Source organism: Pseudomonas sp. LBUM1670, assembly GCF_059695695.1.
On sequence record NZ_CP166783.1, the window covers coordinates 5,490,177 to 5,547,215 of the forward strand.

The 57,039-nt window shown below is 59.8% G+C and carries 53 protein-coding genes, 1 other RNA gene and 1 pseudogene (1 of these 55 cut by a window edge); 17 read left to right on the forward strand and 38 right to left on the reverse strand.

The window, feature by feature from the left end:
* The first annotated feature begins 14 nt into the window (after positions 1-14).
* On the forward strand, positions 15-767 hold the full coding sequence (locus ACA073_RS25150; protein WP_497400309.1) for a DUF2059 domain-containing protein: 753 nt from the start codon (positions 15-17) through the stop codon (positions 765-767).
* Between the two features lie 105 nt (positions 768-872).
* Here ACA073_RS25150 and bipL read toward each other — a convergent pair whose 3' ends face one another.
* Positions 873-1,820, reverse strand: a complete 948-nt coding sequence (gene bipL / locus ACA073_RS25155; RefSeq protein ID WP_497400311.1) for a phospholipase BipL — start codon at positions 1,818-1,820, stop codon at positions 873-875.
* A gap of 97 nt (positions 1,821-1,917) precedes the next feature.
* On the opposite strand from bipL, the gene ACA073_RS25160 reads away from it, so the two are divergent.
* Both ACA073_RS25160 and ACA073_RS25165 read left to right on the forward strand, forming a co-directional pair.
* Entirely contained in the window at positions 1,918-2,499 is a 582-nt protein-coding gene (locus ACA073_RS25160; protein ID WP_497400313.1) for a DUF6436 domain-containing protein, read from the forward strand.
* A 112-nt stretch (positions 2,500-2,611) separates the two neighbouring features.
* The gene (locus ACA073_RS25165) at positions 2,612-5,023 is read left to right on the forward strand and encodes a penicillin acylase family protein (protein WP_497400315.1); all 2,412 of its coding nucleotides are present in this window, start codon (positions 2,612-2,614) and stop codon (positions 5,021-5,023) included.
* Positions 5,024-5,141: 118 nt separating this feature from the next.
* Here ACA073_RS25165 and ACA073_RS25170 read toward each other — a convergent pair whose 3' ends face one another.
* Positions 5,142-6,107, reverse strand: coding sequence for a GlxA family transcriptional regulator (locus ACA073_RS25170; RefSeq protein WP_497400317.1), 966 nt, complete (start codon positions 6,105-6,107; stop codon positions 5,142-5,144).
* 339 nt (positions 6,108-6,446) lie between these two features.
* On the opposite strand from ACA073_RS25170, the gene ACA073_RS25175 reads away from it, so the two are divergent.
* A complete protein-coding gene (locus ACA073_RS25175) occupies positions 6,447-7,088 on the forward strand; it encodes an HD domain-containing protein (RefSeq protein WP_497400319.1) in 642 nt (213 codons plus the stop codon).
* A 132-nt stretch (positions 7,089-7,220) separates the two neighbouring features.
* Here ACA073_RS25175 and ACA073_RS25180 read toward each other — a convergent pair whose 3' ends face one another.
* The 8 genes and pseudogenes from ACA073_RS25180 to ACA073_RS25215 form a co-directional block, all read right to left on the reverse strand.
* The gene (locus ACA073_RS25180; protein WP_497400321.1) at positions 7,221-8,114 is read right to left on the reverse strand and encodes an ABC transporter permease subunit; all 894 of its coding nucleotides are present in this window, start codon (positions 8,112-8,114) and stop codon (positions 7,221-7,223) included.
* The gene (locus tag ACA073_RS25185) at positions 8,111-8,992 is read right to left on the reverse strand and encodes an ABC transporter permease subunit (protein WP_256656960.1); all 882 of its coding nucleotides are present in this window, start codon (positions 8,990-8,992) and stop codon (positions 8,111-8,113) included. Before ACA073_RS25185 ends, ACA073_RS25180 begins: the two co-directional genes overlap by 4 nt.
* Positions 8,993-9,027: 35 nt before the next feature.
* Complete coding sequence (locus tag ACA073_RS25190; RefSeq protein WP_017341353.1) at positions 9,028-10,170, reverse strand: ABC transporter ATP-binding protein; 1,143 nt, start codon at positions 10,168-10,170, stop codon at positions 9,028-9,030.
* A 72-nt stretch (positions 10,171-10,242) separates the two neighbouring features.
* Complete coding sequence (locus ACA073_RS25195; protein ID WP_497400323.1) at positions 10,243-11,340, reverse strand: polyamine ABC transporter substrate-binding protein; 1,098 nt, start codon at positions 11,338-11,340, stop codon at positions 10,243-10,245.
* Positions 11,341-11,584: 244 nt separating this feature from the next.
* Positions 11,585-12,697 carry a polyamine ABC transporter substrate-binding protein gene (locus ACA073_RS25200; protein WP_497400325.1) on the reverse strand — a complete coding sequence of 371 codons (1,113 nt, stop codon included), beginning with the start codon at positions 12,695-12,697 and terminating at the stop codon, positions 11,585-11,587.
* 169 nt (positions 12,698-12,866) lie between these two features.
* Positions 12,867-14,231, reverse strand: coding sequence for an aspartate aminotransferase family protein (locus tag ACA073_RS25205; RefSeq protein ID WP_497400326.1), 1,365 nt, complete (start codon positions 14,229-14,231; stop codon positions 12,867-12,869).
* A gap of 57 nt (positions 14,232-14,288) precedes the next feature.
* Positions 14,289-15,647, reverse strand: coding sequence for a glutamine synthetase family protein (locus ACA073_RS25210; RefSeq protein ID WP_497400328.1), 1,359 nt, complete (start codon positions 15,645-15,647; stop codon positions 14,289-14,291).
* A 79-nt stretch (positions 15,648-15,726) separates the two neighbouring features.
* Positions 15,727-16,071, reverse strand: a pseudogene (locus tag ACA073_RS25215) (gamma-glutamyl-gamma-aminobutyrate hydrolase family protein); the annotation flags it as partial.
* Positions 16,072-16,349: 278 nt separating this feature from the next.
* On the opposite strand from ACA073_RS25215, the gene ACA073_RS25220 reads away from it, so the two are divergent.
* Together ACA073_RS25220 and ACA073_RS25225 are read left to right on the forward strand one after the other, a co-directional pair.
* Positions 16,350-17,726, forward strand: a complete 1,377-nt coding sequence (locus ACA073_RS25220; RefSeq protein ID WP_214379630.1) for a glutamine synthetase family protein — start codon at positions 16,350-16,352, stop codon at positions 17,724-17,726.
* A 226-nt stretch (positions 17,727-17,952) separates the two neighbouring features.
* Complete coding sequence (locus ACA073_RS25225) at positions 17,953-18,591, forward strand: TetR/AcrR family transcriptional regulator (protein WP_497400330.1); 639 nt, start codon at positions 17,953-17,955, stop codon at positions 18,589-18,591.
* Between the two features lie 187 nt (positions 18,592-18,778).
* Here the strand turns inward: ACA073_RS25225 and ACA073_RS25230 are convergent, their stop codons facing one another.
* From ACA073_RS25230 to ACA073_RS25265, 8 genes are all read right to left on the reverse strand, one after another.
* Positions 18,779-18,994, reverse strand: coding sequence for a TOBE domain-containing protein (locus tag ACA073_RS25230; protein ID WP_003229256.1), 216 nt, complete (start codon positions 18,992-18,994; stop codon positions 18,779-18,781).
* A 33-nt stretch (positions 18,995-19,027) separates the two neighbouring features.
* Entirely contained in the window at positions 19,028-19,834 is an 807-nt protein-coding gene (gene ssuB / locus ACA073_RS25235) for an aliphatic sulfonates ABC transporter ATP-binding protein (protein WP_497400331.1), read from the reverse strand.
* Positions 19,831-20,613 carry an aliphatic sulfonate ABC transporter permease SsuC gene (ssuC, locus tag ACA073_RS25240; protein ID WP_497400333.1) on the reverse strand — a complete coding sequence of 261 codons (783 nt, stop codon included), beginning with the start codon at positions 20,611-20,613 and terminating at the stop codon, positions 19,831-19,833. Before ssuC ends, ssuB begins: the two co-directional genes overlap by 4 nt.
* 8 nt (positions 20,614-20,621) lie before the next feature.
* Positions 20,622-21,770 carry an FMNH2-dependent alkanesulfonate monooxygenase gene (gene ssuD / locus ACA073_RS25245; protein WP_497400335.1) on the reverse strand — a complete coding sequence of 383 codons (1,149 nt, stop codon included), beginning with the start codon at positions 21,768-21,770 and terminating at the stop codon, positions 20,622-20,624.
* A 25-nt stretch (positions 21,771-21,795) separates the two neighbouring features.
* Positions 21,796-22,761: a sulfonate ABC transporter substrate-binding protein gene (locus tag ACA073_RS25250; protein ID WP_497400337.1), complete on the reverse strand. Its 966-nt coding sequence runs from the start codon at positions 22,759-22,761 to the stop codon at positions 21,796-21,798.
* 114 nt (positions 22,762-22,875) lie between these two features.
* Complete coding sequence (gene ssuE / locus ACA073_RS25255) at positions 22,876-23,469, reverse strand: NADPH-dependent FMN reductase (RefSeq protein ID WP_084320340.1); 594 nt, start codon at positions 23,467-23,469, stop codon at positions 22,876-22,878.
* 338 nt (positions 23,470-23,807) lie between these two features.
* The gene (locus ACA073_RS25260) at positions 23,808-24,446 is read right to left on the reverse strand and encodes a peroxiredoxin (RefSeq protein WP_497400339.1); all 639 of its coding nucleotides are present in this window, start codon (positions 24,444-24,446) and stop codon (positions 23,808-23,810) included.
* 293 nt (positions 24,447-24,739) lie between these two features.
* A complete protein-coding gene (locus tag ACA073_RS25265) occupies positions 24,740-26,104 on the reverse strand; it encodes an OprD family porin (RefSeq protein WP_497400341.1) in 1,365 nt (454 codons plus the stop codon).
* Positions 26,105-26,470: 366 nt separating this feature from the next.
* On the opposite strand from ACA073_RS25265, the gene tauA reads away from it, so the two are divergent.
* On the forward strand, positions 26,471-27,460 hold the full coding sequence (gene tauA / locus ACA073_RS25270) for a taurine ABC transporter substrate-binding protein (RefSeq protein ID WP_497404222.1): 990 nt from the start codon (positions 26,471-26,473) through the stop codon (positions 27,458-27,460).
* A 115-nt stretch (positions 27,461-27,575) separates the two neighbouring features.
* Here tauA and argA read toward each other — a convergent pair whose 3' ends face one another.
* Both argA and argE read right to left on the reverse strand, forming a co-directional pair.
* Complete coding sequence (argA, locus tag ACA073_RS25275; RefSeq protein WP_497400343.1) at positions 27,576-28,874, reverse strand: amino-acid N-acetyltransferase; 1,299 nt, start codon at positions 28,872-28,874, stop codon at positions 27,576-27,578.
* Between the two features lie 283 nt (positions 28,875-29,157).
* Complete coding sequence (gene argE, locus ACA073_RS25280) at positions 29,158-30,312, reverse strand: acetylornithine deacetylase (RefSeq protein WP_497400345.1); 1,155 nt, start codon at positions 30,310-30,312, stop codon at positions 29,158-29,160.
* Positions 30,313-30,468: 156 nt separating this feature from the next.
* On the opposite strand from argE, the gene ACA073_RS25285 reads away from it, so the two are divergent.
* Positions 30,469-31,836, forward strand: coding sequence for a CYTH domain-containing protein (locus ACA073_RS25285; protein WP_497400347.1), 1,368 nt, complete (start codon positions 30,469-30,471; stop codon positions 31,834-31,836).
* 129 nt (positions 31,837-31,965) lie between these two features.
* Here ACA073_RS25285 and ACA073_RS25290 read toward each other — a convergent pair whose 3' ends face one another.
* Positions 31,966-32,430 (reverse strand): Lrp/AsnC family transcriptional regulator, encoded by a 465-nt coding sequence (locus ACA073_RS25290; protein ID WP_027926471.1) that lies wholly within the window; start codon positions 32,428-32,430, stop codon positions 31,966-31,968.
* Positions 32,431-32,556: 126 nt separating this feature from the next.
* On the opposite strand from ACA073_RS25290, the gene ACA073_RS25295 reads away from it, so the two are divergent.
* The 3 genes from ACA073_RS25295 (at position 32,557) to ACA073_RS25305 (ending at position 35,160) form a co-directional block, all read left to right on the forward strand.
* Positions 32,557-32,895 (forward strand): ACT-like domain-containing protein, encoded by a 339-nt coding sequence (locus ACA073_RS25295; RefSeq protein ID WP_497400349.1) that lies wholly within the window; start codon positions 32,557-32,559, stop codon positions 32,893-32,895.
* 90 nt (positions 32,896-32,985) lie between these two features.
* The gene (tfpB, locus tag ACA073_RS25300) at positions 32,986-34,770 is read left to right on the forward strand and encodes a type IV pilus assembly ATPase TfpB (RefSeq protein ID WP_497400351.1); all 1,785 of its coding nucleotides are present in this window, start codon (positions 32,986-32,988) and stop codon (positions 34,768-34,770) included.
* Between the two features lie 72 nt (positions 34,771-34,842).
* A complete protein-coding gene (locus tag ACA073_RS25305; protein WP_497400353.1) occupies positions 34,843-35,160 on the forward strand; it encodes a DUF2388 domain-containing protein in 318 nt (105 codons plus the stop codon).
* 171 nt (positions 35,161-35,331) lie between these two features.
* On the opposite strand, the gene gcvP is transcribed toward ACA073_RS25305, so the two are convergent.
* The 10 genes from gcvP to ACA073_RS25355 form a co-directional block, all read right to left on the reverse strand.
* Positions 35,332-38,205, reverse strand: coding sequence for an aminomethyl-transferring glycine dehydrogenase (gene gcvP / locus ACA073_RS25310; protein ID WP_497400355.1), 2,874 nt, complete (start codon positions 38,203-38,205; stop codon positions 35,332-35,334).
* A 234-nt stretch (positions 38,206-38,439) separates the two neighbouring features.
* Positions 38,440-38,823, reverse strand: a complete 384-nt coding sequence (gcvH, locus tag ACA073_RS25315; protein WP_497400357.1) for a glycine cleavage system protein GcvH — start codon at positions 38,821-38,823, stop codon at positions 38,440-38,442.
* Between the two features lie 50 nt (positions 38,824-38,873).
* Positions 38,874-39,956: a glycine cleavage system aminomethyltransferase GcvT gene (gene gcvT, locus ACA073_RS25320; RefSeq protein WP_497400359.1), complete on the reverse strand. Its 1,083-nt coding sequence runs from the start codon at positions 39,954-39,956 to the stop codon at positions 38,874-38,876.
* Positions 39,957-40,112: 156 nt separating this feature from the next.
* Entirely contained in the window at positions 40,113-41,729 is a 1,617-nt protein-coding gene (locus tag ACA073_RS25325) for an ABC transporter permease (protein WP_497400361.1), read from the reverse strand.
* Positions 41,730-41,937: 208 nt separating this feature from the next.
* Positions 41,938-42,942: an extracellular solute-binding protein gene (locus ACA073_RS25330; protein ID WP_497400363.1), complete on the reverse strand. Its 1,005-nt coding sequence runs from the start codon at positions 42,940-42,942 to the stop codon at positions 41,938-41,940.
* Between the two features lie 223 nt (positions 42,943-43,165).
* Complete coding sequence (locus ACA073_RS25335; RefSeq protein ID WP_497404224.1) at positions 43,166-44,383, reverse strand: 2-octaprenyl-3-methyl-6-methoxy-1,4-benzoquinol hydroxylase; 1,218 nt, start codon at positions 44,381-44,383, stop codon at positions 43,166-43,168.
* A gap of 9 nt (positions 44,384-44,392) precedes the next feature.
* Positions 44,393-44,878, reverse strand: coding sequence for a DUF4442 domain-containing protein (locus tag ACA073_RS25340; protein WP_497400365.1), 486 nt, complete (start codon positions 44,876-44,878; stop codon positions 44,393-44,395).
* Complete coding sequence (ubiH, locus tag ACA073_RS25345) at positions 44,871-46,058, reverse strand: 2-octaprenyl-6-methoxyphenyl hydroxylase (RefSeq protein ID WP_497400366.1); 1,188 nt, start codon at positions 46,056-46,058, stop codon at positions 44,871-44,873. Before ubiH ends, ACA073_RS25340 begins: the two co-directional genes overlap by 8 nt.
* Positions 46,055-47,389, reverse strand: a complete 1,335-nt coding sequence (gene pepP / locus ACA073_RS25350) for a Xaa-Pro aminopeptidase (protein WP_497400368.1) — start codon at positions 47,387-47,389, stop codon at positions 46,055-46,057. The genes ubiH and pepP overlap by 4 nt, the downstream gene beginning before the upstream one ends.
* Positions 47,390-47,416: 27 nt before the next feature.
* Positions 47,417-47,977 (reverse strand): YecA/YgfB family protein, encoded by a 561-nt coding sequence (locus ACA073_RS25355; protein WP_497400370.1) that lies wholly within the window; start codon positions 47,975-47,977, stop codon positions 47,417-47,419.
* 211 nt (positions 47,978-48,188) lie between these two features.
* Between ACA073_RS25355 and ACA073_RS25360 the strand changes: the two genes are divergently transcribed.
* The 4 genes from ACA073_RS25360 (at position 48,189) to ACA073_RS25375 (ending at position 49,614) form a co-directional block, all read left to right on the forward strand.
* Positions 48,189-48,398 carry a TIGR02449 family protein gene (locus tag ACA073_RS25360; protein WP_461952723.1) on the forward strand — a complete coding sequence of 70 codons (210 nt, stop codon included), beginning with the start codon at positions 48,189-48,191 and terminating at the stop codon, positions 48,396-48,398.
* A complete protein-coding gene (locus tag ACA073_RS25365) occupies positions 48,395-48,712 on the forward strand; it encodes a cell division protein ZapA (RefSeq protein WP_007942435.1) in 318 nt (105 codons plus the stop codon). The genes ACA073_RS25360 and ACA073_RS25365 overlap by 4 nt, the downstream gene beginning before the upstream one ends.
* 30 nt (positions 48,713-48,742) lie before the next feature.
* Positions 48,743-48,921: non-coding RNA, 6S RNA (gene ssrS / locus ACA073_RS25370), on the forward strand.
* An 87-nt stretch (positions 48,922-49,008) separates the two neighbouring features.
* On the forward strand, positions 49,009-49,614 hold the full coding sequence (locus tag ACA073_RS25375) for a 5-formyltetrahydrofolate cyclo-ligase (RefSeq protein WP_497404226.1): 606 nt from the start codon (positions 49,009-49,011) through the stop codon (positions 49,612-49,614).
* Between the two features lie 35 nt (positions 49,615-49,649).
* Here the strand turns inward: ACA073_RS25375 and ACA073_RS25380 are convergent, their stop codons facing one another.
* Positions 49,650-49,802, reverse strand: a complete 153-nt coding sequence (locus ACA073_RS25380; RefSeq protein ID WP_007942433.1) for a hypothetical protein — start codon at positions 49,800-49,802, stop codon at positions 49,650-49,652.
* A 202-nt stretch (positions 49,803-50,004) separates the two neighbouring features.
* Between ACA073_RS25380 and ACA073_RS25385 the strand changes: the two genes are divergently transcribed.
* Positions 50,005-50,457 carry an EVE domain-containing protein gene (locus tag ACA073_RS25385; protein ID WP_497400372.1) on the forward strand — a complete coding sequence of 151 codons (453 nt, stop codon included), beginning with the start codon at positions 50,005-50,007 and terminating at the stop codon, positions 50,455-50,457.
* Between the two features lie 70 nt (positions 50,458-50,527).
* On the opposite strand, the gene ACA073_RS25390 is transcribed toward ACA073_RS25385, so the two are convergent.
* The gene (locus ACA073_RS25390; RefSeq protein ID WP_497400374.1) at positions 50,528-50,935 is read right to left on the reverse strand and encodes a flagellar basal body-associated protein FliL; all 408 of its coding nucleotides are present in this window, start codon (positions 50,933-50,935) and stop codon (positions 50,528-50,530) included.
* A 150-nt stretch (positions 50,936-51,085) separates the two neighbouring features.
* On the opposite strand from ACA073_RS25390, the gene ACA073_RS25395 reads away from it, so the two are divergent.
* Positions 51,086-52,063, forward strand: coding sequence for an NADPH:quinone oxidoreductase family protein (locus tag ACA073_RS25395; protein WP_497400376.1), 978 nt, complete (start codon positions 51,086-51,088; stop codon positions 52,061-52,063).
* 99 nt (positions 52,064-52,162) lie between these two features.
* Here ACA073_RS25395 and ACA073_RS25400 read toward each other — a convergent pair whose 3' ends face one another.
* The 5 genes from ACA073_RS25400 to ACA073_RS25420 all read right to left on the reverse strand — a co-directional run.
* Entirely contained in the window at positions 52,163-52,777 is a 615-nt protein-coding gene (locus ACA073_RS25400; RefSeq protein WP_497400378.1) for an energy transducer TonB, read from the reverse strand.
* Between the two features lie 178 nt (positions 52,778-52,955).
* On the reverse strand, positions 52,956-53,624 hold the full coding sequence (locus ACA073_RS25405) for a gamma-glutamylcyclotransferase (RefSeq protein WP_497400380.1): 669 nt from the start codon (positions 53,622-53,624) through the stop codon (positions 52,956-52,958).
* A 313-nt stretch (positions 53,625-53,937) separates the two neighbouring features.
* Positions 53,938-54,903: a CDP-6-deoxy-delta-3,4-glucoseen reductase gene (locus tag ACA073_RS25410; protein ID WP_497400382.1), complete on the reverse strand. Its 966-nt coding sequence runs from the start codon at positions 54,901-54,903 to the stop codon at positions 53,938-53,940.
* The gene (gene ubiD, locus ACA073_RS25415) at positions 54,903-56,369 is read right to left on the reverse strand and encodes a 4-hydroxy-3-polyprenylbenzoate decarboxylase (protein ID WP_497400384.1); all 1,467 of its coding nucleotides are present in this window, start codon (positions 56,367-56,369) and stop codon (positions 54,903-54,905) included. The genes ACA073_RS25410 and ubiD overlap by 1 nt, the downstream gene beginning before the upstream one ends.
* An 80-nt stretch (positions 56,370-56,449) precedes the next feature.
* On the reverse strand, positions 56,450-57,039 hold the 3' end of the coding sequence (locus tag ACA073_RS25420; protein WP_497400386.1) for an acyltransferase family protein. It continues 1,366 nt past the right edge of the window; only the last 590 of its 1,956 coding nucleotides appear in the window; its start codon lies beyond the right edge, outside the window — the gene reads right to left on this strand; its stop codon occupies positions 56,450-56,452.

The window sequence follows — 57,039 nt, forward strand, 5'->3', positions numbered from 1 at the left end:
TGACAGGAGTCCCTATGCGCCGTTTGCTTTTCTCATTGCTGATGTTCTGCGTTTTGCCCGCCTGGGCAGACGGCCACGACCAGTTGTACAAGGTCGCCGGCTGGCCAGAACAACGCGCGCATTTCAGCGATGCCCTCTCAGCCGCTCAGCAGCGTTACCAGAACAGCCTGCCGCCCGCCGTGTTTCAGGCGCTGGTGAATAACAGCAATCAGCGCTTTGCCCCGCAGGCCGTCGACCAGCGCGCCGAAGCGCAATTGCGCAAAACCCTCGCTGATCCGAAACCTGCACTGACCTTCTTCCAATCGCCGCTGGGCAAGAAGATCGTGGCCGCCGAGTTGCTGGCGACCCGTCGTGATCAGTTGGCGAAGAACGCCAAAGGCCTGCCGAAGATTGAGGCCAGCGACAGTCGCGCGCTGATCATCGGCCACCTCGCCCAGGCCTTGCCCGCGCGGGAGGCCGGTGCGGAAGTCAGCCTGGCGATTGCCGGCGTCGCGGCCGACAGCCTGAGTTCGATGATCCCCGGTCTGCTGGGTGGCAGTCAGGCGCAAGGTTTGTTGAACGGTCAGCGTCAGCGCTTGATGGATCAGATCGGCAGCGACCTGAACAACACGCTGCTGTATGTCTATCGCGACCTGTCGGATGACGAGCTTGAGGAGTTTGCTACGTTTGCCGAGTCGGCTGAAGGCAAGGCTTATTACCAGGCGGCGCTGGCGGCGATTCGGGCGGGGTTGGCGGTGGGGCAGAGTCCTTCGAACCTCAGCCAGTAATTTCGGCGCCGACACGGGCCCCTTCGCGAGCAAGCCCGCTCCCACATTTTGAAATGCATTCCCCATGTGGGAGCGGGCTTGCTCGCGAAGAGGCCATAACGATCGCTACAAATTCCGCCCCTTGATCCGCGTGCTCAAAAACCCGAAATACTCCCCGCGCAACGCCACTGTCTCATTCGCCAAATGATGCCGCGCCTCAGGCAACATCAACACCTGCGGCCGATCGAACTTGGCCTTCAATACCTCAAGGTTGTGCTCCCAATCCACCGTCATGTCCGCCTGCCCTTGCACGATCAGCGGCTGGCGCGTGCTGCCCGGTGCGGCCTCGATGCGTTTGATCCAGCGCGCCAGCGCGCCGACCCAGGCCGTCGGCAGACGCAGCGGCTGCAACGGGTCGGCTTGCAGGAATGGCAGGAAATCCGGGTCGTTGGAGTTCTCGCTGAAGCGCCGGGCGATGGCTTTGACGAAAGGCTTGAGCAGGTAATAACTGAGCTGCGACCATCCCCAGGCGCGCGGCCTCACCAGCGGCGACAACAGGATCACCTGGCCCTGGGCCGGACTGCTCGCGCCTTCATTCAGCACATGGTCGATCACGATGGCGCCACCGGTACTCTGCCCGCACAGGTGCCACGGCTGCGGCAGCTCGAGAGATTGCGCCTCGGCGAACAGCCCTTGCAGCGTGTCCTGATACTCGGCGAAATCCTTGATGCTCGCGCGCTCGCCGCTGGACAGACCGTGCCCCGGCAAGTCGCAGGCGATCACCGCAAACCCCTGATCCAGTGCCCACTCGATCACATGCCGGTAGAGCCCGGTGTGATCGTAGAAACCGTGAAACACAAACAGCGTCGCCTTCGCCCGCTCCGGCCACCAGAGCTGGCTGACCAGTTCATAACCGTCCACCTCGAAACGTCCCAGGCCACTGCGCAGCTGACGCCCCGGAAAATCCAGGCCGTAGAACCGCTGGTACGCCAGCGCCTCCACGGACAGAGGCTGCCACTCGGCCAAAGGCCTCAGGCCGGCACGCAGATGATCAGGGTCGAAAGTGGCGGACATGGGCGATTCCAGAGCACGAAGCGGACTTTATAAGCCTGCGATATTCATCTGTCGCGGCAAGCATGGCAAGCTGGGCGACCTTCGAGGATTAACCCCCATGCGTTCGCCCTACCGCACCCCACTGCTTGCCAGTCTGCTCGCCCTCGTGTGTGCCGGTGTTTTGTGGGCGGCTTACGACTGGTTTCAGGGACGCTATCTGCGCGCATTCAGCGAGCACACCGCGGTATTTTCCGGCGACCCGTTGCGCCTGCCCGACAACCTGGCCGGCCCCGGCGCCATCCGGCTCGTGCACTTCTGGGACCCGGCCTGCCCGTGCAACGTCGGCAATCAGCAACACCTGAGCGAACTGGTCGAGCACTACGTACCGCAAGGCGTCGAGTTTTATGCGGTACAAAAACCCGGCAGCCACGGTCAGTTGCCCAGCACGCTGAGCAGCCTGAAAACCATCACCGTCCTCCCAGGTTCGGATCAGATCCCGGCCAGCCCGGCCGTAGCGATCTGGGACCGCAGCGGCAAGCTCGCATACTTCGGACCTTACAGCGAAGGCCTGACTTGCAATTCGAGTAACAGCTTTATCGAGCCGATCCTGCAAGCGTTAAACGAAGGCCGCGCGGTGAGTGCCACGCACACACTGGCGGTCGGGTGTTACTGCCCGTGGCCTGTCGACACAAAGCAGTAGGACCGTGCGCAGACGCGAATCCCTCCTAAGGGCGATGGGCCAATTCGGCACGGCATGTTAAACAGTGGCGACAGGGAACTGCTGCCACTCATAACAAGAACAAGGAATCTTCATGAAACGTCTCCTGACTGCGCTCGTCCTGCTGATTGTCGTACTCGCCGCCGGCGCCGGCTGGTACGTCTACAGCAAGCAGCCGACACGCCAGGGCATGGTTGAACTGCAACACCTGCAAGGCTCCGTCACCGTCCGTTACGACGAGCGAGGCATCCCGCACATCCGCGCCGAAAACGAAACCGACCTGTACCGCGCCCTCGGCTATGTGCACGCCCAGGACCGGCTGTTTCAGATGGAAGTCCTGCGCCGCCTCGCCCGCGGTGAACTGGCCGAAGTGCTGGGCCCGAAACTGCTCGACACCGATAAACTGATGCGCAGCCTGCGCATTCGCGAACGCGCCGAAACCTACCTGGCGAATATGGACAAACAGTCGCCAGCGTTCATCGCCATGCAGGCCTATCTGGACGGCATCAACCAGTATCAGGACAGCCATGCAAAACCCGCCGAGTTCGATGCACTGGGCATTCCAAAACGCCCGTTCACCGCGCAAGACACCATCAGCATCGCCGGTTACATGGCCTACAGTTTTGCCGCGGCGTTTCGCACCGAACCCTTGCTGACTTACGTGCGCGATCAGTTGGGCGCCGACTACCTGAACGTCTTCGATCTCGACTGGCAGCCCAAAGGCGTGCTTGCGAAGAACCGCAGCGGCAGCGTGCCGCGCCTCGCCAGCGCCGACTGGAAAGACCTTAACGCCCTCGCCCGCTTGAGCGAGCAGGCACTGGCCGACAACGGTTTGCCGCAGTTCGAGGGCAGCAACGCCTGGGTGGTCTCCGGCAACCGCACCAAAAGCGGCAAGCCGCTGCTGGCGGGTGATCCGCATATCCGCTTCTCCGCGCCGTCGGTGTGGTACGAAGCCCACCTCTCGGCGCCGGGCTTCGAACTCTACGGTCACTATCAGGCCTTGATGCCGTTCGCCTCACTCGGAATGAACCGCGACTTCGGCTGGAGCATCACCATGTTCCAGAACGACGACCTCGACCTGATCGCCGAGAAGGTCAACCCGGACAACCCCAATCAGGTCTGGTATCGCGGCAAGTGGGTGGACATGGTCACCAGCGAACAGCAGATCGCGGTCAAGGGCCAGGCACCCGTGACATTGGTGCTGCGCCAGTCGCCCCACGGTCCGATCGTCAACGATGCGTTGGGCAACAGCGTCGGCAAAACGCCGATCGCCATGTGGTGGGGTTTTCTCGAAAGCCAGAACCCGATACTCGAGGGCTTCTACCAGCTCAACCGCGCCGACACCCTGGCCAAGGCGCGCAGTGCCTCCGCCAAGGTCCAGGCACCGGGTCTGAACATCGTGTGGGCCAATGCCAAGGGCGACATCGGCTGGTGGGCGGCGGCGCAGTTGCCTAAACGCCCGGCGGGTGTGCGGCCGTGGTTCATTCTCGACGGCAGCAGCGCGGAAGCGGACAAGGACGGCTTCTACCCGTTCAGCGCCAACCCGCAGGAAGAGAACCCGGCACGGGGCTACATCGTCTCGGCCAACTTCCAGCCCGTGTCGCCGACAGGAATGGAGATTCCCGGTTACTACAACCTCGCTGATCGGGGTCAGCAGCTCTATCGCCAGCTCAGCGACAAAACCGTCAAGTGGGATCTGGAGGCCAGCCAGGCGTTGCAGTTGGGCACCACCACTGCTTACGGCCCGCGCTTGCTGGCGCCGTTGTTGCCAGTGCTACGTGAAGGGGTGAGTGATCCCGCCGAACTCAAACTGGTGGAGCAACTGGCTCAGTGGAAAGGTGACTACCCGCTGGATTCCACCAGCGCCACGCTGTTCAACCAGTTCCTGTTCAACCTCGCGGACGCGACGATGCACGATGAGCTGGGCAACGACTTTTTCGAAACATTGCTGTCGACCCGGGTGATCGACGCTGCGCTGCCGCGTCTGGCGGCGAACGTCGACTCGCCGTGGTGGGACAACCGCAACACCCTCGGCAAGGAAACCCGCGCCGATACTGTGAAGGTGGCGTGGCAAGCGAGCATTGCTCACCTCAAAACCACACTGGGCGCGGATTTCGCGCAATGGCAGTGGGGCAAGGCGCACACGCTGACCCATGGTCATCCGCTGGGGCAGCAAAAGCCGCTGGAGCGGATTTTCAATGTCGGACCGTTCGCAGCGCCGGGCACCCATGAAGTGCCGAACAACCTCTCGGCCAGGATCGGACCGGCGCCATGGCCGGTCACTTATGGACCGTCGACCCGACGCCTGATCGACTTCGCCGACCCGGCCCACAGCCTGACCGTTAACCCGGTTGGCCAAAGTGGCGTGCCGTTTGACAGACATTATGAGGATCAGGCTGAGGCGTATGTCGAAGGGGTGTATTTCCAGGCGCATCTCAATGATGAGGAAGTGACGGCGAATACGCGGAGTACGTTGAAGTTGATGCCGGCGCGTTCAAGGCAATAAATCTCTGTTGGCAGGGCTGACGCCTTCGCGAGCAAGCCCGCTCCCACATTAGACCGCGATCCAATGTGGGAGCGGGCTTGCTCGCGAAGAGGCCCTGACAGACAACACAAATATCGGCTCAAACCATCGCCGCAAAATTCAACCTGAACTGCTGCGGCGTCACCCCCAACCGGCGGTTGAACACGCTGCGCATATGCTGGGCATCGCGAAACCCGCACTGGTACGCCACGGTTTTCAGCGGCGCCACGGTGCTTTCCAGCATCACCCGCGCGGCGTCCACCCTCGCCCGCTCGACAAATTCTGCTGGGGTGATTTTCGCTTCCTTGGCAAACACCCGGGAAAAGTTACGCGCGCTCATGTTGGCCGCGTTGGCCAGGTCGGCAATGGTCAGGTCGCCCGTCAAGTTGGCCAGTACATAATGCTGAACCATCGCCACCGCCGACGTCGGCTCGGCGTGGGGTGTCAGGAATGGGCTGAACTGTGACTGCCCGCCCGAGCGCTGCGTGAACACCACCAGCCGCTTGGCCACACTCAGCGCGACTTCCGGCCCGTGATCCCGGGCCAGCAAGTACAGCGACAAATCAATCCCGGCCGTGACGCCGGCCGAGGTGTACAGCTCGCCATCCTGCACGTACAGGCGATCAGCCTCGACCTGAGTCGAAGGACACAACGCCGCGAGCGCCGCAGCATCGCCCCAATGAGTCGTCACCGTTCGCCCCTCGAGCAGTCCGGCGCGGGCGAGCATGAACGCGCCGTTACAGATCGAGCCGAAACGTTGCGCCAGTGCGCTGGCGTCCCGCAGCCAGGCATCGAAGGCTGCGCCGAAATCCATGAACGGCAACTGCGGCCCTCCAGCCACCAGCAACAAGTCGTACGCCTCCAGCGCCTCGCTGAAATGCCGATGGGCATTGAGCGCCAAACCGTTGGAACACGGCATCATCCCACGCTCGACACCGATCACCTCCAGCCGATAGTGATCCTCCGGCGCCAGGAAACGATTGGCCTCGGAAAACACATCCATGGGGCCGGTCACGTCCAGGGACTGGACGCCGGCGAAGACCACGATGGCAACGGTTTTACTCATGGAATGAAACGCCTCTGTGGATCACGCTTACCTGTGGCGAGGGAGCTTTTGTGGCGAGGGGATTTATCCCCGTTCGGCTGCGAAGCAGTCGTAAAACCTGTAAACAATATGCGCCTGGTATTCAGGGGCGCTTCGCACCCCAACGGGGATAAATCCCCTCGCCACAAAAGCTCATTCACCGCGACCAACCGTAGCCAATCCGCGCCCAACAAGCGAGGCTGGCGCGATATGCATGCTCATTGGCAAGGATCGCAGCCATGGATCGATTGTCCGGTTTTGGCTGCCGGAACAGACTTGTTCCATCAGCGCCGCCACGGCGTTCCCCACGAGGACAGCACCATGAGCAGCACCATCGCCGGCATCAAAATCCCCGACAGCACGTTGGCCCGGGCCACCACGGAATACATTCGCGACGTTGAATCCGACCTGCTTTACCACCACTCGCGCCGGGTGTTTCTGTTCGGCGCGTTGAGCGGTGAACGCCAGCAACTGGCCTACAACCCGGAGCTGTTGTATGTCGGCGCGATGTTCCATGATTTGGGTCTGGTGGAAGGTCATCGCACGGACGACGAACGCTTCGAAGTCGATAGCGCCAACGCCGCCAAAGCGTTCCTCAAGCCTTACGGGTTGAGCGATGACGACATCGAGCAAGTGTGGTTGTCGATTGCCCTGCACACCACACCGGGCGTGCCGCAACACCTGCGCCCAAACGTGGCGCTGGTAACCGCGGGCGTTGAAATGGATGTGCTGGGTATCGACTACGCCGCGTTCCCCACTGTGCAGCGCGAAGCGGTGGTGCATGCGCATCCACGGGGTGAAGGGTTCAAGGAGTGCATCCTGTGTGCATTCGCCAACGGCTTCACACACAAGCCGGATACCACGTTTGGTACGGTGAATGCGGATGTGCTGGTGGACAGCGAGCCGGGGTTCAAACCGATGAACTTTGTCGAGATCATCCGCAAATCCCCTTGGATTGCATAAAGCAAATGTGGGAGCGGGCTTGCTCGCGAAGAGGCTGTGTCAGTCGATAGAGATGTCGACTGATACACCGCTTTCGCGAGCAAGCCCGCTCCCACATGGGATCTGCACTGGCCACACATTTGTGGCCAACACTCAAGCCGCTTCCGGCGCCTGCTGTGCGCGACGCACGTCCGGTTGCTTCCACGAATCGGCAGCGCTTTCTTCGATAGCCTGTTGAATCGCACGCTTGCGCGCTTCTTCAGCGCGACGGCTGAAGAACCAGACCAGGAAGGTCATCAGCGACACCGCCAGCAGAATCAGACTGGCCACGGCGTTGATCTCGGGCTTCACGCCCAGACGCACCGCCGAGAACACTTCCATCGGCAAGGTCGTCGACCCCGGCCCCGACACGAAGCTCGCCAACACCAGGTCATCCAGCGACAGGGCGAAGGACATCATGCCGCCCGCTCCGAGCGATGGCGCGATCATCGGGATAGTGATCAGGAAGAACACCTTCCACGGCTTCGCACCGAGGTCCATGGCCGCCTCTTCGATGGACAGGTCCAGCTCACGCAAGCGCGCCGACACCACCACCGCCACATACGCCGCACAGAACGTGGTGTGGGCGATCCAGATGGTGACGATGCCGCGTTCCTGTGGCCAGCCGATCATCTGCGCCATGGCCACGAACAGCAGCAACAGCGACAAACCGGTGATCACTTCGGGCATCACCAGCGGCGCGGTGACCAGGCCACCAAACAGCGTGCGGCCCTTGAAGTGGGTGATACGGGTCAGGACGAACGCGGCCAATGTGCCCAGCGCCACCGCTGCCACCGCCGTGTAGCAGGCGATTTCCAGCGAGCGCACCACCGAGCCCATCAGTTGGGTGTTGTCCATCAACCCGACGTACCACTTGATCGACCAGCCGCCCCACACCGTCACCAGTTTCGAGGCGTTGAACGAGTAGATCACCAGGATCAGCATCGGCGCGTAGATGAACAGCAAACCGGCGATCAGCATGAAACTCGAGAAACGGAAGCGCTTCATTCTTTGCCCTCCATTTCTTTGGCCTGACTACGGTTGAACAGGATGATCGGCACGATCAGGATCAGCAGCATCACCACTGCGAGAGCGGACGCCACCGGCCAGTCACGGTTATTGAAGAATTCTTGCCACAGCACTTTACCGATCATCAGGGTTTCCGGACCGCCCAGCAGTTCCGGAATCACGAACTCACCCACCACCGGAATGAACACCAGCATGCAACCAGCGACGATGCCGTTCTTGGACAGCGGAATGGTGATCTTCCAGAAACTGTTGAAGGTGCTCGAACCCAGGTCCGATGCGGCTTCCAGCAGGCTGTTATCGTGCTTCACCAGGTTGGCGTAGAGCGGCAGGATCATGAACGGCAGGTACGAATAAACCACGCCGATATACACCGCCAGGTTGGTGTTGAGGATCTGCAGCGGCTCGTCGATCCAGCCCATGGTCATCAGGAAACCGTTGAGCAGGCCGTTGTTGCTGAGAATGCCCATCCACGCGTAAACGCGGATCAGGATCGCGGTCCAGGTCGGCATCATGATCAGCAGCACCAGCACCGTTTGCATTTCTTTGCGGGCGCTGGCGATGGCGTAGGCCATCGGGTAACCGATCAACAAACAAAGGACGGTGCTGATCAGCGCCATCTTCAACGAGCCGAGGTAAGCGGCGATGTACAGTTCGTCACCGGCCAGCATCGCGTAGTTGCCGAGGTTAAGCAGCAACTGCAATTTCTGTTCGGCGAAGGTATAGATCTCGGTGTACGGCGGAATGGCCACGTCGGCTTCGGCGAAGCTGATCTTCAGGACGATGAAGAACGGCAGCATGAAGAACAGGAACAGCCAGATGAACGGAACCCCGATGACCAGCTGACGGCCACCGGGAATTATTCGTTTGAGGCGGCGTTTGAATTTGCGCATGTTCATGAGCGAAGTACCACGCCGCTGTCGTCTTCCCAGTACACGTATACCTGGTCACCCCAGGTTGGACGCTGACCGCGGCGCTCGGCGTTGGCGACAAACGACTGGACGATCTTGCCGCTCGGCAGCTCGACGTAGAACACCGAGTGACCGCCGAGGTAGGCGATGTCATGCACCTTGCCGCTGGACCAGTTGTATTCGCAGGTCGGCATGGTCGGGGTCACCAGCAGTTTTTCCGGACGGATCGCATAGGTCACGGATTTGTCCTGCACCGAGGTGCTGATGCCGTGACCCACGTAGATCTGGCGGTCCAGGTCCTTGCAGGTGATGATGGCGTGGCCTTCGGCGTCGTCGATCACTTCACCGTCGAAGATGTTGACGTTGCCGATGAACTCGCAGACCAGACGGCTGGTCGGGGTTTCGTAGATGTCGATCGGGCTGCCGATCTGGGCGATCCAGCCCAGGTGCATGATCGCGATGCGCTCGGCCATGGTCATGGCCTCTTCCTGGTCGTGGGTCACCATGACGCAGGTTACGCCGACGCGCTCGATGATCTCGACCAGCTCCAGCTGCATTTGCGAGCGCAGCTTCTTGTCGAGTGCCCCCATCGGTTCGTCGAGCAGCAGCAGCTTCGGTCGCTTGGCCAGCGAGCGCGCCAGGGCCACACGTTGACGCTGACCACCGGACAACTGATGCGGCTTACGCTTGGCGTACTGCGTCATCTGCACCAGCTTGAGCATGTCGGCCACGCGGGCATCGACTTCGGCAGCCGGCAGTTTGTCCTGCTTGAGGCCGAAGGCGATGTTCTGCGCTACGGTCATGTGCGGGAACAAGGCGTACGACTGGAACATCATGTTGATCGGCCGCTCGTACGGCGGCATGTCGGTGATGTCTACGCCATCGAGGAAAATGCGCCCCTCCGTGGGCCGTTCGAAGCCTGCGAGCATGCGCAGCAACGTGGATTTGCCCGATCCCGAACCGCCGAGCAGGGCGAAGATCTCGCCTTTCTTGATTTCCAGGGACACATCGTCCACGGCAATCGTCTCGTCGAACTTCTTCGTGACCCGGTCGATTTTGACCAGCACCTGTTTAGGTGACTGGTCGCCCTCGAGGGCTTTCTTATAGGCGCCGGAGGCAACTGCCATTTACGAAACTCCCAAAAAAAAGAGTGCAGTTCGCTCAAGGTGAGCCAACCTTGGATAGTTTGAGCCTTGAAGCTATTTGCCCGACTTGACCTTGGTCCAGCTGCGGGTCATCAAACGTTGGATGTTTGGTGGTAACTCGATCGACACGTAGGTCTTGTCGAGGACTGCTTGCGGTGGATAAACCGCTTCGTCGGTGCGAATGGACTGTTCCATCAGTGTGTCCGACCCCGGGTTAGGGTTGGCGTAGCCGACGTAATCACTGACTTGGGCGATCACCTCAGGTTTCAGCAAATAGTTGATGAAGGCGTGGGCTTCTTTGACGTTGGCCGAGTCCTTTGGAATCGCCAGCATGTCGAACCACAGTGCACCGCCTTCCTGTGGAATCGAGTAGGCGATGTTTACGCCTTTCTTCGCTTCAGCCGCACGGTTTCTGGCCTGGAACATGTCGCCGGAGAAACCGATGGCGATACAGATGTCGCCGTTCGCCAGATCGGCGATGTATTTGGAGGAGTGGAAGTAGGTCACGTAAGGGCGCACCGCCAGCAACTTGGCTTCAGCCTTTTTGTAATCTTCGGGGTTGGTGCTGTTGGCGTTCAGGCCCATGTAGTTAAGGACCGTCGGCATCATTTCATCGGCGGAATCGAGGAACGCCACGCCGCAACTGTGCAGCTTCTTGATGTTCTCCGGTTCGAATACCGCAGCCCAGGAGTCGATCTTGTCGACGCCCAGCACAGCCTTGATCTTGTCGACGTTGTAACCGATGCCATTGGTGCCCCACAGGTACGGCACGGCGTACAGGTTACCCGGATCGTTTTGCTCCAGACGCTTGAGCAGTACCGGATCGAGGTTGGAATAATTTGGCAGCTTGGACTTGTCGAGCTTCTGGAACGCGCCCGCCTTGATCTGCTTCCCGAGGAAGTGGTTCGACGGCACGACCACATCGTACCCGGTACGCCCGGCCAACAACTTGCCTTCCAGGGTTTCGTTGGAATCGAACACGTCATAAACCGGCTTGATCCCGGTCTCTTTCTGGAAGTCGGCCAGGGTGGTCTCACCGATGTAATCCGACCAGTTATAAATATGCACAGTGCCGGCGGCCTGGACACTGACAGCGAATGTCAGTCCGGCGCCGACCAGCAGGGCATTGCGCAGCAAAGAAGAAATAGGCAAGTGGAGGTCCTCTAAAATTAGTTGGGCCCAAGTTGCCCCGCGTTACATGACAGTCGTAGCTGCCCAGCAACAGAACCGGCGCGCAACTTACCCTCGAAAAACCGTTCCAGCAAAACTTTTATGCACATACAACTGTAGGAGCAAGCTTGCTCGCGATGGTCGTCAACGATAACGCGTTGTGCCTGACACCCCGCGGCGTTGCGGTTTTTTTCGCGAGCGAGCTCGCTCCTACAGGGATAACTTCTTACTTACCGGATTTGATCTTGGTCCAGCTGCGAGTCATGATCCGCTGGGTCGCGGCCGGCAAGTCGGCAATCGCGTACAGCTTGGCCAGCACGTCCGCTGGCGGGTAGATGCCTGGATCGTCGGTGATTTCTTTTTCGACCAATGAGGTGGCGGCCGCGTTACCGTTCGGGAAACGCACGGCGTTGGTGATTTCAGCCATGATTTCCGGCTTCTGCAGGAAGGTCATGAACTTGTAGGCGCCTTCGACGTTTTCGGCATCTTTAGGGATGGCGACCATGTCGTAGAAGCTGCCGGCACCTTCTTTCGGAATGTTGTAGCTGACTTTCACCTTGTCACCGGCTTCAGCCGCGCGGGACTTGGCCTGGTAGATGTCACCCGAGTAACCCACGGCCACGCAGATGTTGCCGTTGGCCAGGTCGGAGATGTACTTGGACGAGTGGAAGTAGCCCACCGAAGGACGAATCTTCAGGAACAGCGCTTCGGCTTCGGCCAGTTGTTTTTTGTCCTGGCTGTCGGTTGGATAGCCCAGGTAGTGCAACGCCACCGGAATCATCTCGGTTGGCGAATCGAGGAAACTGATACCGCACGATTTCAACTTCGCGGCGTTCTCGGGTTTGAACAGCAGATCCCAGGAATTGGTTGGTGCATCGGCGCCCAGTGCAGCCTTGACCTTCTCGGCGTTGAAGCCGATACCGATCGAACCCCACATGTACGGGAAGGCGTGTTCGTTGCCCGGGTCGCTCACCGACACCGCTTTGAGCAGGTCAGTGTTCAGGTTCTTCCAGTTTGGCAGCTTGGACTTGTCCAGCTTCTGGTAAACGCCGGCCTTGATCTGCTTGGCCAGGAAGTTGTTCGACGGCACGACGATGTCGTAGCCGGACTTGCCTGCCAGCAACTTGGCTTCCAGGGTTTCGTTACTGTCGAAAACGTCGTACACGACTTTGATGCCGGACTCGGTTTCGAACTTCTTGATGGTATCCGGAGCGATGTAATCGGACCAGTTATAGACGTGCAACACCTTGTCGTCCGCCTGAACCGCACCCGCCATTATGCCCATCAGGGACATGGCGAGGAGTGTCTTGCCAGCAAGCTTTTTTCCTAATGCCTTCATGCGTAATGCTCCAAATTTTTCTTTTTTGAACCACTTTGTTCAGCGGCCGAACCCGGACAACTGGAACCGCGGCTAGTCTGGCAAGATCCGAGGCGGTCTTTCAAGGAAAGGCCAACCTTTCTGACGGCTCCGAGCGAAAGTTTCATGACTTCCGCTCAGAGCCTAGCACTTAGCCCTGCAACGCACTCAGGGTCAGGTCCAGACACTTGCGTGCCTTGGTTACCAGCTCATCGATTTCAGCCTTGGTAATCACCAGCGGCGGAGCAATGATCATGGTGTCGCCGACGGCGCGCATGATCAGGCCGTTGTCGAAGCAGAACGTGCGGCAGATCATGCCGACGCCCTTGCCTTCGTAACGCTTGCGCGTGGCCTTGTCCTGAACCAGTTCGATAGCACCCAACAGACCGACCCCACGCACCTCCCCCACCAACGGGTGATCGTTCAGTTCCCGTAGACGCTTTTGCAAATAGGGTGCCGTTTCGGCGTGAACGTGCTCGATAATTTTTTCTTCGCGCAAAATGCGGATGTTTTCCAGTGCCACCGCAGCCGCCACCGGGTGACCGGAGTAGGTGAAACCGTGGTTGAAGTCACCGCCTTCGTTGAGCACCGCCACCACTTCGTCACGCACGATCAGGCCACCCATCGGGATGTAGCCGGACGTCAGGCCTTTGGCGATGGTCATCATGTCGGGTTTGAGGTCGTAGAAATCAGTACCGAACCACTCGCCGGTGCGGCCGAAACCACAGATCACTTCGTCCGCCACGAACAGGATGTCGTACTTGGCGAGGATTTCCTTGATGCGCGGCCAGTAGGTGTCTGGCGGAATGATCACGCCGCCGGCGCCCTGGATCGGCTCGGCAATAAAGGCACCGACGTTGTCCACGCCGATTTCCAGAATCTTCTCTTCCAACTGATTGGCCGCCCACACACCGAACTCTTCCGGTGTCATGTCGCCGCCTTCACTGAACCAGTACGGCTGGGCAATGTGGACGATGCCCGGGATCGGCAAGTCGCCCTGTTCGTGCATATAGGTCATGCCACCCAGGCTCGCGCCGGCCACGGTGGAACCGTGATAACCGTTCTTGCGGCTGATGATGACTTTCTTCTTCGGCTGGCCCTTGATCGCCCAATAGTGGCGGACCATGCGCAGCATGGTGTCGTTGCCTTCGGAACCGGAACCGGTGAAGAACACGTGGTTCATGCCTTGCGGTGCGATGTCGGCGATGGCCTTGGCCAGCTCGAGCACCGGCGGGTGAGCGGTCTGGAAGAACAGGTTGTAGTAAGGCAGTTCGCGCATCTGCTTGCTGGCGGCATCGGCCAGTTCATCGCGACCGTAGCCGATCGCTACGCACCACAGGCCGGCCATGCCGTCGAGGATCTTGTTGCCTTCGCTGTCCCACAGGTAAACGCCCTTGGCGTTGGTGATAATCCGCGGGCCTTTCTCTTTCAGCTGTTTGAAATCGCTGAACGGGGCCAGGTGGTGATCGTTGCTCAGGGTTTGCCATTCACGGGTTTGCGGGTTGTTGCTGGTCATGCGAATTCTCCTAAGATTTCGGTGAGAGCGCCGCCAGCATCGGCGGCGCCCGGCGCATCAGACGGCGAAGAGCAGGAATTCCCGCTCCCACGAACTGATCACGCGCTTGAAGTTTTCATGCTCGGCCCGCTTGACCGCGACGTAGCCAGTGATGAATTTCTTGCCCAGGTATTTCTCGATGGTCGCGCTGTTTTCCATGCGTTCCAGCGCGTCTTCGATGGTCAGTGGCAGGCGCAGGTTGCGGCGTTCATAGCCACGCCCTACCACCGGCGCACTCGGGTCCAGGCCTTCGACCATGCCGATGTAACCGCAGAGCAGGCTCGCGGCAATCGCCAGGTACGGGTTGGCGTCGGCGCCCGGCAGGCGGTTTTCCACCCGACGGTTTTGTGGCCCGGCATCCGGAACCCGCAGGCCCACGGTGCGGTTCTCTTCGCCCCACTCCACGTTCACCGGCGCCGAGGTGTCCGGCAGGAAGCGGCGGAACGAGTTCACATTGGGCGCGAACAGCGGCAACAACTCGGGGATCAGTTTCTGCAAGCCACCGATGTGGTACAGGAACAACTGGCTCATGGTCCCGTCTTCATTGGAGAAGACGTTCTTGCCGGTTTCGATGTCGATGATGCTCTGGTGCAAGTGCATCGCACTGCCCGGCTCGCCGGTCATGGGCTTGGCCATGAACGTGGCCGCCACGTCATGCTTGAGCGCGGCTTCGCGCATGGTGCGTTTGAACACCAGGATCTGGTCGGCCAGGGACAGGGCATCGCCGTGACGGAAATTGATTTCCATCTGCGCCGTGCCGTCCTCGTGGATCAACGTGTCGAGGTCCAGCTCCTGCAGTTCGCACCAGTCGTAGACGTCTTCGAACAGCGGATCGAATTCGTTTGCCGCCTCGATCGAGAACGACTGACGACCGATTTCCGGGCGACCGGAGCGGCCGATCGGCGGTTGCAGCGGGTAATCCGGGTCGTCACTGCGCTTGGTCAGGTAGAACTCCATTTCCGGCGCCACGATCGGTTGCCAGCCCCTGTCGGCATAGAGTTTCAGGACCTTTTTGAGCACGTTGCGCGGCGACAGCTCGATCGGGTTACCTTGTTTGTCATAGGCGTCGTGGATCACCTGAGCGGTCGGTTCGACGGACCAGGGCACCAGGAACACCGCGTTCTGGTCGGGGCGGCAGATCATGTCGATGTCCGCCGGGTCGAGCAGTTCGTAATAGATGTCGTCTTCGACATAGTCGCCGGTCACGGTCTGCAACAGAACGCTCTCGGGCAGGCGCATGCCTTTTTCAGCAATGAACTTGTTGGTCGGCGAAATCTTGCCCCGGGTGATCCCGGTCAAGTCGGCGATCATGCATTCGACTTCTGTGATCTTGTGGTCTTTCAACCAATCGGTGAGCTGGTCGAGGTTGTTACTCATAAATGCCTCTTAGGCTGAGTTTCCTGACTCTATATAAGCCAGGCGTTGTTTGACGCATGGGCGTCGCTTGGTACAGATTGCCACTGCAAACGCCGGGCACAACCATGCCCGCCTTGCCAGTGGCGCGGATCAACGAAAGAAGGGTGGCATCGCGTGCAGAATCATGAGCGAGGCCCGACGCATTGACCGGGCCGCCGAGGTAAAACGGTTCTATATTGGTAGGAGGACCGGTAAAGAGAATGTCGTCCGGACCGTCCAGAATATCGGACGGGGCCAGCCCATGTGCCGGGGAAGAAAGAGTCGACGGCACGCCTTTGGCAACCGGGGCCATGGCGTGGACGTAATTGTCGCCACTGATGTGATAAGCATGCAGACCGATCTGCCTTGAGCAGTCGGTGACGCCGATTAACGGCAGGCGAGACATGAAGCACCCCGGTATTATTGCTGTTATGGGTTTGATTTGAGCTTAGCCTTGTTCATTTTTTTACACAACACCCCCGTAAAAAATACAACACGGCCCGCTCAAGTGTGCGGGCGGCAAGTCTCTCAAGGATAAAAAAGTGCCCAAAAGTGCCCCATAAATGCCCTTGCGGCGCTTTTTCAGGGCATATAAGGCCTCGCTTGACTTCGGCAGGCCGTTCGGGTTGACTGAAACCCGAAGAGATCAATGATTGATATTTTTAACAACAAAGGTGTTGCATCATGTCGGTACCCCCGCGTGCCGTTCAGCTTAACGAAGCGAACGCGTTCCTTAAGGAACATCCTGAGGTTCTGTACGTTGACCTTCTGATTGCGGATATGAATGGTGTGGTGCGCGGCAAGCGCATTGAACGCACCAGTCTCCACAAGGTTTACGAGAAAGGCATCAACCTGCCGGCCTCCCTATTTGCTCTGGATATCAACGGCTCGACGGTGGAAAGCACCGGCCTGGGCCTGGACATCGGCGATGCTGACCGAATCTGCTATCCAATCCCCGATACCCTGTGCAATGAGCCCTGGCAGAAGCGCCCGACCGCGCAACTGTTGATGACCATGCACGAGCTGGAAGGCCAGCCGTTCTTTGCCGACCCGCGAGAAGTGCTGGCCAATGTGGTGCGCAAGTTCGACGACATGGGCCTGACCATCTGCGCCGCGTTCGAACTGGAGTTCTACCTGATTGACCAGGAGAACGTGAACGGTCGTCCGCAACCGCCACGCTCGCCAGTGTCCGGCAAACGCCCGCACTCGACACAGGTTTACCTGATCGACGACCTCGACGAATACGTCGACTGCCTCCAGGACATTCTGGAAGGTGCGAAAGAGCAAGGCATCCCGGCCGACGCGATCGTCAAGGAAAGTGCCCCGGCGCAGTTCGAAGTGAACCTGCACCACGTGGCCGACCCGATCAAGGCCTGCGACTACGCGGTCCTGCTCAAGCGCCTGATCAAGAACATCGCCTACGACCATGAGATGGACACCACCTTCATGGCCAAGCCTTATCCGGGCCAGGCAGGCAACGGTTTGCACGTACACATTTCGATTCTGGATAAAGACGGCAAAAACATTTTTGCCAGCGAGGATCCCGAGCAGAACGCCGCGCTGCGTCACGCGATCGGCGGTGTGCTCGAGACCCTACCCGCGCAGATGGCTTTCCTCTGCCCGAACGTCAACTCCTACCGTCGTTTCGGCGCACAGTTCTACGTGCCGAACTCGCCGTGCTGGGGTCTGGACAACCGTACCGTAGCGATCCGCGTACCGACCGGCTCTTCGGATGCCGTGCGCATCGAGCATCGCGTCGCCGGCGCCGATGCCAACCCGTATCTGTTGATGGCTTCGGTTCTGGCGGGCGTGCACCACGGCCTGACCAACAAGATCGAGCCGGGCGCCCCCGTGGAAGGCAACTCCTACGAGCAGAACGAGCAAAGCTTGCCGAACAACCTGCGCGATGCATTGCGTGAGCTGGACGACAGCGAAGTCATGGCCAAGTACATCGATCCGAAATACATCGATATCTTCGTGGCCTGCAAGGAAAGTGAGCTGGAGGAGTTTGAACACTCCATCTCCGACCTTGAGTACAACTGGTATCTGCATACCGTTTAATCGGTGGCAGTAAAAAAGAACGCCGTCGGCTGATAAGGCCAACGGCGTTTTTTATGGGTTTCATTCAGTTGGACCGAGGCGCCTGCTTCGCGAGCAAGCCCGCTCCCACATTGGATTTGTGTCACTCCACCGATCAAATGTGGGAGCGGGCTTGCTCGCGAAGGCGGCCGAGAAGACAACACACGACCCTGCTCGTACAATGCCCCCTGCCCCGCAGGAGACTTCAATGACCCGACTCGCCACCCCACGCAAACCCCGCGCCCGCAGCCAGGCCCGGATCGATTCGATACTCGATGCCGCCCGCACGCTGCTGGCTGCCGAAGGTGTGGCCAGTCTGTCGATTTACAGCGTCGCCGAACGCGCGGAGATTCCGCCCTCCTCCGTCTACCATTTTTTTGCCAGCGTCCCGGCCCTGCTCGAAGCCTTGACCGCCGACGTCCACGCCGCTTTCCGCGCCTGCCTGCAAGCGCCCATCGACCACGACGCGCTCAGCGGCTGGCGCGACCTGTCGCGGCTGGTGGAACAACGGATGCTCGACATCTACGACGAAGACGCCGCCGCCCGCCAATTGATCCTCGCCCAACACGGATTGACCGAAGTCACCCAGGCTGACCGTCAGCACGACATTGAACTGGGCGACCTGATGCACAAGCTGTTCGATCATCATTTCGAATTGCCGAAGCTGCCGGGGGATGTCGATGTGTTTGCCCTGGCCATGGAGCTGGGCGATCGGGTGTATGCGCGCTCGGTGCAACAGCATGGGCAGATTACGCCGCGCATGGCTGAGGAAGGGATGCGGGTGTTTGATGCGTATCTGGGGCTGTATTTGCCGCCGTATCTGCACAAGCGTGCTACTCCTGCCTGATTCTTATTGGCTGCACTGGCCTCTTCGCGAGCAAGCCCGCTCCCACATTGGAACGCGTACTCCTGTGGGAGCGGCGGTGCGACGATTCGACTTGCTCGCGAAGGCCACACCGCCGGACTCACTGACTCACGCGCACAAAAAACCCCGAAGGGCTCAAACCCTTCGGGGTTGTGTACAGCGCACGCCCTCACAACTTCGCGATCGACACCTCGGTGGATTTCACAAACGCGATCACTTCGCTGCCGACCACCAGTTCCAGCTCTTTCACCGAGCGAGTGGTGATCACCGAAGTGACGATGCCGGATGCGGTCTGAACGTCGATTTCCGACAGCACGTCACCCAGGACGATTTCCTTGATCGAGCCTTTGAACTGGTTACGAACGTTGATGGCTTTGATTGTCATGATGTTGATTCCTGTCGTGGGATGAAGCTTGAGTTAATGAGCCCAGCGCAATTGCGTAGGCAATGGTGAAACAGGTTCCGGTTCCGGTGGTTCGCCGGGCAGTGCGAGGACGCGATTGAGGACTTCGGTTTCCAGCGCCGCCAGCCGATGGGAGCCACGAACCCGAGGGCGCGGCAGCTCAACCTGCAGGTCGAGGCCGACTTCACCTTCTTCGATCAGGATCACCCGATCGGCAATCGCCACCGCTTCGCTGACATCGTGGGTCACCAGCAACACAGTGAAGCCGTGCTTTTGCCAGAGCCGTTCGATCAACTGCTGCATTTCAATTCGGGTCAGGGCATCCAGTGCACCCAGCGGTTCGTCGAGCAACAGCAAGCGCGGTTGATGGATCAGCGCGCGGGCCAGGGCCACGCGTTGCTTTTGTCCACCGGACAACGCCGCCGGCCATTCATTGGCGCGGTCCGCCAGGCCGACCGCCTCCAGCGCTTCCAATGCTTGCGGACGCCAATTGCCCTTGAGCCCGAGGCCGACGTTGTCGATGACCTTTTTCCATGGCAGCAAACGCGCTTCCTGAAACATCAATCGAGTGTCTTCCCGCGCATCGCTCAGCGGCGCGGAACCTGCGAGCAATTCACCGCCCGTGGGTTTATCGAGACCGGCGAGCAACCGCAGCAAGGTACTTTTGCCGCAACCGCTGCGCCCCACCACGGCGACGAACTGACCGGCCGGAATGCGCAGATCGATCTCGCGCAGCACCCGCCGCGTCCCGAAGGTTTTTTGCAGATTGCGCACCACCAGCGGAATTCCGCGCAGCAGGCGTGGCAGTTGTTGAGCCGTCATGCCGCACCTCCTTTGGCAACCTGATACGCCGGATGCCAGCGCAGCCACACACGTTCAAGTCCACGGGCCGCGAGGTCGGCGAGTTTGCCGAGCACCGCGTACATCAGGATCGCCAGCACCACCACGTCGGTCTGCAAAAACTCCCGGGCATTCATCGCCAGGTAGCCGATGCCGGAGCTCGCGGAGATGGTTTCGGCGACGATCAAGGTCAACCACATGAAGCCCAGTGCGAAGCGCACGCCGACCAGAATCGAAGGCAGCGCACCCGGCAGAATCACCTGACGGAACAGGCTGAAACCGGACAGGCCATAACTGCGCGCCATCTCCACCAGCGCCGGGTCGACATTGCGGATGCCGTGATAGGTGTTGAGGTAGATCGGGAACAACGTGCCCAGCGCCACCAGAAAAATCTTCGCCGACTCGTCGATGCCGAACCACAGGATCACCAGCGGGATCAGCGCCAGGTGCGGCACGTTGCGGATCATTTGCACCGAACTGTCGAGCAGGCGTTCACCCCATTTCGACAGGCCGGTGATGAAACCCAGTGCCAGACCGATACCGCCACCGATGGTGAAGCCCAGCGCTGCGCGCCAGCCGCTGATCGCCAGATGCGTCCAGATTTCACCGCTGCGCACCAGGCTCACGCCGGCTTCGATCACCGCGATGGGTGCCGGCAGAATCCGGGTCGACAACCAGCCTGCCGACACCGACAACTGCCACACCGCCAGCAGCAAAATCGGCAACGCCCAAGGCGCGAAGTTGTGGATGATTTTTTTCATGGCGCGCCTCAGCTCTGGGACGCGGCTTTGGGAAGAATGTCGTTGGCGACCATCTCGCCGAACGGGCTGACGTAGTTGGCACCCTTGGGCAGTTCCGGCCGCTCGATGTCGAGGTGCGGGAACAGCAACTCGGCGACGCGATAGGATTCTTCCAGGTGTGGATAACCGGAGAAGATGAAGGTGTCGATGCCCAGGTCCGCGTATTCCTTCACGCGAGCGGCCACGGTCGGACCATCGCCGACCAGTGCGGTGCCGGCACCGCCACGCACCAGACCGACACCGGCCCAGAGATTGGGGCTGACTTCCAGGTTGTCACGACTGCCGCCGTGCAACGCGGCCATGCGTTGTTGGCCGACCGAATCGAAGCGCGCCAGGGATGCCTGAGCGCGGGCAATGGTCTCGTCGTCCAGGTGTGAGATCAGCCGATCCGCCGCTTGCCAGGCTTCGGCGTTGGTTTCACGAACGATCACATGCAGGCGAATACCGAAGCGCACCGTGCGTCCGAGCTTCGCGGCTTTGGCTCGGACCTGTTCGATTTTTTCAGCGACAGCGGCCGGTGGCTCGCCCCAGGTCAGGACCATTTCCACTTGCTCTGCCGCGAGATCTTGCGCTGCTTCCGAAGAGCCGCCGAAGTACAGCGGCGGACGCGGTTGCTGGATCGGCGGATAGAGCAGTTTGGCGCCCTTCACGCTGATGTGCTGACCATCGTAATCAACGGTTTCACCTTCCAGCACGCGACGCCAGATACGGGTAAATTCCACCGAGGCCTGATAGCGTTCTGCATGGCTGAGGAACAGACCGTCACCGGCCAATTCTTCCGGATCACCGCCAGTCACCAGGTTGAACAACGCACGACCGCCGGACAGACGATCCAGCGTCGCCGCCTGACGCGCCGCCACCGTCGGGGAAATGATCCCGGGGCGCAACGCGACAAGGAACTTCAAACGCTGGGTCACCGGGATCAGCGACGCCGCCACCAGCCACGAGTCTTCGCATGAACGGCCCGTAGGAATCAGCACCCCGCCGAAACCCAGACGATCCGCCGCTTGCGCGACTTGTTGCAGGTAACCGTGGTCGACGGCACGAGCGCCTTCGGCGGTGCCAAGGTAATGGCCGTCGCCGTGGGTAGGCAGGAACCAGAAGATATTGAGGCTCATGGAGTGGTCTCCTTGGGGAATCGAATTACTGCGCTTTGGCAACGGCTGCCGGTGGCGTCCAGATCACGTCTTTGATGCTCAGCTGTTTCGGAATCAGCTTGAGCTGGTAGAAGGCGTCGGCGATTTTCTGTTGCGCGGCGACCACTTCAGGGGTCAGGAGCAACGCACCGTAACCCTGGCGTTTCACCGAGGTCAGGGTGATGTCCGCCGGCAGGCCAAGCAGTGGCGAGACCTGTTGGGTCACGTCTTCAGGATTGGCTTTGGACCACTTGCCGACGGCACGCACTTCTTCCACCAGGGCCTTGATCACCTCAGGATTTTTCTGTGCGTAAGGCTTGGTCGCCAGGTAGAACTGATGGTTGTCGACGATGCCCTGGCCATCGCGCAGGGTGTGCGCTTGCAGCTGTTTCTCGGCAGCGGCCAGGTACGGGTCCCAGATCACCCAGGCGTCGACGCTGCCACGTTCGAACGCGGCGCGGGCATCGGCGGGCGGCAGGAAAACAGTCTGGATGTCGGTGTATTGGAGACCGGCGTCTTCAAGGGCGCGGACCAGCAGGTAGTGAACGTTGGAGCCTTTGTTCAGGACGACTTTCTTGCCCTTGAGGTCCTTCACCGACTTGATCGGCGAGTCCTTCGGCACCAGGATCGCTTCGCTGTGCGGCGCTGGCGGTTCGTAGGCGACGTAGAGCAGATCGGCACCCGCTGCTTGAGCGAATACCGGAGGCGTTTCGCCGGTGACACCGAAGTCGATGGAGCCGACGTTCAGGCCTTCAAGCAGTTGCGGACCGCCGGGGAATTCCGTCCATTGCACGTCCACGCCTTGGGCGGCGAGGCGTTTTTCCAGGGTGCCTTTGGCTTTTAGCAACACCAGAGTGCCGTACTTCTGATAACCGATCCGAAGAGTCTCGGCTTGAGCTTGAGTAATGGCGCCGAAGGACACAGCCGCAGCAAACAGAGCGACCAGACCACGACGCAAAATGACAGTGCGCATAGCGCTCTCCTTTTTGCAGTTGGGTTTTGGCTGCACCTGCTTGACCGTTGACGGCTGAGTAAGGTGAGTACTTCAGAATTCAGGTGTGGCTTAAGTGCTGGCTTAAATGCTGGCTTAAATGCTCCAGCGAGCACTCAACAAACGTTCGTTCAACAGGTTCGGATCGAGCGGCTTCGGCCGTCGGGCCATGGCACTGAAAAACAACTCCAGCGATTCGTTCAGTCGTTCTTCCAACTCTGGCGCCAGCTGCGCCTGGGCGCTGCCTTCGCCGTAAGCGATCTGGCTGTCGACAGCGAAAATCCCGTGGAGCATTTCCTGGGCTTTCAACGCCGACAACACTGGCTTGAGCGCGTAATCCACCGCCAGCATGTGTGCAATGCTGCCGCCGGTGGCCATCGGCAAAACCACTTTGTGGGCCAGGGCGCGTTCGGGCAGCAAATCCAGCACCGTCTTCAGCGCGCCGGAGAACGACGCTTTGTACACCGGGGTGGCGATCAGCAGGCCGTCGGCGTTTTCAATCTGTTGCAGCAGGTCGATCACCTTCGGGCTGTCGAAACGTGCATGCAGCAAGTCTTCGGCCGGGAAGTCCCGAACCTGGTAACTCACCACTTCCACACCTTGCTCCTGCAACCAGCGTTGAGAGCGCTCCAGCAGCACCCCGGAACGGGAGCGTTGGCTGGGACTGCCACCGAGTGAGACGACCAGCATTCAGGCGATTCCTTGAACGGTGTTGGCGATTCGCCGTGTGCGATCTCGCTTCGATGGAGAGACCTTAACAGGTGATTTATATATCCATAAATCATATTTATTCATTTGGTTATGCATTTAGGAGATATGCAAAAACCTTTCTTCCGGGCAAAAAAAAGGCCGTAAAAACGGCCTGAAATCCCCTGTTTTGTGGATGCTGTTGAATCTGAATCTTGTGGTGCCTGATAGGCCGTCTTCGCGAGCAAGCCCGCTCCCACAAGGTCCGTGGCGCTCACAAAACCTGTGGGAGCGGGCTTGCTCGCGAAGGCGGCATCAGCCACACCGCAATTGTTGGTGGTTTATTTGTTGGGCTGTGGCGTCAAACGCAGGTACGGCTTCACCGCGCGATAGCCCTTGGGAAAGCGTTTCTTGATTTCGTCTGGATCTTGCAGCGACGGCACGATCACCACTTCTTCACCGTCCTGCCAATTGGCCGGAGTAGCCACCTTGTAGTTGTCGGTGAGTTGCAGCGAGTCGATCACCCGCAGGATTTCATGGAAGTTACGGCCGGTGCTCGCCGGGTAAGTAATGGTCAGCCGAACCTTTTTGTTCGGGTCGATCACGAACAGCGAACGCACCGTCAGGGTGTCGTTGGCGTTGGGGTGGATCAGGTCGTACAGGTCCGAGACCTTGCGATCAGCGTCGGCCAGGATCGGGAAGTTGACGATCGTGTTCTGGGTTTCGTTGATGTCTTCGATCCACTTGTGGTGCGAGTCCACCGGGTCCACCGACAGCGCGATGGCCTTGACCCCGCGCTGGGCGAATTCATCCTTGAGCTTGGCGGTGAAGCCCAGCTCGGTGGTGCACACCGGGGTGAAGTCTGCGGGGTGGGAGAACAGCACGCCCCAACTATCGCCCAGCCATTCATGGAAACGGATGGTGCCGACGCTGGAATCCTGCTCGAAATCGGGGGCGATGTCGCCGAGTCTGATGCTCATGGTGGGCTCCTGATGAGTGTGTTGGAGACCTCAACTGTAGCTCGTGTTTGGGATTTATTAAAAAGAATAAATACCTAGATTATTAGATCTAAAATGAATATTAAAGATCTGTTCACTGGACCTGCAAAGCCAGTGCGACGACTATCGCCTCCAAGGTTCGAGAAGGCCTTGAGTTGCTGCAAAAGAGGGAATTTCAGGGCGTGATTACGGGGGTGACCCCGCCCTGAAAACGCAAAAGCCCCGCCCGGCGTGATGCCGGGCGGGGCTTTTTTTCAGCGGTTACGCGAGCGCTATTACAACAGCGGGATCGAGTAGCTGACGATCAGGCGGTTTTCGTCCTGGTCGCGTTGACTTGGGACGTCGTTGCGCCACATGGCGTTTTTCCACATGACGCCCAGGTTTTTCAGTGGGCCGGACTGGACTACGTACGCCAGAGTCAGGTCGCGTTCCCACTCGGAACGGCCGGAGCCGGCCACTGCGGTGCTGCTGCTGCTAATGGTGTCGATGTTGTCACCACGCAGGTAAACGATGCCGGCAGTAGCGCCTGGCAAGCCAACCTTGGCGAAATCATACGAGTAGCGAGCTTGCCAGGTACGTTCGCCGGCGCGAGCGAACTTGGAAATCTGCGAGTCGGTAATGATGTAAGCCGACGCGCCGTCACCCTGGTTCAGGTAAGGGAAGTCGCTGCTGCCGTTGCTGACCTGATAACCGCCACCGAAGGTGTGACCGGCAACGGAGTACAGGAACAGGCCGCTGTACAAGTTGTTGTCGACCTTGCCTTTACCCGCTTTGAAGCCCTGATAGTTACCGTTGCTGTAATAGGCCGGGGTGTTGCCATTCAGGCCGTCATCGGAGCTGTTGAAGTAACGCAAGTCAGACTTCAACACACCAGGACCGATTGCCCAGTTGTGGACCAGACCCAGGAAGTGTTGCTTGTAGAAGTCTTCCAGGTTGCCGTAGTAGTACTGGGCAGTCAGGTCTTTGGTGAGTTTGTAGTCACCACCGCCGTAGATGAACTTATTGCTGTCGCGGAAGGACGCGCCACGGGAGTTCGCACCGGCGATGCTCAGCTCTTCATTGTTGCTGGAGTTACGACCTTTGGCGTGCTCGATCTGACCACCAACCAGTGTCAGGTCTTTGATCTCGTTCGTAGTGATCTGGCCACCCTGGAAGGTTTGTGGCAGCAGACGACCGTCGTTGGTCACGATCACCGGCAGTTTTGGCTGCAGGGTGCCCAGCTTCAGCTCGGTCTGGGAGATCTTGGCTTTGGCAGTCAGGCCCAGGCTGGAGAAGTTATCCACCGCTTCGCCGTTGGATTTGCTTGGAAAAACAGTACCGCCGTAAGAGCTCGAAGTGGCGCCGTTAGTACCGCCGCCCGAATCCAGTTTGATACCCAGCAGGCCGATCGCATCGATACCGAAACCAACGGTGCCTTGGGTGTAGCCGGAGGTAAAGCGCAGGTCGAAGCCCTGGCCCCACTCTTCGTTTTTGCTCTGCACGTTAGCAGCAGTGGCAGCAGCGTGGTCACGGTTATCGTTGTTGATGTAGAAGTTACGCAGCCCCAATGTAGCCTTGCTGTCTTCGATGAAACCGGCGGCGCCTGCCTGCTGCGCCAAAACCCCTACGGCCATAGCCAGGGCCAAGGTGGACTTATTCATTGTTACGCTCCTCTCATTTCTAATTCTTGTGTTCCAGGCCCTGGGTCGTATGCCCAGGATCCTAAGACGCGCGATTAGCGCCGGCCCGTGACTGACAGTCAATCGTAACCATGTGTGTCTACGACCAAGGTCTAACCGCACCGATTTGGTCCCAGCTAGGGTAATGACTTCTTCATAAAGCCAAAAAGAATTATTTCATTCTTTTTCATACCATTCGGGAATAAGGCTAAGCGCTCTGCATCCGAACCGGGACACTGGGTATCGGCACATAAGCTAATTACTAAATGGTATTTGTTAGCCTTTTTTTAGATCGATTAGCTTTGACGTGTTCTAGAAACGTCAATTTCCCATCGAAAAGGCGACGCCATCATGGCCAAACGCGCACTATCTAGTCAAATTGTTACAGTTTGTGTGTCACTCGCATTTTCTTTTTCCGCCCACGCCGCGAACCTCACCGTCGGTTATCAAACCGGTATCGACCCCAGCAAAGTCCCGCAAGCGGATGGCCTCTACGAGAAGACCATCGGCCAGAAAATCGACTGGCGTCGGTTCAATAGCGGCCCGGAAGTGGTGACCGCCATTGCCTCCGGCGACGTGCAGATCGGCAACCTCGGATCAAGCCCGCTGGCCGCGGCCGCCTCGCGCAATTTGCCGATTGTCGCGTTCATCGTTTCCGCCCAGATCAACGCTGCCGAAGCCTTGGTGGTGCGCAACGGCAGCGGCATCGATAAACCGGAAGATCTGATCGGCAAGACCATCGCCACGCCGTTCGTTTCAACCTCTCACTACAGCTTGCTCGGCGCCTTGAAGCACTGGGGCCTGGACGCTTCGAAAGTCAAAGTGGTGAACCTGCAACCGGCGGAGATCGCCGCTGCGTGGAAGCGCGGCGACATTGATGGGGCGTTCGTCTGGTCACCGGCTCTGGGGGAAATTCGCAAGACCGGCAAGACATTGACCGACGCCGCAGAGGTCGGCCAATGGGGCGCACCGACTTTCGAAGTGTGGGTCGCGCGCAAGGATTATGCGGAGAAGCATCCAGAGGTCGTGGCCAAATTCGCCAAGGTCACCCTGGACTCCTTTGCCGATTACGCCGCGCATAAAGACAGCTGGACCGCTGACTCGGTACCGGTGCAGAAAATCGCCAAACTGACCGGTGCCAATGCCGCCGATGTGCCGGAGCTGCTGGCCGGTTCGGCCTTCCCGGACGCCAAGGCACAACAGACCACCGCGCTGCTGGACGGCGGCACGGCGAAGGCAATTGGTGAGACGGCGAAATTTTTGAAGGAGCAAGGCAAGGTAGAGACGGTACTGCCGGATTATTCGCCGTATGTCAGCGCGAAGTTCGTACAGGAATAAACGCAAACCACTGTGGCGAGGGGATTTATCCCCGTTGGGCTGCGAAGCGGCCCCAGAAGATGGGACTGCTGCGCAGTCCAACGGGGATAAATCCCCTCGCCACGTCAGCCCTCACTTACAGGGTTTTTTCGAAGATCTTCGAGTTGCGCTGGTAGTTGTACAGCGACGCCCGCGCCGACGGCAGGCGCTCAACGCTGCTTGGCACAAACCCGCGCTCACGGAACCAGTGGGCAGTCCGCGTGGTGAGGACGAACAAGGTTTTCAACCCCTGAGCCCGAGCGCGGGTTTCAATCCGCTCTAACAACTCATCCCCACGACCGCCATGCCGGTACTCCGGGTTCACCGCCAGACACGCCAACTCCCCCGCATCCGAATCGGCAATCTGATACAGCGCCGCGCACGCGATGATCATGCCTTCGCGCTCGACCACGCTGAACTGCTCGATCTCGCGCTCCAGCACTTCGCGCGAACGTCGCACCAGAATCCCCTGTTCTTCCAGCGGGCTGATCAGATCCAGCAGACCGCCAACGTCTTCAATCGCGGCTTCACGCACGACCTCGAACTGCTCCTGCGCCACCAGCGTACCGCCACCGTCACGGGTGAACAGTTCGGTCAGCAGTGCGCCGTCTTCGGCGTAACTGACGATATGACTGCGCGCCACGCCGCCACGGCAAGCTTCAGCCGCGGCGTCCAACAGTTCAGCCTGATAGTTACTGCCCAGACGCTGCAAATGTGCCGGCACTTGTTGCGGGCGCAGTTCACGAACCAGACGCCCGTTTTCATCGATCAAACCCGGGTCGGCACCGAACAGCAACAGTTTATCGGCCCCCAGATCAATGGCCGCGCGGGTCGCCACGTCTTCACACGCGAGGTTGAAAATCTCACCCGTCGGCGAGTAGCCCAACGGCGACAGCAACACGATGGAGCGCTCGTCCAGCAGACGATTGATGCCTTTGCGGTCAACCCGGCGCACTTCGCCCGTGTGGTGATAGTCGACGCCTTCGAGCACGCCGATCGGCCGTGCGGTCACCAGATTGCCGCTGGCCACCCGCAGGCGCGAGCCTTGCATCGGCGACGAAGCCATGTCCATGGACAGACGCGCTTCGATGGCAATGCGCAACTGGCCGACCGCATCGATCACACATTCGAGGGTCGCCGCATCGGTGATGCGCATCCCGTGATGGTAATGCGGGGTCAGGCCACGCGCGGCGAGGCGGGTTTCGATCTGCGGACGGGAACCGTGAACCAGCACCAGTCGCACGCCGAGGCTGTGCAACAGCACCAGGTCGTGGACGATATTGCCGAAGTTCGGATGCTCCACACCGTCGCCGGGCAACATGACGACGAAGGTGCAATCGCGGTGGGCGTTGATGTAAGGCGAAGCGTGACGAAGCCAATTAACGTATTCGGGCATGAACCTGGGCCTGTAATAAATAGCAGCCAAAAAATGGGCGAAACAGAAAATGCACAGCGGGCTGATGGTTATCGTCGGAACAGGCTTGGCGACACGCGCGCTCTCCTCATGAATACGGGTTGGGGCATTGGCAATTTAACCGACATGTCTGTCATAGCACAGACCCTGTGGGAGCGGGCTTGCTCGCGAAGGTGGGGTGTCAGTCGCACCTGACGTGTCTAACACACCGCTTTCGCGAGCAAGCCCGCTCCTACATGGATTGCGCTCGACAGATGATTGGCACCTAACCTTGAGCCGGTGTCAGGCAGTAATGTTCAATCAGTTGCCGTAATAGATGCACGGTAGGCTGCAAACGTGACATTTCGAGGAATTCCCCCGGTTGATGCGCGCAAGCAATGTCACCCGGGCCGAGCACCAGTGTTTCGCAGCCAAGACGCTGAAGATAAGGCGCTTCGGTGCCGAACGCCACTGCTTCGGCGCGATGACCGGTGAGCTTTTCGGCAATGCGGACCAACTCGGCGTCTTCGGCCTGCTCGAAGGGCGGCACTTCGGGGAACAGCGGCGCGTAATCAATCTTTACCTGATGGCGTTCGGCAATCGGGTTGAGCTTCTTCAGAATCTCCGCGCGCAACACTTTGGGGTCCATGCCCGGCAACGGACGCAGGTCGAACTCCAGCGAGCACTGCCCGCAAATCCGGTTGGGGTTATCGCCGCCATGGATGCAGCCGAAGTTCATGGTCGGCGTCGGCACGCCGAACTGCGGATTACGGTATTCGCGCTGCCACAGCAGACGCAAACCACGCAATTCGCCGATGGCATCGTGCATGGCTTCGAGGGCGCTATGGCCGAGGCGCGGGTCCGAAGAATGGCCGCTCTGACCGAGGATGTCGATGCGCTCCATCATGATGCCTTTGTGCATGCGGATCGGCTTGAGCCCGGTCGGCTCGCCAATCACCGCCGCCCGGCCCAACGGGCGTCCGGCTTCGGCCAAGGCACGCGCGCCGGACATCGAGCTTTCCTCATCGCACGTGGCGAGAATCAACAGCGGCTGCTTGAACGGCTGGTCGAGCAAAGGAATGACGGCTTCGATGGCCAGGGCAAAAAAGCCTTTCATGTCGCAACTGCCCAAACCCACCCAGCGGCCATCGACTTCGGTCAGTTTCAGCGGATCGGTCTGCCACAACGCGCCATCGAACGGAACGGTATCGCTATGCCCCGCCAGTACCAGGCCGCCGGGGCCTGAACCAAAACTGGCCAGCAGGTTGAATTTACCCGGGCTGACCTGCTGGATATCGCAGGCAAAACCCAGGTCGCCGAGCCACGTCGCCAGCAAATCGATCACTGGACGGTTGGATTGATCGAGGCTGGCCTGGGTACAACTGACCGACGGTGCGGCAATCAGCGCAGCGAATTGATCTTTCATGGACGGCAAAGGCATCGCTGACTCCAACTCGCGAATTGAAGTCCATCATAGAGCCATCCGGTGACAGGAATAAACCGTCGCGGACCCTATCCCGGACCAGTGCTGTACACTGCACGACCTTGGCAGCCACACATTCCCCCGGCTGCGCTCCCGATCCTGGATTTTCCGGCCATGCAGAAAGAAACCGAAATCAAACTCCGCGTCAGCCGCGAAACCCTCGCCGCACTGCGCGAGCACCCGCTACTGAAAAAACGCAACAAAAATGGCTGGGAACGCCGTGAACTGATGAACCAGTACTTCGACACGCCTGAGCGCGACCTGGCCCGCGCCAAGGTGGCCCTGCGCCTGCGCCGCGATGGCGAAGAAGTGATTCAGACGCTCAAGACCCGTGGCCAGAGTGTCGCCGGTTTGTCCGAGCGTAACGAATACGACTGGAACTTGCCCAAATCCAAGCTCGACGTGAAGAAGCTCGACGGCGAATGCTGGCCTGAAGAGTTGGCCGAGCTGGACAAGAAAACCCTGAAGCCGATCTTCACCACCGATTTCGTTCGCGAACGCGCTGAAATCGCCTGGGGCCGTGGCAAGACCAAAGTGGTTATCGAAGCCGCGCTGGACCTGGGACACGTGATAGTCGGCAAGCAAAAAGAAGAAATCTGCGAGCTCGAACTGGAATTGCGTGAAGGCGAACCGGCCGCGCTGCTGGAACTGGCCGCCGAACTGGCCGCGACCCTGGCCCTGATGCCGTGTGACATCAGCAAGGCCGAGCGCGGTTATCGCTTGTACGACGCCAACAGCTATTCGTTGAGCCTGCCGGCGCCGCAGATCACCGCCGAAACGCCGCTGGACGACGCGTTCGCCGCCCTGAGCTGGCACTTGTTGGGCAGCAGCCAGCGTCTGGCCGAGCAGTATCGCTTCAATGGCCACTGGCGCCTGTTGCAGGACTGGGTCGAAAACCTCGCCGAATTACGCGCGCTGCTGAGCAGCCTGGGCCAAGCTGCCCCGCGTCAGTCGACACACGATCTGCGCCTCGCGCTGGATGCGTTGCTCGAAGACTGGCGCCCACTGGTGCAAGCCGGTCTGGACGACGAAGACGTGCGCAAAGCCGCGCCGGAGCAGTTCCTCGAAGAACTCGAAGACCCGCGCTGGGGCCTGTTCTCGCTGAGCACTTCGCGCTGGTTGCTGGCCCGCACCTGGGCGGCCGATCGTAACGTCCGCGGCAATCGCCAGGGCGCTGCGCAACTGGGTAGCTGGTTACCGCGCTTGCTGGGTGAAGAAGCCACGTCGTTGCAATTGCAGCGTTACCAGCAACAGCCGGAAGATCTGGCCGAGCAACTGCCGCGCATCGAGCGTATCCAGGCCTGGTTGCACCATGCCCGCCACGTGCTGGACATCCCAGAAATGGATCGCCTGTACGGTGAGCTGAAACTACTGGCGCAACTGGCTAACGAGCCGATTACTGATGAATCGCTGGATGCGCGCAAGCAGCAGGCGATTGCGGTTTATCAGAATCGTGCCTGGAAGATGCTGCTGCGCATGTAATACCGCCTTCGCGAGCAAGTCGAATCGTCGCACCGCCGCTCCCACAGTGACCGAGTTGTCTGAACGGACGCGGTCTAATGTGGGAGCGGGCTTGCTCGCGAAGAGGCCAGCACATTCACCGCAATACCTTCAGACCGGCAAGCTCGTCGTCGACTTGATCTCCGACAACGCCACAATCGAGTTCACCTCCTGAATCCCCGGCACCATCGACAGCTTCTCAAAGAAAAACCGCTCATACGCCTCGATGTCCGCCGTCACAATCCGCAGCAAAAAATCCACCGACCCCATCAGCACATAACACTCCAGCACTTCGGGAAAGCCGCGAATCGCCTCGGTGAACTCAGTGAAGTTGGAGCGCCCATGGGCGTTGAGTTTGATTTCGGCAAAAATCTGCGTGTTAAGCCCGATCTTCTTTCGATCCAGCAGCGTCACCTGCCCACGAATGATCCCCTCCTCCTTCATCCTCTGAATCCGTCGCCAGCACGGCGACTGCGAGAGCCCGACCTGCTCGGCGATCTGCGCGCTGGAAAGCGAAGCGTCCTCTTGCAGCAACGCGAGAATCTTGCGGTCGTAGCCATCCAGTTCGCTCTGCATTAAAAAACCTATAACTGATGCCTTATTGAATTACACGATTCGATAAATCGCCAATAAGCTCAATCATAGATAAGAAATGCCCGGCATCGAATGTAAAAATTCCTCCAGTGATTTTGGAGACCGATCATGCCGAACCTCGAAGCCGTGAACACCCCGCCCACTCGCGCCGATGTCTGGAACGTCAGCAATGCCCACTGTCGCGCTCACTATCAACTGGTGGCCGAGGCCGAGCCGGATCTGCTCTGCCGTGCGCTCAACCTGTTCGCACTGCAGTGCCTGACGCCGCAACAGGTCCACGTGCAGCGCATGGACGATTTGCTGTCGATCGACATCGTCATCGACGGGCTGAGCTGGCACCGTGCGCAAGTGATCGCGGAAAAATTACGTAACCTGATCAGCGTCTGTTCGGTTGAGCTGCAAGCGGCTGATTCTGTCTGGATTGAAGCGGCTCAGGCGGCAGGTTGAAAAAATTCGATACGGCTTCGTCGGGTAGTGGCCCAACGGTCGACCGGTCCGCGACTATCCTTTGCGAACTGTTGTTCACGAGGAGCCCGCATGTCCGTTCAACTTGCCATTCAGGACCGCTGGCTGGATCTCAATGATTTGCTGCGCGAACTGGTCGCCCAGGGTTTTATCAGCCAGGACTCGGCCGAGAACGCGCTCAACGCCCGCCGCCGTAACGCTGCCAATGGCCAGACGCACCCGCTGGAGTTCATCGCCAGCCAGCAGCTGGACGACCTCAGTCGTTCCGGCAAACACCTTGACCTGGAAAGCCTGACCCTGTGGTTGTCGCAGCAGGCCGGCCAGCCCTACTTACGCATCGACCCACTGAAGATCAACGTCGCAGCCATTACCCCGCTGATGTCCTACGCCTTCGCCCAGCGCCACAAGATTCTCGCGGTGTCCATTGATCGCGACGCCGTGACCGTGGCCAGCGCCCAGCCTTACGTCAAAGGCTGGGAAGCCGACCTGACCCACGTTCTGAAACTGCCGATCAGGCGTGTGGTGGCCAACCCGGTGGACATCCAGCGTTTCAGCGTGGAGTTTTTCCGCCTGGCCAAATCGGTCAGTGGCGCGACTAACAACGATCATCAGACCAGCACCCTGGGCAACTTCGAACAACTGCTCAACCTCGGCGCCAGCGATCAGGAGCCGGACGCCAACGACGCGCACATCGTCAACATCGTCGACTGGTTGTTCCAGTACGCCTTCCAGCAGCGCGCCAGTGATATCCACATCGAACCCCGGCGCGAGCAAGGCACGGTGCGCTTTCGCATCGACGGTGTGTTGCACAACGTCTATCAATTCCCGCCGCAGGTGAGCATGGCAATCGTCAGTCGCCTGAAGAGTCTGGGGCGGATGAACGTCGCGGAAAAACGCAAACCCCAGGACGGCCGGGTGAAAACCAAGACGCCCGACGGTGGCGAAGTCGAGTTGCGGCTGTCGACGTTACCGACGGCGTTTGGCGAAAAAATGGTCATGCGGATCTTCGACCCGGAAGTGCTGCTCAAGAACTTCGATCAGTTGGGCTTCTCCGCCGAAGACCTGCGCCGCTGGCAGGACATGACGAGCCAGCCCAACGGCATCATTCTGGTGACCGGTCCGACCGGTTCGGGCAAGACCACCACGCTCTACACCACGCTGAAAAAACTGGCGACGCCGGAGGTCAACCTCTGCACCATCGAAGACCCGATCGAAATGGTCGAGCCGGCCTTCAACCAGATGCAGGTCCAGCACAACATCGACCTGACCTTTGCCGCTGGCGTGCGCGCACTGATGCGCCAAGACCCGGACATCATCATGATCGGCGAGATCCGCGATCTCGAAACCGCTGAAATGGCGATCCAGGCCGCGCTCACCGGCCACCTGGTGCTATCGACGTTGCACACCAACGATGCACCCAGCGCCATCAGCCGTCTGCTGGAACTCGGTGTGCCGCATTACCTGATCAAAGCCACGGTGCTCGGCGTCATGGCGCAGCGACTGGTCCGTACGTTGTGCCCGCACTGCAAGGCACCACTGACACTGAGTGAAGAAGACTGGCAAACCCTGACCAAACCCTGGCAAGCGCCGCTGCCGGGCAATGCCCAGCGCGCCATCGGTTGTCTGGAATGCCGCGACACCGGCTATCGCGGCCGCGCCGGGGTTTACGAAATCATGCAACTGACCGACGGCCTCAAAGCGCTGATCAACCCTGACACCGATCTGCTGTCGATCCGGCGCCAGGCGTTCAAGGAAGGCATGCGCAGTCTGCGATTGTCGGGCGCACAGAAAGTCGCTGCGGGTTTGACGACGATTGAGGAGGTGTTGCGGGTGACGCCGCAGAGTGAGCAGAAGTAGCTGCGACCGTGAGGGAACTCGACAGGGCCATTGGCAATCCAACCCCGAAGATAACCCAGTGGAGTCACCTCTATGCGTCTCAAACTTGCTGTCGCTACCATCGCCCTGTTGTCCCTTCCAGTTGGTTCGGTGATGGCCGACAGCTTTTGGCGTAACGTCATTTCGTCCGGTGCAACCACCGGCTCGACCTACCTGACGTTCAAGGATCACAAGCTGATCATTGCCGCGCAGGACGATGCCGGCAGTTTTGTTGCCAGTGACGGCGGCATTCGCGGCCCGTATCTGGAAGCCGCGATGCAGAAAGTCCGCGCCGACAACCCTGGCCTGCAGGCCACGGACATGGAACTGGCGAATGCGATCCTGGCGAAGAATGCCATCGCATCGGAATAAGCTTTACGGCTGAACAAAAATGCCGCTCACAGGAGCGGCATTTTTTATGCTCGACAAAAACCCCTGTGGGAGCGGGCTTGCTCGCGAAAGCGGTGTGCCAGTCGACATCATTTTCGAATGTCAAACCGCTTTCGCGAGCAAGCCCGCTCCCACATTTGGTCGGCGTTGCCTTCAGCGGTAATCGTCCACCGGGACACAGGCGCAGAACAGATTCCGGTCGCCGTAGACGTTATCCACCCGATTCACCACCGGCCAGTACTTATGAGCCTTGGTATGCGCATCCGGCGTCACCGCTTGCTCGATGCTGTACGGCCGCTCCCAAACCCCGGTGATGTCGGCCAGCGTGTGCGGCGAGCGTTTCAGCGGGTTGTCTTCCGCCGGCCAGTTGCCGTTCTGCACCTCGGTGATTTCTGCGCGAATGCTCAGCATCGCCCCGATAAAGCGGTCCAGTTCCGCCTTCGATTCACTTTCCGTCGGCTCGACCATCAAAGTCCCCGGCACCGGAAACGACATGGTCGGCGCATGGAAGCCGTAATCCATCAGGCGCTTGGCCACGTCCTCTTCGCTGATGCCGGTCAGTGCCTTGAGTGGCCGCAGATCGAGAATGCATTCGTGAGCCACTCGCTTGTTGCGCCCGGTGTAGAGCACCGGGAATGCACCGGACAAATGCTGCGCCAGGTAGTTCGCAGCGAGGATCGCCACCTCGCTGGCGTCTGCCAGTTGCGGGCCCATCATGGCGATGTACATCCAACTGATCGGCAGAATGCTCGCGCTGCCCCAAGGCGCCGCGCTGACCGCACCGTTCTGCGGAAGCGGGCCTTCAATGGCCACCACCGGATGATTGGCCACAAATGGCGCCAGATGCGCGCGCACGCCAATCGGCCCCATGCCCGGCCCGCCGCCACCGTGAGGAATGCAAAAAGTCTTGTGCAGGTTCATGTGGGAGACGTCGGCACCAATGTCCGCCGGCCGCGCCAACCCGACTTGCGCATTGAGGTTGGCGCCATCCATGTACACCTGGCCGCCATGGCTGTGGATAACTTCACAGATTTCGGTGATGCCTTCCTCATACACGCCGTGAGTCGATGGATACGTCGCCATCAGACAGGCGAGTTTGTCGCCGGCCTCGGCAGCCTTGCCTTTTAAGTCCTCCAGATCGACGTTGCCCGCTTCGTCACATTCGACGATCACCACCCGCATTCCGGCCATCTGCGCTGAAGCGGGGTTGGTGCCGTGGGCCGAGGACGGGATCAGGCAGATATCCCGCGCGCCCTGATGACGACTCTCGTGGTATTTGCGGATCGCCAGCAACCCGGCGTATTCGCCTTGGGCGCCGGAGTTGGGCTGCATGCAGATCGCATCGAAACCGGTGATCGCGCAGAGCCAGCGCTCCAGCTCTTCGATCATCAATGCATAGCCGACCGCCTGCTCTTTCGGCACGAACGGATGCAGGTTGGCGAACTGCGGCCAGGTGATGGGGATCATCTCGCTGGTGGCATTAAGCTTCATGGTGCAGGAGCCCAGCGGGATCATGGACTGGTTGAGGGCCAGGTCCTTGTTCTCGAGTTGCTTGAGGTAACGCAGCATCTCGGTTTCGCTGTGATGCGTGCTGAATACCGGGTGACGCAAATAAGGTGAGGTACGCAGCAGCCCGCCGGGAATGCCGGAAGGCAGGGTTTCTGCGTCCAGTTCGTCTACGTTGAGCCCATGATCGGCACCGAGGAATACATCGAACAGCTTGGCAACGGTGGATTCGTCGGAGGTTTCGTCGAGGCTCAGGCCCAACTGCCCGCGCCCGAGAATGCGCAAATTGATTTGCGCAGCCTGGGCGCTTTCGATGATCGCCGTTTGAGTGCCGCCAACCTCCAGCGTCAGGGTGTCGAAAAAGTGACTGTTGAGACGGGTGATGCCGTGGCGTTCCAGGCCCGCAGCGAGGATGCAGGTCAGTCGATGAACGCGCTGGGCAATTCGTTTCAGCCCTTCCGGACCGTGGTAGACCGCATAGAAACTGGCGATATTGGCCAACAGCACTTGAGCCGTGCAGATGTTCGAATTGGCCTTCTCCCGGCGAATGTGTTGCTCGCGGGTTTGCAGCGCCATACGCAAAGCGGTGTTGCCGCGAGCATCTTTGGAGACGCCGATGATCCGCCCGGGAATCGCCCGTTTGTACTCATCACGGCTGGCAAAAAACGCGGCATGCGGGCCGCCATAACCCATGGGCACGCCGAATCGCTGGGATGAGCCGAACACCACATCGGCCCCCAACTCTCCCGGCGGCGTCAGCAACAGCAGGCTCAGCAGATCGGTCGCGACGCAGGCCAGGGCTTGCTGCGCATGCAGGTGATCAATAAGCGGACGCAGATCGCGGATCTCGCCGTGGGTGTCGGGATATTGCAGCAGCGCGCCGAACACCTGGTGCTGTTTCAAGTTATCCACAGTGTCGATGATTAAATCGAAGCCGAAACCTTCGGCTCGGGTCTGCACCACGGAAATCGTCTGCGGATGACAATCCTCATCCACAAAAAACAGATTGCTTCTGGACTTGGCGACGCGCTTGGCCAGGGCCATGGCTTCCGCCGCTGCCGTAGCTTCATCCAGAAGCGAGGCGTTGGCCAGTTCCAGCCCGGTCAGGTCGATGGTCAATTGCTGGAAATTCAGCAAGGCTTCGAGTCGGCCTTGGGCAATTTCTGGTTGATACGGCGTGTAAGCGGTGTACCAACCGGGATTTTCCAGCACGTTGCGCAGGATAACGGCCGGCGTGATCGTGCCGTGGTAACCCATGCCGATCAGGCTGGTCCAGACCTGGTTCTGCTCGGCGTAACCGCGCAGTTTGGCCAGCGCGGCTTCTTCGTCGAGGGCGGGCGGCAAGTCGAGCGCCCGGTTCAGGCGAATCCCCGGCGGCACCGTCTGCTCGATCAACTCAACGCGGCTACCGACGCCGAGGCTGTCGAGCATCGCCTGCTGCTCGGCGGCATCGGGCCCGAGGTGGCGGCGAAGGAAGGCATTGGGATCGCGTAACTGGCTCAAGGACGGCAACTGGGACATGACGGGCTCTCTCTTGACTGGCGCTCAACGTCGATGCAACACGGTCAAACCAGCATAGCAGCCACTGCCAAAGCGAACCCTGTGGGAGCGGGCTTGCTCGCGAAAGCGGTATAACAGCAACATTGATGGTGGCTGATACACCGCTTTCGCGAGCAAGCCCGCTCCCACATTGATGGATTTTTATCGCCCACAAAAAAGCCCCGACAAGTCGGGGCTTTGGGTGACGCTGAAGGCTTACTCGCCGATGGCGGCTTTGTAGCCCGCTGCATCGAGCAGCTTGTCCAGGTCAGCGGTGTTGCTTGGTTTGAGCTTGAAGATCCAGGCACCGTACGGGTCGGAGTTGAGCAGTTCCGGATTGGCGCTCAGTTCTTCGTTGATCGCAGTCACTTCACCGGCAACCGGGGAGTAGATGTCGGAAGCGGCTTTGACCGACTCAACCACACCGGATTGATCACCGGCAGCGAAGACGGTTCCGACTTCGGTCAGCTCGACGAACACCACATCGCCCAAGGCTTCCTGAGCGTGATCGCTGATGCCCACGGTGACGGTGCCATCGGCTTCCAGACGGGCCCATTCGTGACTTTCGGCAAAACGCAGGTCGGCAGGGATATCGCTCATGTTCTGTGTCCTCAAGAAAATTGTCAGCGGTCGTTGCCCGCCAGAAAAGGTTAGATCAAGGTTTTGCCGTGGCGTACGAAGGTCGGTTTGACCACTCGGACCGGGTACCATTTGCCACGGATTTCCACTTCTGCGCGGTCGGCAGTCGCCATCGGCACGCGCGCCAGTGCAATCGACTTGCTAAGCGTAGGAGAGAAACTACCACTGGTGATCTCCCCTTCGCCAACATTGGCGATGCGGACCACTTGATGAGCGCGCAAAACCCCGCGCTCCTCAAGGACCAGACCGACCAGTTTGTGCTGAACGCCACCCGCCCGCTCGGCTTCCAGGGCAGCACGGCCGATGAACTGACGAGTGGCCGGTTCCCAGGCAATGCTCCAGGCCATGTTCGAGGCCAGCGGCGAAACGTCTTGATGAATGTCTTGCCCGTAGAGGTTCATGCCGGCTTCGACACGCAAGGTATCCCGTGCGCCGAGCCCGATCGGCGAAATGCCCGCGCCCACCAGGTCATTGAAGAAGCCAGGCGCCTGATCGGCCGGCAGAATGATTTCCAGACCGTCTTCACCGGTGTAACCGGTGCGCGCGATGAACCAGTCACCGTCTGGCTGACCTTCGAACGGCTTGAGTAGCTGGATCAGGTTGCCGCGAGACTGGGTGACCAGTTCGGAGATTTTGTGTCGGGCATGCGGGCCTTGAATGGCCAGCATCGCCAGCTCCGAGCGCTCGATGAGCTGCACATCGAAGCCGACAAGATGAGCCTGCATCCACGCCAGGTCCTGATCGCGGGTGGAGGCGTTGACCACCAGGCGATAACCCTCGTCGAGGCGGTAGACGATCATGTCGTCGACGATACCGCCGCGCTCGTTGAGCATGCTGCTGTACAAGGCACGGCCGGGGCTGTGCAGGCGCTCGACGTCATTGGCCAGCAAATGCTGAAGCCAGGCCTTGGCCTGCCCGCCGCTGACATCGATCACGGTCATGTGGGATACATCGAAAACCCCGCAATCGCGGCGCACCTGATGGTGTTCCTCGACCTGCGAGCCGTAATGCAGAGGCATATCCCAACCGCCAAAATCGACCATCTTCGCGCCGAGGGCGAGATGAAGGTCATACAGAGGCGTACGCTGTCCCATGGGTTTCTCCTTCCGGGCGTGGCGAGGGTGCGGGCAGGCGCTGCACGGGGTGAAAGCCTTGAAATAGAAGGCTTTCAGCCGATTTCAGCTACCGGGTCTGTAAGACGGACCGCACCGAATGCCGCGCATTGTAGCCTCAAGGTGTAGGACTGACACCTAGGTGTTTCGATGCGCTGAACGTCGAATCAATCCGATGACCGGTAACAACCCGACCAGAACCAGAGTCAACGCCGGCAACGACGCCCTCGCCCACTCGCCTTCGCTGGTCATTTCAAAGATGCGCACGGCCAGCGTGTCCCAGCCAAACGGCCGCATCAGAAGGGTCGCGGGCATTTCCTTGAGCACATCGACGAACACCAGCAGCGCAGCACTCAATGTGCCGGGCAGCAATAGCGGCAGATACACTTTGAAAAACAGTCGTGGCCCACTGATTCCAAGGCTACGTGCCGCTTCGGGCAAAGATGGCCGTATTCGCGCCAGGCTGCTTTCCAGCGGTCCATAAGCCACCGCGATGAAACGCACCAGATAGGCCAGTAGCAACGCCGACAAGCTGCCCAATAGCAAAGGTTTGCTCGCCCCGCCGAGCCAACCCGAAACGGGGATCACCACCTCGCGATCCAGATAACTGAACGCCAGCATGATCGACACCGCCAGCACCGACCCCGGCAGCGCGTAGCCGAGATTGGCCAGGCTGACACCGGAACGAATCGCCCGGGTCGGCGCCAGGCGCCGGGCAAACGCCAGCACCAGCGCAACGCTGACGGTGATCAACGCCGCCATGCCGCCCAGATACAGTGTATGAACAATGAGCCCGGTGTACCGCTCATCCAGATCGAAACGCCCGCGCTGCCAGAACCACACCACCAGTTGCAGCACCGGAATGACGAAGGCGCAGGCAAACACCAGGCCGCACCAACTCATCGCCGCCAGCGCTTTGAAGCCACGAAGGTGATACAGCGCCTTCACTCGCGGTCGCTCGTTGCTCGTCCGGTTGGCCCCGCGCGCGCGACGCTCGCCGTACAGCACGACCATCACCACCAGCAGCAACAGGCTGGCCAGTTGTGCGGCAGTCGAAAGGCTGAAGAAGCCGTACCAGGTTTTGTAGATCGCCGTCGTGAACGTGTCGAAATTGAACACCGACACGGCACCGAAATCCGCCAGGGTTTCCATCAGCGCCAACGCCACACCCGCGCCGATGGCCGGCCGCGCCATCGGCAAGGCAACCCGCCAGAACGCCTGCCACGGCGACTGCCCCAGGACTCGCGCCGCTTCCATCAGGCCTTTGCCTTGCGCCAGGAACGCGGTGCGTGCCAACAGGTAAACGTAGGGATAAAAGACCAGCACCAGAACGAGGATGACACCGCCCGTGGAGCGCACTCGCGGTAACCGCAGGCCAGTGCCGAACCATTCGCGCATCAGGGTTTGCACGGGGCCGGCGAAATCCAGCAGACCGACGAAAACGAAAGCCAGCACATAGGCGGGAATGGCGAAAGGCAGCATCAGCGCCCAATCCAGCCAGCGCCGCCCGGGAAACTCACAGAGACTGGTGAGCCAGGCGAGGCTGACGCCCAACAGCGTGACGCCGACACCGACGCCGAGTACCAGGGTCAGCGTGTTGCCCAGCAGGCGCGGCATCTGGGTGTCCCAGAGGTGGGACCAGATTTGATGATCGATGGTTTGCCAGGACAACAGCAAAACGCTGAGGGGCAGCAGGACCAGCGCAGCGATGGCGAAGACCAGGGGATACCAGCGGCGTTGGGCGGGGTGGGCCAAGGAAGTTCTCTAGAAAATGTGAAGCGGATGCAGGTCTGCAGTGAGTCGCATTTTGTGGCGAGGGAGCTTGCTCCCGCTCGGGTGCGAAGCAGCCGCAAAAGGTTATCAGATCACCACGCTCATGACCTGTCTGGCGCAGTTGGGGCCGCTTCGCAGCCCAGCGGGAGCAAGCTCCCTCGCCACAACAAGCTCTCTCGCCATTGAGGATTCAGTTCCAGCCAGCCCGATCCATCATGCGAATTGCTTCAGCCTGACGTTTGCCGGCGACTTCCACAGGCAAATTATCAGCGACGAACTTGCCCCAGGCGGCGACTTCCTCGGACGGCTGAACGGCAGGGTTGGCCGGGAATTCCTGGTTCACATCAGCGAAAATCTTTTGCGCTTCAGGGGTGGTCATCCACTCAACCAACGCCTTGGCCGCTTCCGGGTGCGGCGCGTGCTTGGTGAGGCCGATGCCCGACAGGTTCACATGCACACCACGATCAGCCTGGTTCGGCCAGAACAGTTTCACCGCCAGGTCAGGCTTCTGCTTGTGCAAACGACCGTAGTAGTAAGTGTTGACGATGCCGACGTCGCACTGGCCGGCATTGATGGCTTCCAGCACCGCGATGTCGTCGGAGAACACATCGGTGGACAGGTTGTTGACCCAGCCCTTGAGGATCTTCTCGGTTTTGTCGGCGCCATGCACTTCGATCATGGTGGCGGTCAGCGACTGGTTGTAGACCTTCTTCGCCGTGCGCAGGCACAGGCGGCCTTCCCAATTCTTGTCGGCCAGACCTTCGTAAGTGGTCAGCTCGCCCGGTTTCACCCGGTCGGTGGAGTAAGCGATGGTTCGCGCCCGCAGGCTCAGGCCGGTCCAGGCATGAGAAGCCGCGCGGTATTGCAGCGGAATGTTGGCGTCGATGGTTTTCGAGGTGAAGGGTTGCAGGATGCCCATTTGCTCGGCTTGCCAGAGGTTGCCGGCATCGACTGTCAGCAGCAGGTCGGCGGTGGCGTTCTCGCCCTCGGCCTTGATGCGCTGCATCAACGGGGCTTCCTTGTCGGTGATGAATTTCACCTGCACACCGGTTTTCGCGGTGTAGGCATCGAATACCGGTTTGATCAGCTCGTCGATACGCGAGGAGTAAACCACCACCTCGTCAGCGGCCTGGGCGGCAGTGCTGCCGATCAGGGTCAGGGCGAGTGCGGTCAGTAGACGCTTCGGTGCCAACATGGGAGCGATCTCTCGATATGGAAAAGTGAGGGCAAATGATAAGGACTCACATTTAGCTTCTCAATCGAACAGTTTGCGGAGGAGTTACCAGATGTTGCACGGTTTGAAATGTGTGGTGGATGTGCCGACGTCTTCGCGAGCAAGCCCGCTCCCACATTTTGAAATGCATTCCCATGTGGGAGCGGGCTTGCTCGCGAAAGGGCCATCAGCCCCAGCGAAGATGTCAGGCCTTGGCGAGCGCCGGCAAATCCCCGATCAACCCCAGCGCCTCTCGCACAAACAACGCCTTGGCCTCCGGCATCTGATCAACCATCTTCAACCCGGTATTACGCAACCAGCGTACCGGCAATGGATCCGCCTGGAACAAACGCTCAAAGCCCTCCATCGCCGCCATCAACGCGAGGTTATGCGGCATGCGCCGGCGCTCGAAGCGGCTCAGCACTTTCACGTCCGCCAACCGCTCGCCACGTTCAGCCGCTTGCAATAGCACTTCGGCAAGCACGGCGGCATCGAGGAAACCGAGGTTCACGCCCTGCCCGGCCAACGGGTGAATGGTGTGCGCGGCATCACCTATCAGTGCCAGGCCTTCAGCCACGTAACGCTTTGCATGGCGCTGACGCAGCGGCACGCACAGACGCGGGTCGGCGCTCTCCACCGTTCCGAGTCGGCCCTCGAAGGCGCGCTCCAGTTCACGACAGAACCTATCGTCATCCAGCGCCATCAAGCGTTCGGCCTCACTCGGCGTGGTCGACCAGACGATCGAGCACCAATCCTGCCGACCGTCCCGCTCCAGCGGCAGAAACGCCAATGGACCCTGATCGGTAAACCGCTGCCAGGCCGTCATTTGGTGAGGTTGTGAGCTGCGCACGCTGGTGACGATCGCATGATGCAGATAATCCCACTCGCGCGTGGCCACACCGGTCAGGCGCCGCACCGCCGAGTTGGCACCGTCCGCCGCGATCACCAACGGCGCCCGCAACGTACGGCCATCGGCCAGGGTCAGCAGCCAGTCATCACCGGAGCGGCGCATCTGCTCCAGACGCGCATTGGCCAGCATTCCCAGGTCGCAGTCGTGCAAGCGGTCGAGCAAGGCGTCCTGAACCACACGGTTCTCGACGATATGCCCGAGCACCTCGGCATGCACACTGGTGGCCGAAAAGTGGATCTGCCCGGTGCCGCTGCCATCCCACACGTGCATATCGGTGTATGGACTGCAGCGCCGCTCGGCGATGCCGTCCCAGACACCCAATCGCTCAAGAATCCGTTGGCTGGCAGCCGACAAGGCGCTCACTCGCGGCTCGAACGACGCCTGCCCGTCGAAGGGTTTGACGCTCATCGGGCTACCGTCCAGCAGCAGGACTTCCAGCCCGCTGTCCTGTAACGCCAGCGCCAGGGTGCTGCCGACCATTCCGGCCCCGACAATCAACAGATCTGCGCGCATTTCCATGCTTTAAGCCTGTCTCGCTTGCGGCTTGAGCCGCACGTAAAGGGTTTTCTGGACCCGCGCCACCAGGGTGCCGGCGCCGTCGTGGATATCGACCTGCAATTGCGGCAGGTATTTTTCGCCGTTAACCGTTTGTTGGCGGATCTCGTCGAGCAAGGTTTCGTCGATCCTGAAGCTGGCGAACACCGGGCCTTTGCCCGGCGAGATGAAATCGATGTCCGCCGCTTTGTCCCAGACGATGTAGTGGCGTCCGAGGTTTTCCATCAGCATCAACATATAGAACGGATCAACCATCGAATACAGGCTGCCACCGAACTGCGTGCCGACGTAATTACGGTTGTACCAGCTCAATCCCATGGACACCCTGACGTTGCGAAAATCATCGCTGATGTGTCGCACACGAACCCCGGCGCCAAGGTACGGCGGGTAGAAGGACATGAACCAACGCAGCAATCGTGCTTTGCCGAACGTGCTCGTCAGCCACTTAACCATCGGAACGCGTACCCAGACCCATGGCCTGTCGGGCGAACCAGCGCTTGGCCGGCGGCAGCAGATCGAGGCCGAGCAAGCCAATGTTTCGGCCCAGCGAAACCAGCGGTTGAGTGCTGCCGAACAATCGCGTGACCTGATCGGAAAACCCCACGGTCAGGTTTTGATCCATCCGCTGGCCCTCGCGGTAAGCCTGCAAGGTCGCAAAGTCGCCGGGCGCTTTCTCGCTCGCCAGCAGCGCATCCGCCAACGCCTGCGCATCACGCAGGGACAGGTTGAAACCCTGGCCGGCAATCGGATGCAGGCTGTGAGCGGCGTTGCCGAGAATCGCCAGATGCGGACGCACCTGCTCTTCGGCTTCAATCAGTGTCAGCGGATAAAGATGCCGCACGCCGACCTGTTTCAAGGTGCCAAGGCGATAACCGAACACGCCCTGCAATTCGCTGAGAAAACTGCGCTCATCAAGGGCCGCCAGCCGTTGCGCGTCCATGCCCAGACGGGTCCAGACCAGGGCGCAGCGGTTTTCCGGCAGCGGCAACAACGCCATCGGGCCGTCGTCGGTGAAACGTTCGAACGCCATGCCGTTATGCGCTTCGCTCGGGGTGATGTTGGCGATCAGCGCACTCTGGTTGTACGGGCGTTTCTTGATGCCGATCCCCAGTTGCTCGCGCAGACCGGAACGGCCGCCATCAGCGAGCACCGCAAGGTCGCATTCCAGGGTGGTTTCATCATTGAGCGTCAGGCGATAGCCATCGGTCACCGGTTCCAGGCGCGTGACTTCCGCCGGGCAGCGCCAGGTGACCACGTCCTTGTCCAGACCTTGCCAGAGGCATTGGCCGAGCCATGCGTTTTCCACCACATAGCCCAGCGCCGGCACGCCCTCTTCCATCGCCGACAATCGTGCGGTGGAGAAACGGCCACGGTCCGAGACGTGAATCTGCTTGATCGGCTCGGCGCGGCGGGAGATTTCCTGCCATACGCCCAACCGTTGATAAATCTGCTTGGCGCCGTAGGACAGCGCCGAAGAACGGGCGTCGTAGCTCGGTTGATAGGTGTCGCCGGGGGCAAACGGCTCGATCAGCACGATCTTCCAGCCGCGCGCCTTGGCCCCGGCCTGTAGCGCCAATGCCAGGCTGGCACCGACCAGACCGCCACCGATGATTGCCAGATTGACTCGACTCATGCCGCTTCCGTCCGCGCGTCAGCCATCAAGGCCTCGATCTCGGCGACCGTTTTCGGCACGCCGTTGGTCAGGATTTCACAGCCGGTTTTGGTCACCACGACGTCGTCCTCGATGCGCACGCCAATGCCGCGCCATTTCTTCGCTACGTTCTGGTTGCCCGGGGCAATGTAGATGCCCGGTTCCACGGTCAGCGCCATGCCGACTTCCAGCACACGCCATTCGCCGCCAACCTTGTACTCGCCGACGTCATGCACATCCATGCCGAGCCAGTGGCCGGCGCGGTGCATGTAAAACGCTTTATAGGCTTCGCTGGCGATCAGCTCGTCGACATCGCCCTGCAACAGGCCCAGCTTCACCAGCCCGGCAGTAATCACCCGAACCGTGGCTTCATGCGCCTGATTCCAGTGTTTGTTCGGGGCGATTTCGGCGAATGCCGCTTCTTGCGAAGCCAGCACCAGCTCGTAGATCGCTTTCTGCTCCGCTGAATACTTGCCATTGACCGGCCAGGTGCGCGTGATGTCGCTAGCGTAACAGTCGATTTCACAACCGGCGTCGATCAGCACCAGATCACCCTCCTTGAGCACCGCGTCGTTCTGCTGGTAATGCAGGATGCAGCTGTTGCGCCCCGCCGCGACGATCGAGCCGTAAGCCGGCATCTTCGCCCCGCCCTTGCGGAACTCGTAATCGAGCTCGGCTTCAAGGCTGAACTCATGCAACCCGGCCCGGCTGGCCTTCATCGCACGGATATGCGCCTGAGCGGAAATCCGTGCGGCTTCGCGCATCACCTTAACTTCTGCCGCCGATTTATACAGGCGCATGTCGTGCAGCAGATGATCCAGCGCAACGAATTCGTTCGGCGGCCGGGCGCCGAGGTGCGCCTTGGAGCGGATCACATTGATCCAGTCCATCAGGTGTCGATCGAACTCCGGGTTGCTGCCCATGGCCGAATACACTCGGTCGCGGCCTTCAATCAGGCCCGGCAGGATGTCGTCGATGTCGGTAATGGGAAACGCGTCGTCGGCGCCAAAGTCACGGATCGCGCCTTCCTGGCCGGCACGCAGGCCGTCCCAGAGTTCTCGCTCGGCGTTGCGTTCACGGCAGAACAACAGGTATTCGCCATGCTCACGACCCGGCATCAGCACGATAACGGCTTGAGGCTCGGGGAAACCGCTGAGGTACTGGAAGTCGCTGTCCTGGCGGTAAACGTGCTCGACATCGCGATTGCGGATGGCTACCGCGGCGGCGGGTAAAATGGCAATGCTGTTGGGTTCCATCTGCGCCATCAAGGCCTTGCGGCGACGGCTGTATTCCGATTTCGGGATATGAATCATGGGCAGATGGCTTTTCCTGGCTCGCGATTAATGCAACGACGGTTTGGCGGCAGCCGGTGCGTCCGGCTTCCTGGTTTCGGAGAACAGCAGCAGCGGCGCGACACGCAGGTATTCCATCACTTCCATGTAGTCGCTTTCGCCGTCGTCGGATTCTTCCAGCGCGTCTTGCACCTGGGCGATGGCCGCCAGATCCTGCAACACTTCGGTGGCCTCGGTGCTCAGCATGCTACTGTCACGGCAGTTCAAGCCGAAACCGCTGAGGAAGCCCTGGCACCATTGGCCCAGTGCGGCGGCACGGTCAGCCAGCGGCTCGTCATCCGTCGGCAGCAGCAGAACGACGGTCACGTCGTCGCCGGTGAGCTCGCCCTTGACCATCTCTTGCAGGCCGATCAAGGCGTTGCGAACGTTGTCTTGCGGTTCGCCTTCGAGCAGCTCGGCGGCATCAACCAGCCAGCCTTCGGCATCGAAGCCGGCACCGGCGCAACTGCGACCGAGGAGCAGGCCGTGCAGTTCGGCAGGCGAGACGGGGTGACCGCTGGAAGTCAGCAGGGTGGCGAAGGCTTGGTACGGGGAATTCTGAATGGGCATGGGCAGCTAGGCGCCAGACGGCGCTATGTCTAGAATGAAGGCCTTGTATCCTACATCGACTACCCCTGTAGGAGCGAGCTTGCTCGCGATGAACCCGAGAACGCAACGGGGTAACAGGCTCCCAGTGTTATCGTTGACGTCCATCCCGAGCAAGCTCGCTCCTACAGTAGTCCGCACGCAACCACCCATCAGATATGACTCAGTGGACATAATGGAAGACACCGACCTGCAAGCGCTGATGGCCAGACTCGAACTGCTGATTAAGCGGGTCGAGCAACTTAAGAGTCAAAACGGACTCCTATTAGCTCAGGAAAAGACCTGGCGCGAGGAACGCGCTCACCTCATTGAAAAAAACGAAATCGCCCGGCGTAAGGTCGAATCGATGATTTCGCGCCTCAAGGCCCTGGAGCAAGACTCATGAGTTCAAGCAATAGCGTTACCGTGCAGATCCTCGACAAAGAATATTCGATCATCTGCCCTCAGGAAGAGCGCAGCAATCTGGTGAGCGCTGCCCGTTACCTGGACGGCAAGATGCGCGAAATCCGCAGCAGCGGCAAAGTCATCGGCGCCGATCGCATCGCCGTGATGGCCGCGCTGAACATCACGCACGATCTTCTGCACAAGGAAGAACGCCCGGATGTGCAGGCCAGCGGCTCGACCCGCGAGCAGGTTCGTGACCTGCTGGACCGCGTCGATCTGGTGCTCGCCACCGATCCGGACGTCACCAAGGGCTGATTCGTCGGACCGCTTGGGTTATACTCGCTGCACTCCCTGGGGTGCTTGCCAGTTGACCACGTCCCTGAGCCGATTCGCACTACCCTGGAGGCTGCACGTTGGGCTGGTGTGCATGTCCGCTAGACGGAAAGCCTTAAAGCCTACTGCATCTTCCACCTTGAACTTTCGGGTTCAAGGGCTAAGTCAGCAGCGGTTCATCCGGGGAGCCTGATTCCAGTCCGATGCCGGTTTAAATACCGGCATCGGCTTTTTTACGGGTACGCTTTATGTACCCGACCCTTCTGAAGCCCGAATCCATGACCGAACCTGCGCTGCTGCCCCGCCCGCAACTTCGACGCATGCTGCGCAAGGCCCGCCGCGCACTCACACCCAGTCAGCAACGCCAGGCCGCTCGCGGGCTGTACAAACAATTGGCCCAGCAGCCGTTGTTTCGCCGCGCAAAACATATCTCCCTGTACCTGCCGACCGATGGTGAAATCGACCCGCGCGTGTTGCTGCGCGCCGCGCAACGTCGGGGCAAGGCGACTTATCTGCCGGTGCTCAGCGCCTGGCCACGGACCAAAATGGTGTTCCAGCGGATTCGTCCTGGTGAAAAACTGAAACCCAACCGTTTTCGCATTCTCGAACCCAGGCACAACCTCGCCCGGCAACGCAAAGTCTGGGCGCTCGATCTGGTGCTGTTGCCCTTGGTGGGATTCGACGATGTCGGCGGACGACTCGGTATGGGCGGCGGCTTCTACGATCGAAGCCTGGCCTACCTGGCGCGACGCAAAAACTGGCGCAAACCGACGCTATTGGGCCTGGCCCATGAATGTCAGAAGGTCGAGCGCTTGGCGCAAGCGAGCTGGGATGTACCGTTGCAAGGAACGGTTACGGACAGGGCCTGCTACTTCTCAGGCTAGACGCCACTGGAATCAGCGGCGTCGAAAAGACAGGATCAGCGCTTGAAGGCCGACGGCTGTTGTTGCTGCGCGATTTCAATTGGCGCATCGGTCTTGTTGTTCCACAGGCTTTGGGCATAGCCAGTGGTCACGACGCCAAGGCCGAACAAAATAACCAAAATCCATAGTAAATCCGGTTTGCGTTTCATCGATTGCCCCCCAAAGGCACATCAATACGATGACAGCAGCGGTTTCCGTTGTAGGTGTAGGCCGTGCAGCAGCGTCAAGCTTTAGAAGGCCGGCATTCTGCGACAACGTGAACCGACACGCAAACGCTGGCGTCAACCGACTGTCGGTTTGTCATAAAATTGCCCGACAACTTGCCCACCTGACTCGCAAGGAGCAAAAACCATGGCCTACTGGCTGATGAAATCCGAGCCCGACGAACTCTCGATCAAAGGTCTGGAGAAGCTTGGCAAAGCGCGCTGGGACGGGGTTCGCAACTACCAGGCGCGGAATTTTCTAAGGGCGATGGCGGTCGGTGACGAGTTCTTCTTCTATCACTCCAGCTGCCCTGAGCCGGGGATTGCCGGGATCGGCAAGATTGTCGAAGCGGCCTATCCGGACCCGACTGCACTGGAGCCGGAAAGTCATTACTACGATCCGAAGGCCACCACTGAGAAAAACGCCTGGAGCGCGATTGATGTCGCGCATGTCGAGACGTTTTCCAGGGTGTTGAAGCTGGATTATTTAAAGCAGCAGACGGCGCTGGCGGAGATGCCGCTGGTGCAGAAAGGCTCGCGGCTGTCGGTGATGCCGGTGACGGCTGAGCAATGGGCGGCGGTGATTACGTTAAGGCCTTGATCAATTTATTGCCTGAAAGAATGCCTTCGCGGGCTTGCTCGCGAAGAGGCCGGCCCGGACAGCAAAACTCTTACTGGATAATGAGGTTGTTAAACAACAAATCCTCAACCACTGGCTTGCCAGTCTCATCATTCATGATCTGCTGGGTCTGCTTCAACGCTTCCTGACGCAGCTTTTCCTTGGCCTCGACGTTGTTCATCGCCTCGGTAGTCTGCTGGGCAAACAGCGCCACCAGCTGATTACGAATCAACGGCTCGTTGGCCTTCACCAGTTTGGTCGCCTCGTCACCGGTCACCCGCAATGCCACATCAGCCTTGTAGACTTTGAGCTTCGGCGTGCCGTCCAGCCCATAGTTACCCACGAACGGCGGGCTCAGGGTGATGTAATTGACCTTCTGGGCTCCACCTTCTTTGGCTTCTTCAGCCACTGCTGCCACAGGCAGAGACAGGGCCAGCAACAACATGATCCACGCTTTCACAATTCGCTCCTTATCCGGTTTGCGGCCTAGCATAACGACCCGCCGCGCAAGCACAAGCTTATGGCTGACTATCAGGGCGGGGCATGCTCGTTGACCCGTCGACTCACACACCTACACTTATCGGCCATCACTCCCAAAGGAATAGCCCTGATGAAAGCCGTGCTGTGCAAAGCCTTCGGCCCTGCCGAATCGCTGGTGCTGGAAGACGTCGCCAGCCCTGTCGCGAAGAAGAATGAAATCCTGCTGGACGTGCACGCCGCCGGGGTGAATTTCCCGGACACGCTGATCATCGAGGGCAAATACCAGTTCAAACCGCCCTTCCCGTTTTCCCCGGGTGGCGAAGCGGCCGGCGTCATCAGCGCCGTGGGCGAGAAGGTCAGCCACTTGAAAGTCGGCGACCGGGTCATGGCGCTGACCGGCTGGGGTAGTTTTGCCGAGCAGGTCGCCGTTCCAGGCTACAACGTGCTGCCGATCCCGCCCTCCATGGACTTCAACACCGCCGCTGCTTTCAGCATGACTTACGGCACCTCGATGCACGCGCTCAAGCAACGCGGCAACCTGCAACCGGGTGAAACCCTGCTGGTGCTTGGCGCTTCCGGTGGTGTCGGCCTCGCCGCCGTGGAAATCGGCAAAGCCATGGGTGCCCGCGTGATCGCCGCCGCCAGCAGCGCCGAAAAACTCGCCGTAGCCAAGGCGGCCGGCGCCGACGAACTGATCAACTACACCGAAACCAGTCTCAAGGACGAAATCAAACGCCTGACCGATGGCCAGGGCGCGGACGTGATCTACGACCCGGTCGGCGGCGACCTGTTTGACCAGGCCATCCGCGCCATTGCCTGGAATGGCCGGTTGCTGGTGGTCGGTTTTGCCAGCGGACGCATTCCGGAGTTTCCTGTAAACCTCGCACTGCTCAAGGGCGCAGCGGTGGTTGGCGTGTTCTGGGGATCGTTTGCCCAGCGCCAGCCTCAGGACAACGCGGCGAACTTCCAGCAGCTGTTTGGCTGGTTTGCCGAGGGCAAGCTGAAGCCGCTGGTGTCACAGGTGTATCCGCTCAGCAACGCGGCACAGGCGATCAATGATCTTGGCCAGCGCAAGGCAGTTGGGAAGGTGGTGGTTCAGGTTCGCTGAATCGCCGCAGGACACAAACAAGGCCAGAACAACTCCTGAGGTTGTTCTGGCCTGATTGTTTACATGACTATAAAGGCGGGCCGCGCTCCACGCTCGCAATCAAAGCAACTCGCGAATGTCCTTAGGAAGAAAACGCACATAACGCGTCGCCTGATGCGTATTACAACGCCGAACAATCGAAGGCACGCTCTTGTTGAGTTCGGCGATGAGCGCCAGACGCTTCTCCTCGGGCAACTGCATAGGCGAGAGGGAATGGGTCAGATAACTGCGGGTCCAATTGAACACAGGTAAATCCACCCAGGAGAAATCTGCGACCTGCAGCGCAACTTTGGCGACGTCTCCACAACTCAACTTTTTCAACTCCTCATTGGCGTGAATCGGCAGCTTGTCGTCCAACCTGAAAACCATCGGCGCGACCACCTGGATTTCCGCAGGTCGCTCGCGGGAAATGGACCAGGGTTTGTATCGCCATTGGCTCACCGCCGTTAGGGAGGCTTCGACAAGTTCGGGATGCGCGTCCTTTGAGGCCTCTACCTTGCTGACCGATCCATCGGCGTGGGCGATGAAACTGACACGCAGCATGCCGGTTATACCGTCTCGGTAAAGTGCCACAGGGTAAACCGGTTTGGGATTGTTCTCCGGAATCAGGAACACCTCCCCAGCCCGAACTTCAATAGATAAAACCAGCAAAAGCACACACACGAACCACCGCATAAACCCTCCCCTTCACCACTGAAAAACCAGATCTGGCACCAGTACAAAGGTTAAGGCTCGATGATTGTTTACGTAACGCCATGGCTTCCTGTTCAGGCGCAGGACATTTCCCAAAACCCCGCCCTACTCCGGGCATAACCGCGTCAAAAATGGTCGCGAGGTAACAATTCCCACACAGTCAGACCCGCGAAGCAATCACCTGATCGGCTTTTGATTTGCAGCGCTTTAGCCGCGCCTCCAGATTCCGGTCTGGCATGGCGTGGCTACGCAGGGCGTGGGCGGTCTGCTCGACATAATCGCGGGTGGTGCCGTAGCGCCCGCTAGCGTTTTCGAACACATGGCTCAGCACATGATCCGGCAAGTTGCCGGCATAGCTGGGCAAGTGTCGCTCCAACACGAAACCCAATGCCTGAACCTGGCTTCCGTCTTCAAGACGGCAGTTAAGCCAGTGTGGGCGATAGGACGGAAATGGCATTTCGCGCTGCCACAAGGCATACAGCGAAGCTTCGAGTTGTTCTTCGGGCAAACGGTAAGCGAAGCCGCTGCAAGAGCCGCCGCGATCCAGACCAAACACCAGCCCAGGCACTTCCGGCGTGCCGCGATGTTCGTGGGACCATAGATACAAACCGCGATGGTAGCCATGCACCCGGCCACGAACGCGCTCAACCGCCGCGCATTCAGGACGCCAGATCAGCGAACCATAGGCAAACAGCCAGACCGGTCCGCCCTTGTGGCGCGCCATGGTCGATTGCATCGAGCTGAGCAATTGTTCGTGCGTAAGCTGCGGCCCCAGATCGAGCCGCGGAGGGTAAGCCAGATTCAAAAAAGCAGATTCAATGGCGGTCATGGCGAATAGCGTTCAGCTCCCCGCGGGTGATGAATTACTTAATAGAACGCACCGCTGTAACAATAAGGCACATATGTTTTAAGGCAATTTAAGTGCCATGGCACAGTTTTAAATAATTGCCTGAATACATATAACCTACCGGCATTTATAAAAAATTATAAATACCAATCGGCTATATATGGGGTTATAACCAGAGGACCTGTAGGAGCGAGCTTGCTCGCGATGGAGGCAAGGACAACGCGTGCATCCAACTGCACGCGTTATCGTTGACCTCCATCGCGAGCAAGCTCGCTCCTACAGGGGGGCAGCGTCATCATCTAGGCGCGTACGCAAACACATCCGCGCGCATCTGATGAGCATCCATCCCGGCTTCGACCAACGCATCCAGCGTGCCGTAGACCATCGCCGGAGAGCCGCTGGCATAGACGTGCAAGGATTTCAGATCCGGGAAGTCTTCGCACACCGCCTCATGCAGCATGCCGCCACGCCCCTGCCAGCCACATTGATCGCTGACGACTTTATGCAGGAACAGATTGGGCAGTTTCAGCCATTCATCCCAATGTTCGATCTCATAAAAGTCTTCGGGACGACGCACGCCCCAATACAGATGCACCGGATGTTTGAAGCCCGAGGCCCGGCAATGTTCGATCAGGCCATGGATCTGGCCCATGCCGGTACCCGCAGCGATCAGCACCAACGGAGCGTCCGGCAACTCGGCCAGATGCGCATCGCCAAATGGCATGTCGATTTGCACCATCGTGTCGCGCTGCAGTTGTTTGATCAGATTTTGTGCACTGGCCTCGCGCACCAGCACGTGGATTTCCAGATCTCGCCCGGCAGAAGGTGCCGACGCCAGGGAGAAAGATGACTTTTCGCCATTGTCCCGATGAATCATCAGGTACTGACCCGCGTGATAACGCGGTAGCTTGCCAGCCGGTGCCCGCAGTCGTACCCGCCAGGTATCGCCACCGACCTCGGTGCAACTGGTGACCTGACACGACAAGCTGCGCACCGGCAATTCTCCCAGCGCGAGCACGCCATCCCACAGCACGATGCAGTCTTCCAGCGGCTCTGCTATGCAAGTGTAGAACTCGCCATGGTCACGCACATGGCCGGCCTGTTCGACCCGCCCTTCCACCAGCAGCGCGGCGCACACGTGGCAATTGCCGTTGCGGCAGCTTTGCGGGCATTCATAGCCCAGACGCCGCGCGCCATCGAGAATCCGCTCGCCGGGCAGAATCTCAAGCACTGCTCCGGAGGGCTGCAAGGTTACACGCATCAATCTATTCCTAACTGATTCCAGATGGCATCGATCCGTTGGGTCACGGCATCATCCTTGACGATGACCCGGCCCCACTCGCGCGTGGTTTCGCCCGGCCATTTATGCGTGGCATCGAGCCCCATTTTCGAACCCAGGCCGGAGACCGGCGAGGCGAAGTCGAGGTAGTCGATCGGCGTGTTGTCGATCATCACCGTGTCGCGCTTGGGGTCCATGCGCGTGGTGATGGCCCAGATCACGTCGTTCCAGTCCCGTGCGTTGATATCGTCGTCAGTGACGATAACGAACTTGGTGTACATGAACTGTCGCAAAAACGACCAGACACCGAGCATTACCCGCTTGGCATGGCCAGGATACGACTTCTTCATGGTCACGATGGCCATGCGATACGAGCAGCCTTCGGGCGGCAGGTAGAAGTCGGTGATCTCCGGGAACTGCTTCTGCAGGATCGGCACGAACACTTCGTTCAGCGCCACGCCAAGAATCGCCGGTTCATCCGGCGGACGGCCGGTGTAGGTACTGTGGTAGATCGGTTTGATCCGATGGGTAATGCGCTCGACAGTGAACACCGGGAAGCTGTCGACTTCGTTGTAGTAACCGGTGTGGTCGCCGTACGGACCTTCGTCGGCCATTTCGCCCGGGTGGATCACGCCTTCGAGGATGATTTCGGCGGTGGCTGGCACTTGCAGGTCGTTGCCGCGACACTTCACCAGTTCGGTGCGGTTACCGCGCAGCAGACCGGCGAAAGCGTATTCGGAGAGGCTGTCCGGCACCGGCGTCACGGCGCCGAGAATGGTCGCCGGGTCGGCGCCCAGCGCTACGGATACCGGGAACGGCTGGCCCGGATGCTTCTCGCACCACTCGCGGTAATCCAGCGCGCCGCCACGGTGGCTCAGCCAACGCATGATGACCTTGTTGCGGCCGATCACTTGCTGGCGGTAGATGCCGAGGTTCTGGCGGTCCTTGTTCGGACCTTTGGTGACGGTCAGGCCCCAGGTGATCAGCGGGGCGACGTCGCCGGGCCAGCAGGTCTGCACCGGCAGCATCGCGAGGTCGACGTCGTCGCCTTCGATGACCACTTCCTGGCAGACCGCGTCTTTGACGACCTTGGGCGCCATGGCGATGATCTTGCGGAAGATCGGCAGCTTCGACCAGGCGTCCTTCAGACCTTTCGGTGGCTCGGGCTCCTTGAGGAACGCCAGCAGCTTGCCGATCTCGCGCAGTTCGCTGACCGCTTCGGCGCCCATGCCCATGGCCACCCGCTCCGGGGTGCCGAACAGGTTGCCAAGCACCGGAATATCGTAGCCAGTCGGCTTTTCGAACAGCAACGCCGGGCCTTTGGCCCGTAGCGTGCGGTCGCAGACTTCCGTCATCTCCAGCACTGGAGAGACGGGAATCTGGATGCGTTTCAACTCTCCGCGCTGCTCAAGTTGCTGCACGAAATCCCGAAGGTCCTTGAATTTCATTGAAGATGCCACCCCGAAAATAGGCGTACATCCTACCTGCTCTGACGGCCAAACAGCAGTCCGTCAGTGCGCAGCAGCGATCAATTGTGATTTGCGCCCAGCAACACCGGAGCAAACAACGGACTCAGCCGGGCGCTGCCGGTGTCCGACAGATGATCCTCATCCTTGTACTGTGAATGACCATTGACCTCGATGCTGCAGACCCGGTCCGCACACATCAGCGGCGCAGGATCGATCACATGCACGCCGGGGTCGGCGGCGCTCATCGAGTCGAACAAGGCACTGAGAAAATGCTGGCGCACCAAGTGCTCTTCGAGCGGACGCCCCAGCCCCTCGGCCGAGCGCCCGACCCGGGCCAGGCTCGTCAGTCGACTAACCGCGCCCTTGCGCTGCAGCGGCACTTCCTTGAACAGCCAGACCTGCGCGCCCGCTTCCCTTATCGCCGCCACCCGAGCCTTGAGCGCTGCGGCCATGCGCGCCTCGGCCTGGGCGATATTGTCGTGCTCATTGAGCAACACCTTTTTATCGCCGTCTTCACGGCCGTAAACGTACAGACTCCAGTTGGAAGCCAGCACCACATCCTTGATTTGCAGGCGGCGGACCTGCTCCATCGTCTGTTCGTTGAAATCCTTGCAGCGCTGGCGCGGGTCATCGCTGAGGATCGGCGGAC

Bases quoted from the DNA above. Each gene is read 5' to 3' on its own strand.
- ACA073_RS25150 (WP_497400309.1), top strand. From the start codon at position 15: ATGCGCCGTTTGCTTTTCTCATTGCTGATGTTCTGCGTTTTGCCCGCC.
- bipL (WP_497400311.1), bottom strand. From the start codon at position 1,820: ATGTCCGCCACTTTCGACCCTGATCATCTGCGTGCCGGCCTGAGGCCT.
- ACA073_RS25160 (WP_497400313.1), top strand. From the start codon at position 1,918: ATGCGTTCGCCCTACCGCACCCCACTGCTTGCCAGTCTGCTCGCCCTC.
- ACA073_RS25165 (WP_497400315.1), top strand. From the start codon at position 2,612: ATGAAACGTCTCCTGACTGCGCTCGTCCTGCTGATTGTCGTACTCGCC.
- ACA073_RS25170 (WP_497400317.1), bottom strand. From the start codon at position 6,107: ATGAGTAAAACCGTTGCCATCGTGGTCTTCGCCGGCGTCCAGTCCCTG.
- ACA073_RS25175 (WP_497400319.1), top strand. From the start codon at position 6,447: ATGAGCAGCACCATCGCCGGCATCAAAATCCCCGACAGCACGTTGGCC.
- ACA073_RS25180 (WP_497400321.1), bottom strand. From the start codon at position 8,114: ATGAAGCGCTTCCGTTTCTCGAGTTTCATGCTGATCGCCGGTTTGCTG.
- ACA073_RS25190 (WP_017341353.1), bottom strand. From the start codon at position 10,170: ATGGCAGTTGCCTCCGGCGCCTATAAGAAAGCCCTCGAGGGCGACCAG.
- ACA073_RS25200 (WP_497400325.1), bottom strand. From the start codon at position 12,697: ATGAAGGCATTAGGAAAAAAGCTTGCTGGCAAGACACTCCTCGCCATG.
- ACA073_RS25205 (WP_497400326.1), bottom strand. From the start codon at position 14,231: ATGACCAGCAACAACCCGCAAACCCGTGAATGGCAAACCCTGAGCAAC.
- ACA073_RS25210 (WP_497400328.1), bottom strand. From the start codon at position 15,647: ATGAGTAACAACCTCGACCAGCTCACCGATTGGTTGAAAGACCACAAG.
- ACA073_RS25220 (WP_214379630.1), top strand. From the start codon at position 16,350: ATGTCGGTACCCCCGCGTGCCGTTCAGCTTAACGAAGCGAACGCGTTC.
- ACA073_RS25225 (WP_497400330.1), top strand. From the start codon at position 17,953: ATGACCCGACTCGCCACCCCACGCAAACCCCGCGCCCGCAGCCAGGCC.
- ACA073_RS25230 (WP_003229256.1), bottom strand. From the start codon at position 18,994: ATGACAATCAAAGCCATCAACGTTCGTAACCAGTTCAAAGGCTCGATC.
- ssuB (WP_497400331.1), bottom strand. From the start codon at position 19,834: ATGACGGCTCAACAACTGCCACGCCTGCTGCGCGGAATTCCGCTGGTG.
- ssuC (WP_497400333.1), bottom strand. From the start codon at position 20,613: ATGAAAAAAATCATCCACAACTTCGCGCCTTGGGCGTTGCCGATTTTG.
- ssuD (WP_497400335.1), bottom strand. From the start codon at position 21,770: ATGAGCCTCAATATCTTCTGGTTCCTGCCTACCCACGGCGACGGCCAT.
- ACA073_RS25250 (WP_497400337.1), bottom strand. From the start codon at position 22,761: ATGCGCACTGTCATTTTGCGTCGTGGTCTGGTCGCTCTGTTTGCTGCG.
- ssuE (WP_084320340.1), bottom strand. From the start codon at position 23,469: ATGCTGGTCGTCTCACTCGGTGGCAGTCCCAGCCAACGCTCCCGTTCC.
- ACA073_RS25260 (WP_497400339.1), bottom strand. From the start codon at position 24,446: ATGAGCATCAGACTCGGCGACATCGCCCCCGATTTCGAGCAGGATTCC.
- ACA073_RS25265 (WP_497400341.1), bottom strand. From the start codon at position 26,104: ATGAATAAGTCCACCTTGGCCCTGGCTATGGCCGTAGGGGTTTTGGCG.
- argA (WP_497400343.1), bottom strand. From the start codon at position 28,874: ATGCCCGAATACGTTAATTGGCTTCGTCACGCTTCGCCTTACATCAAC.
- argE (WP_497400345.1), bottom strand. From the start codon at position 30,312: ATGCCTTTGCCGTCCATGAAAGATCAATTCGCTGCGCTGATTGCCGCA.
- ACA073_RS25285 (WP_497400347.1), top strand. From the start codon at position 30,469: ATGCAGAAAGAAACCGAAATCAAACTCCGCGTCAGCCGCGAAACCCTC.
- ACA073_RS25290 (WP_027926471.1), bottom strand. From the start codon at position 32,430: ATGCAGAGCGAACTGGATGGCTACGACCGCAAGATTCTCGCGTTGCTG.
- ACA073_RS25295 (WP_497400349.1), top strand. From the start codon at position 32,557: ATGCCGAACCTCGAAGCCGTGAACACCCCGCCCACTCGCGCCGATGTC.
- tfpB (WP_497400351.1), top strand. From the start codon at position 32,986: ATGTCCGTTCAACTTGCCATTCAGGACCGCTGGCTGGATCTCAATGAT.
- ACA073_RS25305 (WP_497400353.1), top strand. From the start codon at position 34,843: ATGCGTCTCAAACTTGCTGTCGCTACCATCGCCCTGTTGTCCCTTCCA.
- gcvP (WP_497400355.1), bottom strand. From the start codon at position 38,205: ATGTCCCAGTTGCCGTCCTTGAGCCAGTTACGCGATCCCAATGCCTTC.
- gcvH (WP_497400357.1), bottom strand. From the start codon at position 38,823: ATGAGCGATATCCCTGCCGACCTGCGTTTTGCCGAAAGTCACGAATGG.
- gcvT (WP_497400359.1), bottom strand. From the start codon at position 39,956: ATGGGACAGCGTACGCCTCTGTATGACCTTCATCTCGCCCTCGGCGCG.
- ACA073_RS25330 (WP_497400363.1), bottom strand. From the start codon at position 42,942: ATGTTGGCACCGAAGCGTCTACTGACCGCACTCGCCCTGACCCTGATC.
- ACA073_RS25335 (WP_497404224.1), bottom strand. From the start codon at position 44,383: ATGCGCGCAGATCTGTTGATTGTCGGGGCCGGAATGGTCGGCAGCACC.
- ACA073_RS25340 (WP_497400365.1), bottom strand. From the start codon at position 44,878: ATGGTTAAGTGGCTGACGAGCACGTTCGGCAAAGCACGATTGCTGCGT.
- ubiH (WP_497400366.1), bottom strand. From the start codon at position 46,058: ATGAGTCGAGTCAATCTGGCAATCATCGGTGGCGGTCTGGTCGGTGCC.
- pepP (WP_497400368.1), bottom strand. From the start codon at position 47,389: ATGATTCATATCCCGAAATCGGAATACAGCCGTCGCCGCAAGGCCTTG.
- ACA073_RS25355 (WP_497400370.1), bottom strand. From the start codon at position 47,977: ATGCCCATTCAGAATTCCCCGTACCAAGCCTTCGCCACCCTGCTGACT.
- ACA073_RS25360 (WP_461952723.1), top strand. From the start codon at position 48,189: ATGGAAGACACCGACCTGCAAGCGCTGATGGCCAGACTCGAACTGCTG.
- ACA073_RS25365 (WP_007942435.1), top strand. From the start codon at position 48,395: ATGAGTTCAAGCAATAGCGTTACCGTGCAGATCCTCGACAAAGAATAT.
- ACA073_RS25375 (WP_497404226.1), top strand. From the start codon at position 49,009: ATGACCGAACCTGCGCTGCTGCCCCGCCCGCAACTTCGACGCATGCTG.
- ACA073_RS25380 (WP_007942433.1), bottom strand. From the start codon at position 49,802: ATGAAACGCAAACCGGATTTACTATGGATTTTGGTTATTTTGTTCGGC.
- ACA073_RS25385 (WP_497400372.1), top strand. From the start codon at position 50,005: ATGGCCTACTGGCTGATGAAATCCGAGCCCGACGAACTCTCGATCAAA.
- ACA073_RS25395 (WP_497400376.1), top strand. From the start codon at position 51,086: ATGAAAGCCGTGCTGTGCAAAGCCTTCGGCCCTGCCGAATCGCTGGTG.
- ACA073_RS25400 (WP_497400378.1), bottom strand. From the start codon at position 52,777: ATGCGGTGGTTCGTGTGTGTGCTTTTGCTGGTTTTATCTATTGAAGTT.
- ACA073_RS25405 (WP_497400380.1), bottom strand. From the start codon at position 53,624: ATGACCGCCATTGAATCTGCTTTTTTGAATCTGGCTTACCCTCCGCGG.
- ACA073_RS25410 (WP_497400382.1), bottom strand. From the start codon at position 54,903: ATGCGTGTAACCTTGCAGCCCTCCGGAGCAGTGCTTGAGATTCTGCCC.
- ubiD (WP_497400384.1), bottom strand. From the start codon at position 56,369: ATGAAATTCAAGGACCTTCGGGATTTCGTGCAGCAACTTGAGCAGCGC.